General features: G+C 37.3%; 57 protein-coding genes, 1 tRNA gene, 1 pseudogene, 1 riboswitch and 1 other annotated feature (2 of these 61 cut by a window edge). Of the genes and pseudogenes, 52 read left to right on the top strand and 7 right to left on the bottom strand.

The window, feature by feature from the left end:
* The 19 genes from KJR31_RS03110 to KJR31_RS03020 form a co-directional block, all read left to right on the top strand.
* Nucleotides 1-539: the 3' portion of an O-methyltransferase gene (locus KJR31_RS03110; protein ID WP_214262025.1), read on the top strand. The gene continues 175 nt to the left of window position 1, outside the view; 539 of the gene's 714 nt are visible here — the last part of the coding sequence; its start codon lies off the left edge, out of view; the stop codon is at nt 537-539.
* A gap of 74 nt (nt 540-613) precedes the next feature.
* The gene (prsA, locus tag KJR31_RS03105) at nt 614-1603 is read left to right on the top strand and encodes a peptidylprolyl isomerase PrsA (protein ID WP_214262024.1); all 990 of its coding nucleotides are present in this window, start codon (nt 614-616) and stop codon (nt 1601-1603) included.
* Nucleotides 1604-1779: 176 nt separating this feature from the next.
* On the top strand, nt 1780-2991 hold the full coding sequence (gene ftsW, locus KJR31_RS03100; RefSeq protein ID WP_214262023.1) for a cell division peptidoglycan polymerase FtsW: 1212 nt from the start codon (nt 1780-1782) through the stop codon (nt 2989-2991).
* Nucleotides 2992-3013: 22 nt separating this feature from the next.
* Nucleotides 3014-5839 (top strand): phosphoenolpyruvate carboxylase, encoded by a 2826-nt coding sequence (gene ppc, locus KJR31_RS03095; protein ID WP_214262022.1) that lies wholly within the window; start codon nt 3014-3016, stop codon nt 5837-5839.
* A 92-nt stretch (nt 5840-5931) separates the two neighbouring features.
* Nucleotides 5932-6149: a binding site (T-box leader), on the top strand.
* Between the two features lie 134 nt (nt 6150-6283).
* Nucleotides 6284-7282, top strand: coding sequence for a tryptophan ABC transporter substrate-binding protein (gene trpX, locus KJR31_RS03090; RefSeq protein WP_214262021.1), 999 nt, complete (start codon nt 6284-6286; stop codon nt 7280-7282).
* Between the two features lie 61 nt (nt 7283-7343).
* Nucleotides 7344-8210, top strand: a complete 867-nt coding sequence (locus KJR31_RS03085; RefSeq protein ID WP_016465932.1) for an ABC transporter permease — start codon at nt 7344-7346, stop codon at nt 8208-8210.
* A complete protein-coding gene (locus KJR31_RS03080; protein WP_214262020.1) occupies nt 8207-8965 on the top strand; it encodes an ABC transporter ATP-binding protein in 759 nt (252 codons plus the stop codon). The genes KJR31_RS03085 and KJR31_RS03080 overlap by 4 nt, the downstream gene beginning before the upstream one ends.
* A 267-nt stretch (nt 8966-9232) precedes the next feature.
* A complete protein-coding gene (locus KJR31_RS03075; protein ID WP_214262019.1) occupies nt 9233-9952 on the top strand; it encodes a TipC family immunity protein in 720 nt (239 codons plus the stop codon).
* A gap of 106 nt (nt 9953-10058) precedes the next feature.
* Complete coding sequence (locus KJR31_RS03070; protein WP_214262018.1) at nt 10059-10484, top strand: hypothetical protein; 426 nt, start codon at nt 10059-10061, stop codon at nt 10482-10484.
* A gap of 402 nt (nt 10485-10886) precedes the next feature.
* Nucleotides 10887-11318, top strand: a complete 432-nt coding sequence (locus KJR31_RS03065; protein ID WP_214262017.1) for a hypothetical protein — start codon at nt 10887-10889, stop codon at nt 11316-11318.
* A 180-nt stretch (nt 11319-11498) separates the two neighbouring features.
* Nucleotides 11499-13259 carry a DNA primase gene (gene dnaG / locus KJR31_RS03060; RefSeq protein ID WP_250319673.1) on the top strand — a complete coding sequence of 587 codons (1761 nt, stop codon included), beginning with the start codon at nt 11499-11501 and terminating at the stop codon, nt 13257-13259.
* 2 nt (nt 13260-13261) lie between these two features.
* Complete coding sequence (gene rpoD, locus KJR31_RS03055) at nt 13262-14371, top strand: RNA polymerase sigma factor RpoD (protein WP_214262015.1); 1110 nt, start codon at nt 13262-13264, stop codon at nt 14369-14371.
* 17 nt (nt 14372-14388) lie between these two features.
* Nucleotides 14389-14718: a metal-sulfur cluster assembly factor gene (locus KJR31_RS03050; RefSeq protein ID WP_006145447.1), complete on the top strand. Its 330-nt coding sequence runs from the start codon at nt 14389-14391 to the stop codon at nt 14716-14718.
* A gap of 101 nt (nt 14719-14819) precedes the next feature.
* Complete coding sequence (locus KJR31_RS03045; protein WP_214262014.1) at nt 14820-15872, top strand: glycosyltransferase family 4 protein; 1053 nt, start codon at nt 14820-14822, stop codon at nt 15870-15872.
* A gap of 8 nt (nt 15873-15880) precedes the next feature.
* Nucleotides 15881-17197, top strand: coding sequence for a glycosyltransferase family 4 protein (locus KJR31_RS03040; protein WP_214262013.1), 1317 nt, complete (start codon nt 15881-15883; stop codon nt 17195-17197).
* A 26-nt stretch (nt 17198-17223) separates the two neighbouring features.
* Nucleotides 17224-17415 (top strand): PspC domain-containing protein, encoded by a 192-nt coding sequence (locus tag KJR31_RS03035; protein WP_006148426.1) that lies wholly within the window; start codon nt 17224-17226, stop codon nt 17413-17415.
* A 29-nt stretch (nt 17416-17444) separates the two neighbouring features.
* The gene (locus tag KJR31_RS03030) at nt 17445-17579 is read left to right on the top strand and encodes a DUF4044 domain-containing protein (RefSeq protein WP_045615867.1); all 135 of its coding nucleotides are present in this window, start codon (nt 17445-17447) and stop codon (nt 17577-17579) included.
* A gap of 78 nt (nt 17580-17657) precedes the next feature.
* On the top strand, nt 17658-18968 hold the full coding sequence (obgE, locus tag KJR31_RS03025) for a GTPase ObgE (RefSeq protein WP_214262012.1): 1311 nt from the start codon (nt 17658-17660) through the stop codon (nt 18966-18968).
* Between the two features lie 9 nt (nt 18969-18977).
* On the top strand, nt 18978-19145 hold the full coding sequence (locus tag KJR31_RS03020) for a hypothetical protein (RefSeq protein WP_006150597.1): 168 nt from the start codon (nt 18978-18980) through the stop codon (nt 19143-19145).
* A 43-nt stretch (nt 19146-19188) separates the two neighbouring features.
* On the opposite strand, the gene KJR31_RS03015 is transcribed toward KJR31_RS03020, so the two are convergent.
* Complete coding sequence (locus tag KJR31_RS03015) at nt 19189-21468, bottom strand: Xaa-Pro dipeptidyl-peptidase (protein WP_214262011.1); 2280 nt, start codon at nt 21466-21468, stop codon at nt 19189-19191.
* A 170-nt stretch (nt 21469-21638) separates the two neighbouring features.
* Here KJR31_RS03015 and mutY point away from each other — a divergent pair, with 170 nt between their 5' ends.
* The 4 genes from mutY to KJR31_RS02995 all read left to right on the top strand — a co-directional run bounded on the left by mutY (nt 21639) and on the right by KJR31_RS02995 (nt 25722).
* Nucleotides 21639-22796 carry an A/G-specific adenine glycosylase gene (gene mutY / locus KJR31_RS03010; RefSeq protein WP_214262010.1) on the top strand — a complete coding sequence of 386 codons (1158 nt, stop codon included), beginning with the start codon at nt 21639-21641 and terminating at the stop codon, nt 22794-22796.
* A 68-nt stretch (nt 22797-22864) separates the two neighbouring features.
* Entirely contained in the window at nt 22865-23569 is a 705-nt protein-coding gene (gene yycF / locus KJR31_RS03005) for a response regulator YycF (protein WP_214262009.1), read from the top strand.
* Nucleotides 23562-24920, top strand: a complete 1359-nt coding sequence (gene vicK / locus KJR31_RS03000; RefSeq protein WP_214262008.1) for a cell wall metabolism sensor histidine kinase VicK — start codon at nt 23562-23564, stop codon at nt 24918-24920. Before yycF ends, vicK begins: the two co-directional genes overlap by 8 nt.
* A complete protein-coding gene (locus KJR31_RS02995) occupies nt 24913-25722 on the top strand; it encodes an MBL fold metallo-hydrolase (RefSeq protein WP_214262007.1) in 810 nt (269 codons plus the stop codon). Before vicK ends, KJR31_RS02995 begins: the two co-directional genes overlap by 8 nt.
* Nucleotides 25723-25756: 34 nt before the next feature.
* On the opposite strand, the gene KJR31_RS02990 is transcribed toward KJR31_RS02995, so the two are convergent.
* Both KJR31_RS02990 and KJR31_RS02985 read right to left on the bottom strand, forming a co-directional pair.
* Entirely contained in the window at nt 25757-26104 is a 348-nt protein-coding gene (locus KJR31_RS02990; protein WP_214262006.1) for a thioredoxin, read from the bottom strand.
* 109 nt (nt 26105-26213) lie between these two features.
* Nucleotides 26214-27932 (bottom strand): phospho-sugar mutase, encoded by a 1719-nt coding sequence (locus KJR31_RS02985; protein ID WP_214262005.1) that lies wholly within the window; start codon nt 27930-27932, stop codon nt 26214-26216.
* Between the two features lie 236 nt (nt 27933-28168).
* Here KJR31_RS02985 and KJR31_RS02980 point away from each other — a divergent pair, with 236 nt between their 5' ends.
* The 4 genes from KJR31_RS02980 to KJR31_RS02965 all read left to right on the top strand — a co-directional run bounded on the left by KJR31_RS02980 (nt 28169) and on the right by KJR31_RS02965 (nt 33527).
* Nucleotides 28169-29440, top strand: coding sequence for a DUF5105 domain-containing protein (locus KJR31_RS02980; RefSeq protein ID WP_214262004.1), 1272 nt, complete (start codon nt 28169-28171; stop codon nt 29438-29440).
* A 78-nt stretch (nt 29441-29518) separates the two neighbouring features.
* Entirely contained in the window at nt 29519-31420 is a 1902-nt protein-coding gene (abc-f, locus tag KJR31_RS02975) for a ribosomal protection-like ABC-F family protein (protein WP_214262003.1), read from the top strand.
* Nucleotide 31421: 1 nt separating this feature from the next.
* Complete coding sequence (locus KJR31_RS02970; RefSeq protein ID WP_214262002.1) at nt 31422-32285, top strand: XRE/MutR family transcriptional regulator; 864 nt, start codon at nt 31422-31424, stop codon at nt 32283-32285.
* A 75-nt stretch (nt 32286-32360) separates the two neighbouring features.
* Nucleotides 32361-33527 carry an MFS transporter gene (locus KJR31_RS02965; RefSeq protein WP_214262001.1) on the top strand — a complete coding sequence of 389 codons (1167 nt, stop codon included), beginning with the start codon at nt 32361-32363 and terminating at the stop codon, nt 33525-33527.
* A 45-nt stretch (nt 33528-33572) separates the two neighbouring features.
* Here KJR31_RS02965 and KJR31_RS02960 read toward each other — a convergent pair.
* From KJR31_RS02960 to KJR31_RS02950, 3 genes are all read right to left on the bottom strand, one after another.
* Nucleotides 33573-33644: transfer RNA gene (locus KJR31_RS02960), tRNA-Arg, on the bottom strand.
* 107 nt (nt 33645-33751) lie between these two features.
* The gene (mscL, locus tag KJR31_RS02955; RefSeq protein WP_214262000.1) at nt 33752-34132 is read right to left on the bottom strand and encodes a large conductance mechanosensitive channel protein MscL; all 381 of its coding nucleotides are present in this window, start codon (nt 34130-34132) and stop codon (nt 33752-33754) included.
* An 81-nt stretch (nt 34133-34213) separates the two neighbouring features.
* Nucleotides 34214-34648, bottom strand: coding sequence for a GtrA family protein (locus tag KJR31_RS02950; RefSeq protein ID WP_214261999.1), 435 nt, complete (start codon nt 34646-34648; stop codon nt 34214-34216).
* 28 nt (nt 34649-34676) lie between these two features.
* Nucleotides 34677-34774: riboswitch (PreQ1 riboswitch) on the top strand.
* On the opposite strand from KJR31_RS02950, the gene KJR31_RS02945 reads away from it, so the two are divergent.
* The 14 genes and pseudogenes from KJR31_RS02945 (at nt 34772) to KJR31_RS02880 (ending at nt 46918) form a co-directional block, all read left to right on the top strand.
* Nucleotides 34772-35281: a QueT transporter family protein gene (locus tag KJR31_RS02945; RefSeq protein ID WP_214261998.1), complete on the top strand. Its 510-nt coding sequence runs from the start codon at nt 34772-34774 to the stop codon at nt 35279-35281. It overlaps the preceding riboswitch by 3 nt.
* Nucleotides 35282-35399: 118 nt before the next feature.
* Nucleotides 35400-35816 carry a hypothetical protein gene (locus KJR31_RS02940; RefSeq protein WP_060955656.1) on the top strand — a complete coding sequence of 139 codons (417 nt, stop codon included), beginning with the start codon at nt 35400-35402 and terminating at the stop codon, nt 35814-35816.
* 66 nt (nt 35817-35882) lie between these two features.
* Nucleotides 35883-36521, top strand: a complete 639-nt coding sequence (locus tag KJR31_RS02935) for a hypothetical protein (RefSeq protein WP_214261997.1) — start codon at nt 35883-35885, stop codon at nt 36519-36521.
* A 185-nt stretch (nt 36522-36706) separates the two neighbouring features.
* Nucleotides 36707-36958: pseudogene (locus KJR31_RS02930) on the top strand (formate/nitrite transporter family protein); the annotation flags it as partial.
* Nucleotides 36959-37212: 254 nt separating this feature from the next.
* Nucleotides 37213-38010 (top strand): formate/nitrite transporter family protein, encoded by a 798-nt coding sequence (locus KJR31_RS02925; protein WP_006151731.1) that lies wholly within the window; start codon nt 37213-37215, stop codon nt 38008-38010.
* Between the two features lie 80 nt (nt 38011-38090).
* Nucleotides 38091-39365: a DUF2130 domain-containing protein gene (locus KJR31_RS02920; protein ID WP_214261996.1), complete on the top strand. Its 1275-nt coding sequence runs from the start codon at nt 38091-38093 to the stop codon at nt 39363-39365.
* A 9-nt stretch (nt 39366-39374) separates the two neighbouring features.
* Nucleotides 39375-39818, top strand: a complete 444-nt coding sequence (locus KJR31_RS02915; protein WP_214261995.1) for a GNAT family N-acetyltransferase — start codon at nt 39375-39377, stop codon at nt 39816-39818.
* 31 nt (nt 39819-39849) lie between these two features.
* Nucleotides 39850-40653 carry an alpha/beta fold hydrolase gene (locus KJR31_RS02910; RefSeq protein WP_214261994.1) on the top strand — a complete coding sequence of 268 codons (804 nt, stop codon included), beginning with the start codon at nt 39850-39852 and terminating at the stop codon, nt 40651-40653.
* 629 nt (nt 40654-41282) lie between these two features.
* Complete coding sequence (locus KJR31_RS02905) at nt 41283-42125, top strand: hypothetical protein (RefSeq protein WP_214261993.1); 843 nt, start codon at nt 41283-41285, stop codon at nt 42123-42125.
* Nucleotides 42126-42136: 11 nt separating this feature from the next.
* Nucleotides 42137-42937, top strand: coding sequence for a hypothetical protein (locus tag KJR31_RS02900; RefSeq protein WP_214261992.1), 801 nt, complete (start codon nt 42137-42139; stop codon nt 42935-42937).
* A 73-nt stretch (nt 42938-43010) separates the two neighbouring features.
* On the top strand, nt 43011-43889 hold the full coding sequence (truB, locus tag KJR31_RS02895; protein ID WP_214261991.1) for a tRNA pseudouridine(55) synthase TruB: 879 nt from the start codon (nt 43011-43013) through the stop codon (nt 43887-43889).
* 106 nt (nt 43890-43995) lie between these two features.
* Complete coding sequence (locus KJR31_RS02890; RefSeq protein WP_004252719.1) at nt 43996-44487, top strand: DUF536 domain-containing protein; 492 nt, start codon at nt 43996-43998, stop codon at nt 44485-44487.
* 68 nt (nt 44488-44555) lie between these two features.
* On the top strand, nt 44556-45146 hold the full coding sequence (locus KJR31_RS02885) for a 3'-5' exonuclease (protein WP_214261990.1): 591 nt from the start codon (nt 44556-44558) through the stop codon (nt 45144-45146).
* Nucleotides 45147-45154: 8 nt separating this feature from the next.
* The gene (locus KJR31_RS02880) at nt 45155-46918 is read left to right on the top strand and encodes a glycerophosphoryl diester phosphodiesterase membrane domain-containing protein (protein WP_214261989.1); all 1764 of its coding nucleotides are present in this window, start codon (nt 45155-45157) and stop codon (nt 46916-46918) included.
* Between the two features lie 43 nt (nt 46919-46961).
* Here KJR31_RS02880 and KJR31_RS02875 read toward each other — a convergent pair whose 3' ends face one another.
* On the bottom strand, nt 46962-47261 hold the full coding sequence (locus KJR31_RS02875; RefSeq protein WP_142557396.1) for a YbaB/EbfC family nucleoid-associated protein: 300 nt from the start codon (nt 47259-47261) through the stop codon (nt 46962-46964).
* A gap of 311 nt (nt 47262-47572) precedes the next feature.
* On the opposite strand from KJR31_RS02875, the gene KJR31_RS02870 reads away from it, so the two are divergent.
* From KJR31_RS02870 to KJR31_RS02820, 11 genes are all read left to right on the top strand, one after another.
* On the top strand, nt 47573-48280 hold the full coding sequence (locus KJR31_RS02870) for an IspD/TarI family cytidylyltransferase (protein ID WP_214261988.1): 708 nt from the start codon (nt 47573-47575) through the stop codon (nt 48278-48280).
* A 4-nt stretch (nt 48281-48284) separates the two neighbouring features.
* Nucleotides 48285-49307: a ribitol-5-phosphate dehydrogenase gene (locus tag KJR31_RS02865; protein ID WP_214261987.1), complete on the top strand. Its 1023-nt coding sequence runs from the start codon at nt 48285-48287 to the stop codon at nt 49305-49307.
* A gap of 12 nt (nt 49308-49319) precedes the next feature.
* On the top strand, nt 49320-50189 hold the full coding sequence (locus KJR31_RS02860; protein WP_214261986.1) for a choline/ethanolamine kinase family protein: 870 nt from the start codon (nt 49320-49322) through the stop codon (nt 50187-50189).
* Nucleotides 50179-51057, top strand: a complete 879-nt coding sequence (locus tag KJR31_RS02855; RefSeq protein WP_214261985.1) for a DMT family transporter — start codon at nt 50179-50181, stop codon at nt 51055-51057. Before KJR31_RS02860 ends, KJR31_RS02855 begins: the two co-directional genes overlap by 11 nt.
* Before the next feature lie 12 nt (nt 51058-51069).
* Nucleotides 51070-51759, top strand: a complete 690-nt coding sequence (locus KJR31_RS02850; protein WP_214261984.1) for a sugar phosphate nucleotidyltransferase — start codon at nt 51070-51072, stop codon at nt 51757-51759.
* 249 nt (nt 51760-52008) lie between these two features.
* On the top strand, nt 52009-52809 hold the full coding sequence (locus KJR31_RS02845) for a dihydroorotate dehydrogenase electron transfer subunit (RefSeq protein ID WP_214261983.1): 801 nt from the start codon (nt 52009-52011) through the stop codon (nt 52807-52809).
* Between the two features lie 11 nt (nt 52810-52820).
* Nucleotides 52821-53756: a dihydroorotate dehydrogenase gene (locus tag KJR31_RS02840; protein WP_214261982.1), complete on the top strand. Its 936-nt coding sequence runs from the start codon at nt 52821-52823 to the stop codon at nt 53754-53756.
* A 55-nt stretch (nt 53757-53811) separates the two neighbouring features.
* Nucleotides 53812-54723 (top strand): bifunctional riboflavin kinase/FAD synthetase, encoded by a 912-nt coding sequence (locus KJR31_RS02835; protein WP_214261981.1) that lies wholly within the window; start codon nt 53812-53814, stop codon nt 54721-54723.
* Nucleotides 54724-54846: 123 nt separating this feature from the next.
* Nucleotides 54847-55806 (top strand): hypothetical protein, encoded by a 960-nt coding sequence (locus KJR31_RS02830; protein ID WP_214261980.1) that lies wholly within the window; start codon nt 54847-54849, stop codon nt 55804-55806.
* Between the two features lie 136 nt (nt 55807-55942).
* Nucleotides 55943-56872, top strand: coding sequence for a metal ABC transporter solute-binding protein, Zn/Mn family (locus tag KJR31_RS02825; RefSeq protein WP_214261979.1), 930 nt, complete (start codon nt 55943-55945; stop codon nt 56870-56872).
* A gap of 7 nt (nt 56873-56879) precedes the next feature.
* Nucleotides 56880-57671, top strand: the beginning of a protein-coding gene (locus KJR31_RS02820; protein WP_214261978.1) for a pneumococcal-type histidine triad protein. The gene runs 2442 nt beyond the window's last position; the window shows 792 of its 3234 coding nt (coding positions 1-792); its start codon is at nt 56880-56882; its stop codon lies beyond the right edge, outside the window.

The following is a 57671-nucleotide window of genomic DNA, read 5'->3' as shown; positions in this document are numbered from 1 at the left end:
ATTTCCGTTTCCTAATGGAAACAATTCAACCAAAAAATATTTTAGAAATTGGAACAGCAATTGGATTTTCAGCTCTTTTAATGGCAAATCATGCTCCAAATGCAAAAATAACAACCATTGATCGGAATCCTGAAATGATTGGTTTTGCCAAGGAAAATTTCGCCAAGTTTGATAATCGCCAACAAATCACTCTTTTGGAAGGCGATGCGGTAGACGTTTTGTCAACATTGACAGAGACCTATGATTTTGTTTTTATGGATTCTGCAAAATCCAAATACATCGTATTTTTGCCAGAAATCCTCAAACACCTTGAGGTTGGAGGAGTAGTCGTTTTAGATGATATCTTCCAAGGTGGAGATATTGCTAAGGATATTATGGAAGTTCGCCGTGGGCAACGAACAATTTATCGTGGTTTGCAAAGACTATTCGATGCAACTTTAGACAATCCAGGTTTAACAGCTAGTCTAGTTCCTCTTGGGGATGGAATCTTGATGCTGAGAAAAAATCAAGTAGAAGTAGAGCTGCCTGATGTTGACTAATTTTAGAAATTTTTAAGACAATTTAGTAAAATAGATAAGGTAAACATTTATCTAGTGAACAAAAAGGAGTAAACATGAAGAAAAAATTATTGGCTGGTGCCATCACTTTGTTATCGGTAGCTACTTTGGCTGCTTGTTCAAATGGCTCTCAAGGAGCTGACCTCATTACTATGAAGGGTGATGTCATCACTGAGCACCAATTCTATGAAGAAGTGAAAAACAACTCAACTGCACAACAAATCTTGCTCAATATGACAATTCAGAAAGTCTTCGAAAAGCAGTATGGATCTGAAGTGAGTGATAAAGAAGTAGATGATGCTGTGGCTGAAGAGCAAAAAAGATATGGAGATAGCTATCAAATCGTTCTTTCTCGTGCTGGTATGACAGCTGAAAGTCGTAAAGCTCAAATTCGTACAAGTAAATTAGTTGAATACGCTGTTAAGAAAGCAGCAGAAGCTGAATTAACAGATGAAAACTACAAGAAAGCATATGAAGAGTACACACCAGATGTTACTGCTCAAGTTATTAAACTTGACAGTGAGGATAAGGCTAAAGAAGTACTAGCTAAAGCAAAAGAATCTGGAGCTGACTTTGCTCAATTGGCTAAGGATAATTCAACAGACGAAAAGACAAAAGCAAATGGTGGAGAAATCACCTTTGACTCTGCATCAACAGAATTACCAGACGTTGTTAAAAAAGCAGCTTTTGCACTTAATGTTGATGGAATCTCAGATGTGATTACAGCTCCAGGTACACAAGCTTATTCAAACAGCTTCTATATTGTAAAATTAATTAAGAAAACAGAAAAATCTTCTAACTGGGAAGATTATAAAGAAAAATTGAAGACAGTTATCCTGACTCAAAAACAAAATGATGCTACTTTCGTTCAAGGTGTCATTAGTAAAGAGTTGCAGGCAGCAAATATCAAGGTCAAAGACCCAGCCTTCCAAAATATCTTTACTCAGTACATCCAAAGTGATACATCAACCCAAACTACAACTACATCAGCAGCGACTGAAACTACAACAACAGCTGCTGAGACTACAACAACACCTTCAAACTAAAGATGAAAACTCTATCTTTCTACTCTTGAAAGGTAGAGTTTTTTTGAGCATTTCATTGTTAAAAGTTGAAATTCTAGGCTTTAATGGGTAAGAGTTTTTTTCTAGTCTAAAAAATGGTATAATAGCTAGTAAAACTAGAATTAATAGAAAATTAAAAATTTTGTAGATGGTGAAATATGAAAATTAGTAAAAGGCACCTGTTGAATTATTCCATTTTAGTGCCCTATATTCTCTTATCAGTACTGGGTTTGATAGTGGTCTATTCGACAACAAGTGCATCCTTGATTCAAGAGGGGACGAGCGCCTTTCAATTAGTGCGAAATCAGGCCTTGTTTTGGTTGGTTAGTTTACTACTGATTGCAGTAATCTATAAGTTGAAGCTAGGATTTCTTCGCAACGAGCGATTGTTATTCATCGTTATGTTTGCTGAGCTCATTTTACTAGCTTTAGCTCGTTTGATTGGGATTCCTATTAATGGAGCCTACGGTTGGATCAAGGTAGGACCGATTACCGTTCAACCTGCAGAGTACTTGAAAATTATCATTATTTGGTACTTGGCACAACGTTTTTCAAAACAACAAGAAGAGATTGGCGTTTATGACTTCCAAGTTTTAACTCAAAACCAATGGCTCCCTAGATCCTTTAATGACTGGCGTTTTGTACTTCTGGTAATGATTGGTAGCTTGGCTATTTTCCCTGACCTAGGAAATGCTACTATCCTATTTTTGGTATCATTACTGATGTACTCAATTAGTGGAATAGCGCATCGATGGTTTGCAACGATTCTTGCTATACTTACAACTCTAGCCACTGTGACATTGACAGCTATTAAAGTGATCGGGGTTGATAAGGTTTCTAAAATTCCAGTCTTTGGATATGTAGCTAAGAGATTCAGTGCCTTCTTTAACCCATTTGATGATGTTGCTGGTGCAGGACACCAGTTAGCGAATTCATACTACGCTATGGTTAATGGTGGATGGTTTGGGTTAGGATTAGGGAATTCTATCGAGAAGCGTGGCTATCTACCTGAGGCGCATACGGACTTTGTGTTCTCAATTGTGATTGAAGAGTTTGGATTTGTAGGTGCTAGTCTTATTTTGGCTCTTTTGTTCTTCCTAATCCTCCGCATCATCTTGGTGGGGGTTCGAGCAAAGGATCCATTTAACTCAATGGTAGCCATTGGTATCGGTGGGATGATTTTAATTCAGGTATTCGTCAATATCGGTGGAATTTCAGGATTGATACCTTCAACAGGTGTAACCTTCCCGTTCCTTTCTCAAGGGGGAAATAGTCTCCTAGTTCTATCTGTAGCCATCGCCTTTGTGTTAAATATTGATGCTAGTGAAAAACGAGCGAAACTTTATAGTGAATACGAATCACAGCTTTAAGAAAAGTGATAAGGAGAAAAATATGTCTCTTCAAAAACTAGAAAATAATAGGAACAAAACTGTCGTACAGGAAGAAGTTCAAATCTTGACAGATTTACTTGAAGATATTACGAAAAATATGCTTCCTTCTGAGACCTTTGACAAGATCATTCAGTTAAAGGAGTTGTCATCAAAATTAGACTATCAAGGTCTTGATAAAGTAGTTACAAGCCTTACTAATGATGAAATGGTCTATATCTCTAGATATTTCTCTATCTTGCCACTTTTGATTAACATTTCTGAAGACGTTGACCTGGCATACGAGATTAACCATCTAAACAATATCGACCAAGATTATCTTGGTAAATTGTCAACAACCATTGAAATGGTTGCTGAAAAAGAAAATGCTGCTGAAATTCTTGAACATCTGAACGTGGTGCCAGTATTAACAGCCCATCCAACTCAGGTTCAACGTAAGAGTATGCTGGATTTGACCAATCATATCCATACTCTCTTGCGTAAATACCGTGATGTGAGAATGGGCCTTATTAACAAAGAAAAATGGCACAATGATCTTCGTCGCTACATTGAGATTATCATGCAGACGGATATGATTCGTGAGAAGAAACTAAAAGTAACGAATGAAATCACAAACGTGATGGAATATTACAATAGTTCTTTCCTACAAGCTGTACCAAATCTAATGTTAGAGTATAAGCGTCTTGCAAAAGAGCAGGGAATTGACCTAAAACAAGCAAAACCTATCACCATGGGAATGTGGATTGGTGGAGACCGTGATGGCAATCCATTTGTAACTGCTGAGACACTCATGCGTTCTGCTACCATTCAAAGTGAAGTGATCTTAAACTACTACATCAGTAAGATTTCTAGTCTTTACCGTACCTTCTCTCTTTCTACTAATTTATCTAAGACAAGTAAGGCTGTTGAAGAAATGGCAGCTCAATCTCAAGATACTTCTGTTTTCCGCGAGAAAGAACCTTATCGTCGAGCTTTTCACTTTATTCAATCAAAATTAATTCAAACGCTTTTGAATCTAAATGAGTGGGCTCTTATTGGTTCATCGGCTGATGAACGTCATCATATTGAACGACTCTTTGGAACTCAAGGACATCAACAAGGAGTGGTTACTGACTACATCAGTAATCGTCTCTCAGGAGCTATTCAAGAATTGGCTGAAGATCGACCTCCTTACTACGAAACAATTGAAGAATTTAAACAAGACTTAGCTATCATTAAAGATTCATTGCTTGAAAATAAGGCAGAAGCCTTGCTTACTGGGGATTTTGCAGAGCTTTTGGAGGCTGTTGAAGTCTTTGGTTTCTTCTTGGCATCTATCGATATGCGCCAAGACTCAAGTGTTCATGAAGCCTGTGTTGCTGAATTGTTAGCATCTGCTGGAATTAATGATCACTATAGTGATTTATCAGAAGATGAAAAATGTGAGTTGCTTTTACACGAATTGTTAGAGGACCCTCGGATCTTGTCTGCGACTCACGCTGAAAAGTCTGAACTACTTGATAAAGAATTAGCTATTTTCAAAACGGCCCGTGAATTAAAAGATCGTTTGGGAGAAGATGTCATTCGTCAAACGATTATCTCTCATGCGACTAGCGTATCAGATATGCTAGAATTGGCCATTATGCTGAAAGAAGTTGGACTGGTTGATAATGAAAAAGCGCGTGTCCAAATCGTTCCACTCTTTGAGACGATTGAGGACTTGGATCATTCTGAAGAAACAATGAGAAAGTATTTCTCTCTACCACTTGCTAAGAAGTGGATTGATTCTAAAAACAACTACCAAGAAATTATGCTTGGCTATTCTGATAGTAACAAGGATGGAGGATACCTCTCATCTTGTTGGACACTCTATAAGGCTCAAAAACAATTGACCGCTATCGGTGACGAGTTCGGTGTCAAAGTAACCTTCTTCCACGGTCGTGGTGGTACTGTTGGTCGTGGAGGTGGCCCTACCTATGATGCCATTGCATCGCAACCGCTTAAGTCTATCAAGGATCGCATCCGCTTGACTGAACAAGGTGAGGTTATCGGGAACAAATACGGAAACAAGGATGCAGCCTACTATAATCTTGAAATGTTGGTATCTGCAGCTATCAACCGTATGATCACCAAGAAAAAGAGTGATACCAATACTTCAAACCGTTATGAAGCTATCATGGACCAAGTTGTAGAACGTAGTTACGATATTTACCGTGAACTCGTATTTGGAAATGAGCTTTTCTATGATTATTTCTTTGAATCTAGTCCAATTAAAGCTATTTCAAGTTTCAATATCGGTTCTCGTCCCGCAGCCCGTAAAACAATTACTGAAATCAGTGGTTTACGTGCGATTCCTTGGGTATTCTCATGGTCACAAAGCCGTGTGATGTTCCCAGGATGGTATGGTGTTGGTTCAAGTTTCAAGGAATTTATCGATCAAGATCCTAAAAATATTGAAACACTTAGAGAAATGTATCAGAACTGGCCGTTCTTCCAGTCGCTTCTTTCCAACGTGGATATGGTTTTGTCAAAATCAAATATGAATATTGCTTTTGAGTACGCTAAACTTTGCGAAAGCGAAGAAGTGCAGGCGATTTACTACACCATCCTAGATGAATGGCAATTGACCAAGAACGTTATCTTGGCTATTGAAGGTCATGAGGAGCTTTTGGCAGAAAATACCTATTTGAAAGATAGTCTGAACTATCGCATGCCTTATTTCAACATCCTGAACTATATTCAGTTGGAGTTGATCAAGCGCCAACGTCGTGGCGAACTATCTTCTCAAGAAGAAAGATTAATTCATACGACTATTAACGGAATTGCTACAGGATTGCGTAATTCTGGTTAATACAAGCTATTTTTACCAAAAACCGTAGTAATTTTCATAAATTCTATAAATAATTCATGAAAACCCTTGACAAGTTTTAGTAAAATGATATAATTTAAGCATTCAGAAAGTAATCATCGAATTTTTTTAGCGAGTCTGTGGTTGGTGAAAACAGATAGATGAAGATGATGAAAATTGGGCTGAATGTTATGAAGAATTTGAAATCATAAGAATTCGGTGAGCACACCTTATAGTGCAACTCGTGAAGCGAGTAAGAGAGATAGGAATAGTTCCTATAATTGAGGTGGCACCGCGCATCGACGTCCTCACACAAGTTTTTTGTGTGAGGACTTTTTCTATGGGGAGGAAAAAATGATGGAAATCAAACGATGGCGACGCTTGGTAAAGTTATATTGAAAGTGTAATGAACATTACTAAGTTTAAGTGAAATAAGGAGAAATAGATATGAATAAACGTTTAATTGGTATTATTGCAGCACTAGCACTTGTAGTTGGAGGAAGCTTGGTCTACTCTAACTTAACGAAACAAGATACTAAAACCGAAACAGCTAACAAAACTGCTAAAGTTGGTGTTCTACAGTTCGTCAGTCACCCATCGCTTGACTTGATTTACCAAGGTATCCAAGATGGACTTGCTGAAGAAGGCTATAAAGGCGACCAAGTTAAAATCGACTTTATGAATTCAGAAGGTGACCAAAGTAAGGTTGCCACAATGAGTAAACAATTGGTGTCAAATGGAAATGATGTTGTTGTCGGAATTGCGACACCTGCAGCTCAGGGTCTAGCAAGTGCAACAAAAGACCTTCCTGTTATCATGGCAGCTATTACAGACCCAGTTGGAGCTAACCTTGTACAAAACTTGGAAAAACCAGGTGGAAACATTACAGGTGTATCCGACCATAACCCTGCTGAACAACAAGTAGCATTAATTAAGGCTTTGACACCTGATGTCAAGACAGTTGGAGCTCTTTACTCAAGCAGCGAAGATAACTCTAAATCACAAGTTGAAGAGTTCAAAGCTTACGCTGAAAAAGCTGGTTTGAAGGTAGAAACTTTTGCAGTACCTTCAACGAACGAAATTGCTTCAACAGTGAACGTTATGACTGGTAAAGTTGATGCAATCTGGGTTCCAATTGATAACACAATCGCATCTGCATTTTCAACTGTAGTATCAAGTAACCAAACAGCTAAAAAACCAATCTACCCAAGTGCGACTGCCATGGTAGAAGCTGGAGGTTTGGCATCAGTCGTTGTGGACCAACATGATCTTGGTGTTGCTACTGGTAAAATGATTGCCAAAGTCTTGAAGGGTGAAAAACCTGCAGATACACCAGTCAATGTCTTCTCAACTGGTAAATCAGTGATCAACAAGAAAGTTGCTCAAGAACTTGGAATTACTATTCCTGAATCAGTTATCAAAGAAGCTGGTCAAGTAATCGAATAAGAATAAAGGAGGAGTTGGAGACATCTCCTCCAATTTTTAGAATAAAGGAAATGAATCAAACATGCTAATATCTATTATTTCACAGGGATTGGTCTGGGCTATTCTAGGTTTGGGAATCTTTATGACCTTTCGAATCCTGAACTTTCCAGATATGACAACTGAAGGTTCCTTCCCTTTGGGAGGAGCAGTTGCAGTTACTCTCATTACCCAAGGGGTTAATCCTTTTCTTGCGACTTTAGCAGCTGTAGGAGCGGGTTGTCTTGCTGGTTTAGCAGCGGGCCTTCTTTATACGAAAGGGAAGATTCCTACCCTTTTATCAGGAATTTTAGTCATGACTTCTTGTCATTCTATCATGCTCATGATTATGGGACGAGCAAACCTTGGGCTTTTAAATACCAAGCAAATCCAAGACGTTCTTCCTTTTTCATCTGAGATTAATCAATTACTGACAGGTTTGATTTTTGTGACTTTGGTTATCCTTCTTATGCTTTTCTTCCTAGATACTAAATTGGGACAAGCTTATATCGCGACAGGAGATAATCCAGATATGGCTCGTAGTTTTGGTATAAATACAGGACGTATGGAGCTTATGGGTCTGGTTTTATCAAACGGTGTTATTGCCCTCGCAGGTGCCCTTATCGCTCAACAAGAAGGCTATGCAGATGTCTCTCGTGGTATCGGGGTTATCGTAGTTGGTCTTGCCAGCTTGATTATTGGTGAAGTCCTCTTCAAAAGCCTTACCCTAGCAGAGCGTTTGGTTACTATTGTTGTTGGTTCCATCAGTTATCAATTCTTGGTATGGGGGGTTATTGCTCTCGGCTTTAACACTAGCTACCTCCGTTTGTACAGTGCTCTTATCCTGGCAACTTGCTTGGTAATTCCAACCCTTAAGGATAAATACTTGAAAGGAGTCAAATTAAGCAAATGACAGCAATTGTAGAATTAAAAAATGCCACAAAAATTGTGAAAAATGGCTTCGACGAGGAAAAAATTATCCTAAACGATGTTTCACTTGAAATTTATGAACATGACTTTATCACGATATTGGGTGGAAATGGAGCAGGGAAGTCAACCCTCTTTAACAGCATTGCGGGAACTCTACCTTTGACAAGTGGTAGCATTCGCATCATGGGCGAGGATGTAACTCATTTTAGCCCTGAAAAGCGTGCCAAGTATCTTTCTCGAGTTTTTCAAGATCCTAAGATGGGGACTGCTCCACGTATGACAGTCGCAGAAAACCTTTTGATTGCTAAGTTTCGTGGAGAAAAACGTGGTTTATTTCCAAGAAAACTTTCAGCCTATAAAGAAGAATTTCAAGCAACCATTGAGAAGGTTGGCAATGGTCTAGAGAAGCATTTGGATACACCGATTGAATTTTTATCAGGTGGACAAAGACAGGCTTTAAGTCTCTTAATGGCAACACTAAAACGTCCAGAACTCCTTTTATTGGATGAACATACGGCAGCCCTTGACCCTAAAACAAGTGTGGCCTTGATGGAATTGACAGATGACTTTGTCAGCAAGGACCATCTAACAGCTTTGATGATTACTCACCATATGGAAGACGCTCTTAAGTATGGAAATCGTCTCATTGTTATGAAAGATGGGCGTATCATCCAAGATTTGAACAAGGAAGAAAAAGCCAAGATGAAGATTTCAGATTACTATCAGTTGTTTGAATAGATAATTTTTAAAACATGTATCATTAAAAACTTAGAAGTAGGATTTCTACTTCTAGTTTTTTTGTGTTAAAGGGGGGTTGTCAAAAACTAGTCTTATTGTCACCGTCTAAGATTTTATAGTATAATGATTCTAAGGAAATGGTACCTAGAGAAATAAAATTTCTAAAAAGATTGTATCGTCTGAATGTTATTTCGTCTTTAAAATAAGACGTTAAAAATATATTTTGACAGCAAAGAGTATATAAGTTCTAGGTAAGGAAAAATGTCAATGAAAAAAATTTTAAAAATTCTAGTCATAACTGTATTAGTTTTTCTAACTTTGTTTGGTCTATATCGTGTCTATCAAAAGAATTATTATAAAGAAGTATATGAATCTTTAAGTAATGTTTTTCTAGAGATGAACTATGCAGAAACCCATAGTGGTATCTTACCTGGCCTCGCTGATTTTAGTAAAGCCGTTGACGGGAGTCAATCGTTTAGAGATCCAGACTGGATAATTCCCATAGGACTTGATGCAGGATTGTCTGAAAATGAAAGTTTAGAAGTGATTGTGGGTTTTGAAGAAACTTTTATTATTGAATACCAGCAACTATTACCTGATGGGAGATATCTTTATATAAAATATGACTACAATTATAAGAAACTCAACCAATCAGTCGAAATCTCAGATTCTAAATGGTCGGTAGCGTACTCCTTAGCTGGATATAATATAAGAAATAAGGATAAGGGAAAACTAGATTTGGAGGCATATAAAGAATTATCACGTCAGTCAAAAACAGGGGATTCGATACCTAATTTTTACCTAACAAATCCAAACGAAGTACTAGAGTATTTAAAACCTCATGGGATTGATGAAGCTTGGATTAACGAAAAATCCCACTTCATGCTCTATGATGTCGTTCTAAAACGCTGGTTTAAAAATGGTAGTCAACGTTACTCAGTTGACAATCTTGGGGATGTAGAGATTGTGCCACTAAGTTTTTCTTAATTGAATTAAATAGATTTTTTAAAGACTAGATAATTTGAAGCCAGATAGAGGAAAAAAACGAATGAGAAAAAAATGTATTCTTTTATTGATAATAATAGTAATAGTCATGATTATTAAGGAATTAACAAGAGGATATCATATTTTATTGCCAAACTCTGAAAAATATATAGTAATTAAGGGGAATTCAATAAGCTTAGATTCTTATACGGATATTCAATTAACTCGTCTAAGTACAGATAGTAAGGTAAAGTTATCATACGGGAGGAGTTGGTCTGACTATGATAATAGTATACATTATAATATTGAGAAAAGTCAGGTTGAACACTGGAAATACGATTCGGAAACAGAAACAACAAAAATCGTTGTGTTAGAGAATCCTCATAATGGCATTGGTGTCGATCACGAAGGTATTATTATGGATACATCTCAAACTTTTCTTTTTACGTTTAACTCCAAAATAGATTTTAATATTAAAGTAAAAAATTTATCAAATAAATTAATAGTTTTTAAAATGGAAGTGGAGTATAAATAATATAGTCAGAAATAAAGTGAAAAATTAAACCTAGGAATTGTAACCATGTCAAGGTTAATCCTATAAGTACTAGTAGAATAGTGGGTATAATGCAATTTTAATTATAAAATGAACAAGATATAATGCGGTCACAACTTCATTTTGACCAAACTAGAAGAAATCAGAAAAACTAGACTATGTCTACCATACAGCTTGCGTTCAACGACAAGAACTGTCTACTCATAGCTCAGCTTCAAAATAAGTTATTACGAAAACGATTAAAGGAAATTTTTACATAAAAACAAGATAATCTAAGATTTAAGGATTGAGATTGACATACAAGTGATTTATAATTAGATAAAATGTAACTTTAAAGAAAAGACCATCTAGAATTAGATACAGATTATTTAAGGGGGTAGAACAATGGCATACACACAAGAAGATTTTCAGGAATGGATTTTTCAAATTGGATTTAAGATGGACTATTTTACTAGGGAGTTTGCTGAGAAAGAAGGGCTAAATTTAGACTATAGCATTCAGTCCTTGGATGATTTGGAGGCTTGGATCTTGGCTCACTACGAAGACCACCATGTTTTGATAGCAGACCGCAAGATGTTGGATTACTTGACTGTTTATATCGGTGAAACCTTCCGTAAGCACCTAGGAGGTAAATGGTTTATTGACCTTAAAAATAAAAAGAATGCCTATTATTCTATGCCTGTATTGACCGACCCATCCTATAGAGGAGAAGTTTATATAGCACCGATGACTTTTGCAACGGCTTGCATCAGTAGAAAAGATGGTCAGTATATTAGCAGAATATTGAAAAATAACCTCGAAGATCAAGTGAAATAGTCTTTAATTTTTTCTATTTATCTTTCAAATATTAGAATGGTTTGCTCAAAAGATTCACTTTTTCATGACAGCTGGAAACTTATGAAATAGTCTCATGTAAAGCGTATGAAATGGTTTACTTTTTTTCAGAAATAAGCTATACTATATAAAGTAAACTGTGATAAAATGGAGGTATTGTTTATGGTTGACAAGAGAGTCATCGAAGAAATCAAAAACAATACCAATATTGTCGAAATCATAGGAGAAGTGATTTCCTTACAAAAATCTGGACGGAACTATTTAGGGCTCTGTCCTTTTCATGGTGAAAAGACCCCTTCCTTTAACGTGGTTGAAGACAAGCAATTTTACCACTGTTTTGGATGTGGTCGTTCTGGAGATGTCTTTAAGTTTATTGAGGAGTATCAACAAGTAACCTTTGCGGATGCAGTAAGGATTTTGGGCGAACGTCTCGGAATGCACCTTGAAACTCCAGTAAATAACTCTGTCTCACATACGTCACCCCATCAAAACCTCTATGAGATGCATGACAAGGCTGCACGCTTTTATCATGCGATCCTCATGACAACGAAGATGGGTGAAGAGGCGAGAAACTATCTCTATAAACGTGGCTTGACTGATGATGTCATTAAACATTTTATGGTAGGTCTAGCACCTGCTGAACGTTCGTATCTCTATCAACGTTTGCGAGACGATTATAGTGAAAAGGACATGCTAGATTCAGGTCTGTTTTATCTTTCTGATAGCAATCAATTCTTTGATACCTTCCATAACCGCATTATCTTTCCACTCTCAAATGATCAAGGAAAGGTGATTGCCTTTTCTGGTCGAATTTGGCAAGAAGCAGATTCTCAAACTGCCAAGTATAAAAATAGTCGGGCGACGGCAATTTTTAACAAGAGTTACGAATTATATCATTTGGATAGGGTAAAAAAAGGCTCGGGCAAAGCTCCTGAAATTTACCTGATGGAAGGCTTTATGGATGTCATTGCAGCTTACCGTGCCGGTATTGAAAATGCAGTAGCATCCATGGGAACAGCCTTGACTGCTGAACACGTTGAACATCTCAAACGCTTTACAAAAAAAGTGATTATCACTTATGATGGTGATAAGGCAGGACAAGCAGCAACCGCTAAAGTTCTAGAGGAACTAGGTGATTTGCCAGTTCAGATTGTCCAAATCCCTGATGCTATGGACCCAGATGAATACTTGCAGAAAAATTCTGCAGAAGACCTGGCTTATCTCTTGGCCAATACTCGTATTAGTCCGATTGAGTTTTATATTCATCATTTTAAACCTAAGAACAGTGAGAATCTCCAAGCACAAATTGATTTTATAGAGAAAATTGCACCTCTTATCGTCAAAGAACCTTCTATCACAGCCCAGAACACCTATATTCATTTGTTGGCGGATCATTTACCATCTTTTGATTATCAACAAGTTGAGCACATCATCAACGAAAGTCGTGTCAGACAAAGACAAGAAAAAGTGAAGCAGGTTGTTAATCCGACACCAATTACTATGTCGGTTTCTAAACAATTGACGGCAGTCATGAGAGCTGAAGCACATATTCTCTATCGGATGATGGAGCATCCATTGGTTCTCAATGATTATCGTTTAAGAGATGATTTTGTTTTTGAAACACCTGAGTTTCAAACCTTGTATGGGCTGTTGATTGATAATGGTACAATCTCCTCAGAAGATTTGGCAAATCAGACCAGAGAAGTTGAGAATGCTTGGTATCAAGTATTGTCTTTGGATTTACCTTCTGAAATGTCTCCAGAAGAGCTAAAAGAAGTCGAAGAGTCTCGAAAACGTGCTCTTTTGAATCAACAAAACTTGCAAATCAAAAAGAAAGTTCAGGAAGCTAGTCATGTAGGTGATACAGATACTGCTATAGAAGAGCTTGAACGCTTAATTGCCCAAAAAAGAAGAATGGAGTAAGAATGGCAAAAAAACAAAAAGAAGTAACAACCTTTGATGTCCAAGTTGCAGAGTTTATTCGTAACCATAAAAAAACTGGTACTGCAACAGACGACGAAATCAACAATGTCCTTGTAATTCCTTTTGCTCTAGATGTTGAAGGAATTGAAAATCTTTTGCAACGCATTCAAGATGCTGGTATTGCAATTACCGATAACGAAGGAAATCCAAGCGAACGTGTCTTAAGTACTGAGGAAGAACCAGAGCTTAGTGATGAAGATTTGATTGGTTCTACATCTGCAAAGGTTAATGACCCTGTCCGTATGTACTTGAAGGAAATCGGTGTCGTACCTCTTCTTACTAACGAAGAAGAAAAAGAGTTGGCTCTTGCAGTGGAGGCAGGAGATATCGAAGCCAAACAACGTCTAGCTGAAGCCAACCTTCGTTTGGTTGTTTCTATTGCAAAACGCTACGTTGGACGTGGCATGCAATTTCTTGACTTGATTCAAGAAGGAAATATGGGCTTGATGAAGGCCGTTGATAAGTTTGACTATTCGAAAGGGTTCAAATTCTCAACTTATGCAACTTGGTGGATTCGTCAGGCTATTACACGTGCTATTGCTGACCAAGCTCGTACCATTCGTATCCCAGTTCACATGGTTGAAACCATTAACAAGCTTGTTCGTGAGCAGCGTAACCTTCTTCAAGAATTAGGACAAGATCCTACTCCTGAGCAAATTGCTGAACGTATGGATATGACACCTGATAAGGTTCGTGAGATCCTCAAGATTGCTCAAGAGCCCGTGTCTCTTGAAACACCTATTGGTGAAGAGGACGATAGTCATCTTGGTGACTTTATCGAGGACGAAGTGATTGAAAATCCAGTAGACTACACAACTCGTATCGTCTTGCGTGAGCAGTTGGACGAAGTGCTAGACACCTTGACTGACCGTGAAGAAAATGTTCTTCGTCTACGTTTCGGTCTTGATGATGGTAAAATGCGTACTCTAGAAGATGTGGGTAAAGTCTTCAATGTCACTCGTGAGCGTATCCGTCAGATTGAGGCTAAGGCCTTGAGAAAACTTCGCCAACCAAGTAGAAGCAAACCGCTTCGTGACTTTATCGAGGATTAAGATAGAGGAGACTGAATATGGCTTACACAGAAGAGCAAATTGAAAACATCAAAACACGGATTTTGACAGCTCTAGAAGAAGTTATCGACCCAGAATTAGGAATCGATATCGTCAACCTAGGTCTGATTTATGAGATTCGATTTGATGGTGATACCGGTGATACTGAGATTGATATGACCTTAACGACTATGGGTTGTCCATTAGCAGATCTCTTGACCGATCAAATTTATGATGCTATGACAGATGTTCCTGAGGTTACCAATGTTGAAGTTAAATTGGTTTGGTATCCAGCTTGGACCGTTGAAAAAATGAGTCGCTATGCGCGTATTGCTTTAGGAATTAAGTAGATTGATATTAAAAAGAGAAATAGTATAAGTGTTAGGAAATTCCCTAGCTTTTATGCTATCTCTTTTTTAATTTGCTGATTTTCTTTCAATAAAATGATATAATGGATAGTATGGAAAAAGAGAAATTACGCATCAACATGCTAAGTTCGAGTGAAAAGGTAGCAGGACAAGGTGTTTCTGGAGCTTACCGTGAACTTGTGCAACTTTTGAAACGTGATGCGAAAGACCAACTAATTGTAACGGAGAATCTTCCTGTAGAAGCTGATGTTACTCATTTTCATACAATCGACCTTCCTTATTATCTGTCAACTTTTCAAAAGAAGCGTTCAGGTCGTAGGATTGGTTATGTCCACTTCTTGCCTGATACCTTAGAGGGCAGTTTGAAGATTCCCTTCTTTCTAAAAGGTATTGTGAAACGCTACGTATTTTCTTTTTATGACCGTATGGAACATTTGGTTGTGGTTAATCCTACTTTTATCGAAGATTTGGTTGCGGCTGGTATTCCACGTGAAAAAGTGACCTATATCCCTAACTTTGTCAACAAAGAAAAATGGCATCCACTTTCTGAAGAAGAAGTAAGTCAACTTCGACAAGACATGGGGATTACTGATAACCAGTTTGTAGTTGTAGGTGCAGGTCAGGTTCAAAAACGTAAAGGGATTGATGACTTTATCACTCTAGCTGAGGAACTACCGGATATCACCTTTATTTGGGCTGGAGGCTTCTCTTTTGGTGGGATTACCGATGGTTATGAACGCTATAAAAAAATCATGGATAATCCTCCAGAGAATCTGATTTTCCCTGGAATTGTTGAGCCAGAACGGATGAGAGAACTCTATGCTTTGGCAGATTTGTTCTTACTTCCTAGCTATAACGAGCTCTTTCCGATGACTATTCTAGAAGCTGCGAGTTGTGAAGCTCCCATTATGCTTCGGGACTTAGATCTTTATAAGGTCATTTTAGAAGGAAATTATAGACCAACTGCTGATGTGGATGAGATGAAATCAGCTATTTTGGAATATCGTGAGCATCCAGAAACATTAAAAGAATTGAAAGAAAAGGCTAAGGCTATTTCAAGAGAATACTCAGAGGAGCACCTACTTGAAATCTGGCTTAAATTTTATCGGGAGCAAGCGGCTTTAGGAAAAAAATGAGGTAGTATATGCGAATTGGATTATTTACAGATACTTATTTCCCACAGGTGTCGGGTGTTGCAACCAGCATTCGAACCTTAAAAACAGAGCTTGAAAAGCAAGGTCATGCAGTCTTTATCTTTACAACAACTGATAAGGATGTCAATCGTTATGAAGACTGGCAGATTATACGTATTCCAAGCGTCCCTTTCTTTGCCTTTAAAGACCGGCGTTTCGCTTACCGTGGATTTACTAAAGCTCTTGAGATTGCAAAACAATATCAGTTAGACATCATTCATACGCAGACAGAATTTTCTCTTGGTTTGTTAGGTATCTGGATTGCGCGGGAATTGAAAATTCCAGTTATTCATACCTATCATACCCAGTACGAAGATTATGTTCACTATATTGCCAAGGGAATGTTGATTCGTCCTAGTATGGTCAAATATCTTGTCCGAGGTTTTCTGCATGATGTTGATGGGGTTATCTGTCCGAGTGAAATCGTGCGTGACCTTTTATCTGATTATAAGGTAAAAGTTGAAAAGCGTGTCATTCCTACAGGTATTGAGCTTGCTAAGTTTGAACGACCTGAGATTGGACCAGAGCACATCAGTGACCTGCGAGATAAGCTAGGTATCAAGAATGACGAAAAGATGCTTCTGAGTCTTTCTCGTGTGTCTTACGAAAAGAATATTCAAGCAGTTCTTGCAGCCCTACCAGATGTTCTCAAAGAAGAACCAAAAGTTAAACTGGTTGTAGCTGGTGATGGACCTTATTTAGACACTCTTAAGGAACAAGCAGAAGATTTACAAATTCAAGATTCTGTTATCTTTACTGGTATGATTCCTCCGAGTGAAACAGCACTCTATTACAAGGCGGCTGACTTCTTTATTTCAGCTTCGACAAGTGAGACCCAGGGCTTGACTTATCTAGAAAGTTTAGCTAGTAAAACGCCTGTCATTGCCCATGGCAATCCCTATCTGGATAATCTTATCAACGATAAAATGTTTGGAACTCTTTATTACGAGGAAAGGGATTTAGCAGGAGCAATCCTAGAGGCAATACTTGTAACTCCATCAATGGATGAAAAACATTTGGCTGAAAAATTATATGAAATTTCTGCTGAGAATTTTGGTAGAAGAGTTCATGAGTTTTATCTAGACGTCATTATTTCAAATAATTTTGCCAAAGAAACAGGGGCTGACGAACCAGTTACAAAACGTATTTTAAAGACAGTCTTCTATATTCCGCAACAGGCTGTTACTATGCCAGTTAAAGGTTCGAAGCGTATGCTTAAGGCATCTAGAAAACAATTAAGAAATTTAAGAAAATATTTAAATGATTAATCAAATCAAAGAAAGGAAATAAAAATATGCAAAAGAAATTTATGAGAAGTGGTAGAGATCAAAAAATCGGTGGTGTATGCGCTGGTTTAGCACATTATTTTGATATTGACCCTACAATCGTACGAGTTATTTGGGGAGTTTTGGCTTTCTGTTATGGTGCAGGACTTATTGCTTACTTGATCTTGTGGGCAATCGCTCCTGTATCTGATGAGTATTAATATTAGAATATTAGAGTAAAGGAGAAAACATGGCATTCGGTGATAATGGTAAACGTAAAAAAACATTCTTTGAAAAACTTACAATGTTTGTCGTATTAGTGATGTTATTTGTAACATTGGCAGGTATCTTTGCTACGGCCATTGGTGTATTTAGCAGATTCTAAAAAGTTAATCATTTTATTGTTTGGCAATAAGTTGGGTGACTGGGATTTTCCCAGCCCTTTTTGAAGTGAGAAGAGAATATGAGTATGTTTTTAGATACAGCCAAGATTAAAGTAAAGGCTGGTAATGGTGGCGATGGTATGGTTGCCTTTCGCCGAGAAAAATACGTCCCTAACGGCGGTCCTTGGGGCGGTGATGGAGGACGTGGAGGTAACGTTGTTTTCGTAGTAGACGAAGGTTTGCGTACTCTAATGGATTTCCGTTACAATCGTCATTTTAAAGCCCAATCAGGTGAAAAAGGAATGACAAAAGGAATGCATGGTAGAGGAGCAGAAGATTTGATTGTCCGTGTGCCTCAAGGAACAACCGTGCGTGACGCTGAAACAGGAAAAATTATTACAGATTTGATTGAGAATGGGCAAGAGTTTATCGTAGCCTACGGTGGTCGTGGTGGTCGAGGAAACATCCGCTTTGCTACACCTAAAAATCCTGCTCCTGAGATATCTGAAAATGGAGAACCTGGTCAGGAACGTGAATTGCAGCTAGAACTAAAAATCCTTGCTGACGTTGGTCTAGTGGGCTTCCCTTCTGTTGGAAAATCAACTTTACTGAGTGTCATCACATCTGCAAAACCTAAGATTGGTGCTTACCACTTTACCACGATTGTACCTAATCTTGGTATGGTCCGTACCCAGTCAGGTGAGTCCTTTGCAGTGGCAGACCTCCCTGGTTTGATTGAAGGTGCTAGTCAAGGTGTGGGCTTGGGAACTCAGTTCCTTCGCCATATTGAGCGTACTCGCGTTATCCTTCATATCATTGATATGTCAGCTAGTGAAGGACGTGATCCTTACGAAGATTATCTAGCTATTAACAAAGAGTTGGAATCTTACAACCTTCGTCTGATGGAGCGTCCACAGATTATTGTTGCCAATAAAATGGATATGCCTGAGAGTCAAGAAAACCTTGAAGAGTTCAAGAAAAAATTGGCTGCTAATTATGATGAGTTTGAGGAATTACCGCCAATCTTCCCGATCTCAGGTTTGACCAAGCAAGGCCTTGCACCTTTATTAGATGCAACCGCTGAACTTCTTGATAAGACGCCAGAATTTCCAATTTACGATGAATCTGAAATGGAAGAAGAAGCATACTATGGCTTTGATGAAGAAGAAAAACCATTTGAGATTGGTCGTGATGATGATGCAACATGGGTTCTTTCCGGTGAAAAACTCATGAAACTCTTTAACATGACCAACTTTGACCGCGATGAGTCTGTTATGAAGTTTGCCCGTCAGTTGCGTGGTATGGGAGTTGATGAAGCTTTGCGTGCTCGTGGCGCTAAGGATGGGGATCTTGTTCGTATTGGTAAATTTGAGTTTGAATTTGTAGACTAGGAGATAGCTATGGGTGATAAACCAATATCTTTCCGAGATGCTGACGGAAATTTTGTTTCAGCTGCTGATGTGTGGAATGAAAAGAAGTTAGAAGAACTTTTTAATCGACTCAATCCAAATAGGGCTCTGAGACTAGCTAGAACCAAAAAACAAGCAGAAGGAAAAAAATCAGAATAAAAGAACCCGTGATATTCGTATCACGGGTTTTCTGGTTTACTAACTATTTTTGATAAGGGATTTCGAGACTTGACTGAGCAAGGTCTACAGTTAATTGATAATCTGTATTGTCACGTACCGTAATCTCAAAATCAGTAGTATAGAGCACAAGACGAAGAGTATCACCTTCTTTTAGTTTGTAAATAGTTGGTTGTAGTTCAAATTGGAATTCCATCCATTCATCTGGCTTAACTTCTTCAATTTTCAATAAATCATGACGGTTTTGGAGATTGAGGTACCCTTTGGTAATAACACGCTGGGCATTTGGACTAAATGGTAGCTCGCAAAGGTTTTCCAGCATATGGTAACGTCCATTATCAATCGTACGAGCAGCCAAAACACCTGGATATGGTTGTAGGTATTTCTTTTGACCAAGTTCGAGAAGTTGAGCAGAAAGTAAGCCTTTGTTTGTACTTGACTTGAGACGAAGGTTCAGTTTAACACGCCCATTGATATGAAGGTCTTCTGTCACTGGCAGGTCTATGGTAACCTGATTGACCTTACCTTGATACAATTCATTATTAAAGGTTTGGTAGGTTTTTTCAAATCGTTCAAAGTCAGAATCTTGGTAATGATTTTCAATGACAGCTTCTTCAGTACCTAAAGAGAAAGTTTTATGGTCAGTTTGATTTCCAAAATCTTCAAGAGTTAACCAGGTTTGTGGGCTGGTGTTATCTTGCCAAACGACTCTTGGAAGCTGGTAGTCAGTGTTTTGACCCAATAATTTTTGAGTCAACAGGGCATTCATGGATTCACGGAAATCAATAGACTGCCAGTTGTTCATATAAACATGGGCACCGTTATGATAAAAGAGATGTTTCTTAATATTGCTTGGAAGAGCATTGAACATTTGATAGACATGAAGTGGTTTTACATTCCAGTCTTGTGAACCGTGAGTAAAGACAACTTCAGCCTTAACCTTTTGGGCATTGAGTAGGTAGTTTCTGTAATGCCAAAATTGGTTATAATCGCCCGTTTTACGGTCTAGATTTTTCTTGAGTTCTTCTATAGACTCTTTATGAGCCTTGTTTCCACGGATATAGTCACCAGCTAAGAGATTACGAGAATAAGTTAATTCATCTAATGAATCGAAGTCCTCCCCAGGATAGCCACCTGGGCTTGTCACAAGACCATTTTCACGGTAATAGTTGTACCAAGAGGAAATACCGGCTTCAGCAATAATGACTTCTAAACCATCAACTCCTGTAGTTGCAAGACCATTAGACATTGTTCCTAGATAAGAAAGACCAGTAGTGGCAACTTTTCCATTTGACCAGTCAGCCTTGACCTGACGTTTACGACTGTGGTCTGTGAAGGCACGACAACGACCATTGAGCCAATCAATGACATTTTTATAGGCTTCAACTTGTCGGTAATCTCCGTTGGTCATTTGACCTTGAGAATCCTTGGTTCCAAGACCAGATACGTAGATATTTGCAAATCCTCTTGGAAGGAAGTAGTCGTTAAGTGTGTAACTACTATTGATATGAGTGAGCTTTTCTTCAGCATCAGCAACAAGATCCGCTTCGCCAACGGGTTCAACCAAGTCCAGGGTTGGATTTTCTAACGTAATTTCATGTGGTTCCTTGACTTCTAGTTCAGCTTCCATTTTGTAAAGAGCTTTGTCGCTTGCTTTATCATTAGTTCCTTGATGGTATGGACTTGCAGTCATAACAGCTGGAATTTTGCCGTGATAAGATGGACGGATAATGTTTACCTTAATGAGATCAGGCAGACCATCCTTGTCAGAGTCAACGCGAGTTTCTACATAAACAACTTCACGAATGACATTGTTTGCAGAGAAGGTTGCCAAACTCTTACCATTGAAGTAGTGGTAGTTATTGTCCTCAAGAATAAGACCATCACTCACCAATTGGTCAATCAAGGTATTTCCCTTTTTAGTGCGCGTGTTAAGGAGTTGATAGAGATTATCAATCAAATTTCCGTAAACAATTGGGAATGCTGTATCTTCATGAAAAGCAATACTATCTTCAAAGTCTACTAAGTAACTGAATCCAAGTAACTGGAATGCTACAGTATAGAAAATCTCTGCAGTTAATTCACGTTCTGAATTGAAGAAAGTGAGAAGATCAGTCTCCTTATCAACTGCTAAAGCGGAAAGTGGATAGTCGGTATTTTTATAATTAAAGAAACAAGTTCTAACAAAGGCTTCAAACTGTTCTTTATGTGAAGCTGAAAGATCAAGCTTGAATCCAAGCTCAGATAATTCTTGTAAAGCTTGTTTGTTTGTAACGGGATAATAACTAAATTGATTAAAACGCATTGATATCTCCTTTAAAGATTCATTTAAAAGTCATTATATCAAAAAAAGATAGAAAATAACAGAAAGAGTAGAGATATGTCTGATAGTCAGGCATGATAAGAGAGTCGATACTAAAACAAGGACAATTTTCATTTTTTGAGTATCCTATAAGGATATGCTATACTAGATATATGTTAGATTTGGAGAAATATGGCGTGTCCATGTGGGAAGAGGAGAGGATTCTCTCTTTTCGAAAAAAGTTATTGGCTTGGTATGACGAAAATAAGCGGGACCTACCTTGGAGAAGGACTAAAAATCCTTATCATATCTGGGTGTCAGAAATCATGTTGCAACAAACCAGAGTTGATACAGTCATTCCTTATTATGAACGATTTCTAGAATGGTTTCCGACTGTAGAGAGTCTAGCAAATGCACCTGAAGAACGTTTATTAAAAGCTTGGGAAGGTCTTGGTTATTATTCTCGTGTTCGTAATATGCAAATAGCAGCCCAGCAGATTATGAATGAGTTTAAAGGAGAATTTCCATCCACTTATGAAGGGATTTCAAGTCTGAAGGGGATTGGTCCCTATACGGCTGGAGCTATTTCAAGTATTGCCTTTAATCTACCACAACCAGCAGTTGATGGAAATGTTATGCGTGTTTTGGCTCGTCTCTTTGAAGTCAATCATGATATTGGAAATCCTAGCAATCGAAAAATATTTCAAGCTATGATGGAAATTTTGATTGACCCAGATCGTCCAGGTGATTTTAACCAGGCTTTGATGGATTTGGGTTCAGATATTGAGGCGCCCGTTAACCCGAGGCCAGAAGATAATCCAGTTAAAGATTTTAGTGCTGCCTATCAACATGGAACAATGGATCGCTATCCTATTAAAGCGCCAAAGAAAAAACCAGTTCCTATATTTTTAAATGCTTTAGTTGTGCAAAATAATCGAGGCCAGTTTTTACTAGAAAAGAATGAAAGTGAAAAGTTACTTGCTGGATTTTGGCATTTCCCTTTGATTGAGGTAGATGAATTTTCAAAAGATGAAGAACTAAATCTCTTTAATCAGGTTGCTGAACCGTCTATTCAACTTGGGCCATCACCGCAAGAAAGTTTTGAGCAGGATTATGATTTAGAAGTTGAGTGGCAGGATAGTGATTTCGAAGAAGTGAAGCATATCTTTAGCCATCGAAAGTGGCATGTACGAATCTTAGCGGGACAAGTAGTTGATAGTAAAGAGTATAGCGACAAAGAAGTTGTTTGGTTAACTCCTGAAGAGTTTGACCTCTACCCACTAGCAAAACCTCAGCAAAAAATTTGGCAAGAGTATTCAAAAAGATGCTGACAACACTAGTCTTTCGTGTCTTCTTTGCATTTTTTTGGTATAATTGATACAAGGAAAAAGGTGACTATATGAAAAAAATATTGATTGTAGATGATGAAAAACCAATCTCAGATATTATTAAGTTTAATATGACCAAGGAAGGCTATGAAGTTGTTACAGCCTTTAATGGACGTGAAGCGATTGAACTGTTTGAAGCTGAAAAACCTGATATTATTATTTTGGACTTGATGCTTCCAGAAATTGATGGTCTTGAAGTGGCTAAAACGATTCGAAAGACAAGCAGTGTTCCAATTATCATGCTTTCAGCAAAAGATAGTGAGTTTGATAAGGTTATTGGCCTTGAGCTTGGTGCGGATGATTATGTGACAAAACCATTTTCAAATCGTGAGCTACAAGCGCGTGTTAAAGCTTTACTCCGTCGGACCGAGTTGATAGCGGTGGATAACCAAGAGGAAGATACTAAATTACAAAGCCTTCAAATTGGTGATTTAGAGATTCTTCCAGATGCTTATGTGGCAAAAAAATATGGGGAAGAATTAGACTTAACCCACAGAGAGTTTGAATTGTTGCATCACTTAGCTTCTCATCTTGGTCAAGTTATTACTCGTGAACATCTCCTTGAGACTGTTTGGGGTTATGATTATTTTGGTGATGTTCGTACTGTCGATGTCACTATTAGACGTCTACGTGAGAAGATTGAAGACACACCAAGTAGACCTGAATATATCTTAACTCGTCGTGGTGTTGGTTATTACATGAGAAATAATGATTGAAGTAATTAGACAAACAATTTTAACCAGAGATTTCGTCTTTGTACTCATTTTAATTGGTTTTATCATGCTTGTTAGTTTTCTCTTGCTTGAAGGCCGTAGAGATAATATCCGACTCAAACAGTTAAATCAAAAGATTAAAGATTTAATTGCTGGTGATTATTCTCAAGTACTGGATATGCAGGGGAATACTGAAATCACTAACATTACGAATAACTTAAATGATTTGTCTGAAGTTATTCGTCTAACTCAGGAAAACCTTGAGCAGGAAAGTAAAAGATTGCATAGTATTTTGTCATATATGACAGATGGGGTTCTTGCAACAAATCGTCGTGGTCAAATCACGATGATTAACGATATGGCTAAGAGGCAACTTGGCGTCGTAAGTGATGAAGCATCAAATCAGAACATTTTAGAGTTGCTCAAGATTGAAGATGAGTACGAGCTTAGAGACTTAATAACTCAAAGTCCTGAATTGATGATTTATTCCCAAAATGTTAATGGAGAGTATATCAGTTTGCGTGTGCGTTTTGCCTTGATTCGTAGAGAATCTGGTTTTATCTCCGGTTTGGTAGCAGTCCTACATGATACGACTGAACAAGAGAAGGAAGAGCGCGAGAGAAGGCTTTTCGTTTCAAACGTTAGTCATGAATTGCGAACTCCTTTGACCAGTGTAAAATCTTATCTTGAGGCCTTGGATGAGGGTGCATTATATGAACCTGTTGCTCCTGATTTTATCAAAGTATCTTTAGATGAGACCAACCGTATGATGCGAATGGTGACGGACCTCTTGCATCTTTCGCGTATTGATAATGCAACTAGCCATTTAGATGTTGAATTGATTAACTTTACAGCTTTCATTACGTTTATCCTAAACCGTTTCGATAAGATACGAGCCCAGGATCAAGAAAAGAAATACGAGTTGGTTCGTGATTATCCCATTACATCGGTCTGGATTGAAATTGATACAGACAAGATGACTCAGGTAATCGATAATATTCTTAACAATGCCATCAAGTATTCCCCTGATGGTGGGAAAATTACGGTTAGCATGAAAACCACTGATGACCAGATGATTTTATCCATTTCTGATCAAGGACTTGGAATTCCTAAAGAAGATTTACCGAAGATTTTTGACCGTTTCTACAGGGTTGATAAGGCTAGAAGTCGTGCCCAAGGTGGGACTGGTTTAGGTCTTGCTATAGCAAAAGAAATCATCAAGCAACACAATGGATTTATCTGGGCCAAGAGTGAATATGGCAAGGGTTCAACCTTTACCATTGTTCTTCCTTATGATAATGATGCTGTAAAAGAAGAAGTATGGGAGGATGAAGTAGAAGACAAGAATGAGTGAAAAAGGCTTTAAATATAGTATTTTAGCATCGGGTTCTAGTGGAAATTCCTTCTATCTAGAAACCCCTAAGAAAAAGATTTTAGTAGATGCAGGCTTATCCGGTAAAAAGATTACAAGTTTGTTGGGTGAAATCAATCGTAAACCTGAGGATTTGGATGCTATCTTGATAACGCATGAACATGCTGACCATATTCACGGTGTTGGTGTTTTGGCCCGTAAGTATGGCATGGATCTTTACGCAAATGAAAAGACCTGGCAAGCCATGGAAAATAGTAAGTATCTAGGCAATGTTGATTCTTCTCAAAAACATATCTTTGAAATGGGAAAAACTAAAACATTTGGAGATATCGACATTGAGAGTTTTGGAGTTAGCCATGATGCAGTTGCTCCCCAATTCTACCGCTTTATGAAGGATGATAAGAGCTTTGTTATGCTGACGGATACGGGTTATGTTAGTGACCGTATGGCTGGCATCGTCGAGAATGCAGATGGTTACCTGATTGAGTCCAATCATGATGTGGAAATTCTGCGAGCTGGATCATACGCATGGCGACTCAAACAACGCATCCTGTCTGACCTTGGCCACCTCTCAAATGAAGATGGAGCAGATGCTATGATTCGCACACTAGGTAATCGTACTAAAAAAATCTACTTGGGCCATTTATCTAAGGAAAATAATATCAAGGAACTTGCCCATATGACCATGGTCAATCAGCTAGCTCAAGCAGACCTGGGAGTCGGAGTGGATTTTCAAGTTTACGATACATCTCCAGACACTGCAACACCATTGACAGATATATAAAAAAGAAGGCGAGTGCCTTCTTTTTTTATGCTTTTTACAAACCAGCAAATTCTTTGATTTCTTGTGCAGACATAGAAGAATCACAACGAACCTTGATTTCTCCATTAGTAACATGTACAAATCCAGGTACTGTAGGGATTTCATAACGTGAGCGGAAGTCTTGCAATGCATCGAGCTGGCTTGGTTCTTCGCTGTTGATGAAGTAGATGTGTGCTTTTGTTTCGGCAACGACACCAGCTAAAGTTCCGGCAAATTTACGGCAGTAAGGACAAGTTTTACGGCCAATAAAGAAAGTTGCAGTTTCTTTTTTTTCAAGGGCTTCTTGCGCACGAGCTACAGTTGTAACTTCGAGATCTTTAATATTTTCTAAAAATTGTTCCATGAGATTACCTCGCTTTCATTGATAAATCTAGTATGCCATAAAGTTTTTAAAAATGCTTAGATTTGATACGAAAAAAAGATGAGATCATTACATCTCATCTTTCAATTAATTATTTTACAAAAGCATTGATTTCAGCTTCGATGTTTGCGATCTTAGTTTGTGAATCTTCGTTAGTTTCACCTACAACTGCAATGTAAAACTTGATTTTTGGTTCTGTTCCTGAAGGGCGAACAGCAATCCATGAACCGTCAGCAAGTGTGTATTTCAAAACATCACTTGGAGGAGTTGTCAAGTTTGTAACAGTTCCGTCAGCAGCAGTAGCAGTTTGAGCCTTGAAGTCTTCAACGACAGCGATAGCAGTTCCATTGAACTCTTTTGGACCGTTTTCACGGAATTTCGCCATAATGGCTTTGATTTGCTCAGCCCCGTCAACACCAGAAAGAGTAACAGAGATTGTCTTTTCAGCATAGTAGCCGTACTCTTTGTAGATTTCTTCGATACCGTCAGCAAGTGTCAAACCACGAGAGCGGTAGTAGGCTGCAAGTTCAGCAACAACAAGGACAGCTTGGATAGCGTCTTTATCACGTACGAATGGTTTGATCAAGTAACCGAAGCTTTCTTCAAATCCCATCATGTAAGTGTGATTGTGTTTTTCTTCAAATTCTTGGATTTTTTCAGCGATAAATTTGAAACCAGTCAAGACGTTAAACATGGTTGCGCCGTAGCTTTCAGCAATCTTAGTTACCAAGTCAGTTGAAACAATTGATTTGCAAAGGGCTGCATTTTCTGGAAGGGTTCCAGCGTTTTTGTGGGCTTCCAAGATGTACTTAGCCATGATAGCACCGATTTGGTTACCTGAAAGGTTAAGGTAGCTGCCATCTTTTTGAAGGACTTCAACACCGACACGGTCTGCGTCAGGGTCAGTTGCGACAAGAACATCTGCACCAACTTGACGACCAAGTTCTTCAGCAAGGGCAAAGGCCGCTTGGTTTTCTGGGTTTGGAGATTTAACAGTAGAGAAATCTGGATCTGGAATTGCTTGAGCTTCAACGACTTGTACTGAATCAAATCCTGCTTGAGCAAGAGCACGACGAGCCAACATTTCCCCAGTACCGTGAAGTGGAGTGTAGACAATCTTCATGTCTTTACCAAATTCTTCGATCAAGGCAGGGTTGATGTTAACGTCTTTTACTTCTTTGAGATATTCTGCATCGATTGATTCACCAATAACTTCAATCAAACCAGATGCTTTTTCAGCCTCAACATCAGCGACTTCCACAGCAAATGGATTTTCGATCGCACGGATATAAGTAGTCAAAGCGTCTGCATCGTGTGGAGGCATTTGGCCACCATCTTCACCGTAAACCTTGTATCCGTTAAATGGAGCTGGGTTGTGGCTAGCAGTAATCATGATGCCCGCAAAGCAGTTGAGGTGACGAACAGCGAATGAAAGCTCTGGAGTTGGACGGAGACTTTCAAAAACATAAGATTTAATTCCGTGTTTTGCAAGAACTGCTGCAGATTCAAAGGCAAATTCTGGAGAAAAGTGACGGCTATCGTAAGCGATGGCAACACCACGTTCCTTTTCATTTCCACCTTTTGACTCAATCAAACGAGCCAAACCCTCAGTTGCTTGACGAACAACATAGATGTTAATGCGGTTTGTACCAGCACCAATCAATCCACGCATACCAGCAGTACCAAATTCAAGGTTTGTGTAAAAGGCATCTTCCTTTGTTTTTTCATCCATATTTTCCAAATCTTTGCGAAGGTAGTCTGGAAGTTCTGCGAAATCAACCCATTTTTGGTAATTTTCTTGGTAAGACATATGAAATCTCCTTTATATATAATCTAATCGCCTTCATTATACCATGATTTAAAGTTTTAGTAAAACGATAGCGTGGCTCAGTTATATGAATTTAAAATTCATTTAAATCAAAGAATAAGTAAAAATTTATTATATTTAAAAATTTGCAATGTTTTTAAAGCGATTTCCTGTTTCTAGTTTGAAAATTTCTGACTGTATGGTACAATATAGTAAATAATAAAAGGAGATTTTCTATTATGAAAAAAGTTCTTAAGCATTCAGCTTTAGTTTTGACTGCTTTAGCATTGGTAGCTTGTGGAAATAGTAAAAAAGCAAGTGATAATGGTACTGCATCTAACTCAAATTTCGAAGTTTCTGTTAAAGACGGTATGTATGTTCTTCCTAAAGATGAAGATTCAAATTCACACTATCTTGCACTTCAAGTTGAGATTAAAAACAATCGTGATAAACAGTTTAGCTTTACTAGCCAAGATATTGCACTTTATAACGAAAAAGACGAAAAAGTTGAACCAATTCAAATTTATGAGTCAGACAGTAAAACCAAATTCATGTCATATGGAGATAGCCTATCTAAAGGTAAGAGTGTAGCTGGTTACGTAGTTTATGAAGTTGATAAAGACGCTAAATATGAACTTCACTTTGCGCCAAGCTTTTACGATGATGTAAAAGATAATAAAAAGGATAAAAATGACGTAGCTATCAAGGTTGACCCAAGTCAATACGAAGACAATATTGATGAAGCAAAAGAAGCTATGAAAAAATATGTAGATGCTGTTTACCTAGATGGAGAAAACACTGGTGGTGCATCAAATGTAAGCTTTACTAATGATAAAAGCCAAATCGTTGCACTTGAAGATAAAAAGTCAGACAACAAGAAATCAGACGACAAGAAATCTGATGATAAAAAATCAGACGATAAAAAATCTGATGACAAGAAATCTGATGATAAGAAATCTGATGACAAGAAATCTGATGATAAGAAATCTTCTAATGATTCTGATTTGATTACAAATGATGTGAAAGCAGACAGAGAAGAATTTATCAAGAAATTCATCGAGTCATTCGGTAAAGGATTCTACAACTATAAACCTTCTGATTCTGAACTTCGTACATTTGTAGAAGCATATATCAAAGCAAATGCTAAAAGAGCAAAAGTTGATTACAAAGTAAAAACTTATTTGCCAGACTATGCGGTTGTCTATGTAAGACCAGAAACAATCGATTTGAATAACTTGAATGTTCATGAATTGAGCCGTAAATTCTACGAAGAAAACAAAGGTAAATACAGCAACTACTCAGAAGCTATGAAGGCTGGTGAGAAGTACATTCTAGAAAATGCACCAAGTCAATTTGATTCAACTCCACTTGATACTAGTGACAATATGCAAAAAGAAGGTTACGAAATCAGGATGACTAAGAAAGATGGTAAATGGACAATCGACACATCTTCTAAGAACTATAACTTAAAAGATATGGCACGTACATTCCGTGGTGGTATCGGTTATTAAAATTTAAAAGTTCGAGTTTAAAGCTCGAACTTTTTTATTGGAATTGTGAAAAACGGAAAAAGATAGTAAAATAGTAACATGATTATTTTACAAGCTAATAAAATTGAACGTTCTTTTGCAGGAGAAGTTCTTTTTGATAATATAAACCTACAAGTAGATGAACGGGAGCGTATCGCACTCGTTGGGAAAAATGGGGCTGGGAAGTCTACTTTACTCAAGATATTGGTCGGAGAAGAAGAACCGACATCTGGTGAAATCAACAAGAAAAAAGATATTTCTCTTTCTTATCTAGCACAGGATAGTCGATTTGAATCAGAAAATACCATCTATGACGAGATGCTTCATGTCTTTGACGACATACGTACTACTGAAAAACAGCTTCGTCAGATGGAGCTAGAGATGGGGGAAAAGACTGGGGCAGAACTAGATAAGCTCATGTCTGACTATGATCACCTATCTGAAAATTTCCGTCAGGCTGGAGGATTTACCTATGAAGCTGATATCCGCACTATCTTAAATGGGTTCAAGTTTGACGAGTCTATGTGGCAGATGAAAATTGCTGAGCTTTCTGGTGGTCAAAATACTCGTCTAGCGCTAGCTAAAATGCTCCTTGAAAAGCCTAATCTTTTGGTCTTGGATGAGCCGACTAACCACCTAGATATTGAAACCATTGCTTGGTTAGAAAACTACCTTGTAAACTATAGCGGTGCCCTCATTATCGTCAGTCACGACCGCTATTTTCTTGATAAGGTTGCAACCATAACACTCGACTTAACCAAACATTCCTTAGACAGATACGTAGGAAACTACTCAAGCTTTGTGGAGCAGAAGGAGCAGAAGCTCGCAACTGAAGCTAAAAACTATGAAAAGCAGCAGAAGGAAATCGCTGCTCTGGAAGATTTTGTCAATCGCAATTTAGTCCGAGCCTCAACGACTAAACGTGCCCAATCTCGACGAAAACAACTGGAGAAGATGGAGCGCTTGGATAAGCCTGAAGCTAGTAAGAAATCAGCTAATATGACCTTCCATTCTGATAGAGTATCTGGTAATGTCGTTTTGACAGTTGAAAATGCTGCTATTGGCTATGATGGAGAAATATTATCAGAGCCTATCAACCTCGACCTTCGTAAGATGAATGCAGTAGCGATTGTAGGTCCTAATGGTATTGGTAAGACGACCTTTATTAAATCTATTGTGGACCAGATTCCCTTCATCAAGGGGGAGAAGCGCTTTGGTGCTAATGTTGAGGTTGGTTACTATGACCAGACGCAAAGTAAGTTAACTCCGAGCAATACAGTATTAGATGAACTCTGGAATGATTTTAAATTGACGCCAGAAGTTGAAATCCGTAATCGCCTAGGTGCCTTCCTTTTCTCTGGTGATGATGTTAAAAAATCAGTTGGAATGCTTTCAGGTGGAGAGAAAGCTCGCTTGCTTCTGGCAAAACTTTCCATGGAAAACAACAACTTCTTGATCCTCGATGAGCCGACTAACCACTTAGACATCGACAGCAAGGAAGTCTTGGAAAATGCCCTGATTGACTTTGATGGGACTCTTCTATTTGTCAGCCATGATCGTTACTTTATCAACCGAGTGGCCACTCATGTGCTAGAATTATCTGAGAATGGCTCAACACTTTATCTGGGTGATTATGACTATTATGTTGATAAAAAAGCAGAGCTAGCAGCTAGCCAAGCAGAAGAAGCGGCAGCTGTTAGCCAAGAAAAAGAGGCTTCTCCAGTTAATGACTACCAAGCTCAAAAGGACAGTCAAAAAGAACTGCGTAAATTGATGAGAAAAATTGAAAGTCTTGAGATAGAAATCGAAGAACTAGAAACTCAAGCCCAAGCTATCTCTGAACAAATGCATACCACCAATGATGCGGATGAACTCATGCAATTGCAAGCAGAACTGGATAAAATTAGCCATCGTCAGGAAGATGCTATGCTGGAGTGGGAAGAATTGTCGGAGCAGGTGTAAGATGGAAAATCTTGGAAAAGTTTTTCGTGAATTTCGAATCAGTAAAAATTACTCTCTAAAAGAAGCTGCAGGAGAGACCTGTTCGACCTCCCAATTATCCCGATTTGAATTGGGGGAGTCGGATCTAGCTGCATCTCGCTTCTTTGAAATATTAGATAATATTCACGTGACGATTGAGAATTTTATGTATAAGACTAGAAATTTTCAACATCATGAGCATGTCGGCTTGATGGCTCAGATTATTCCGCTTTACTACTCAAATGATATTGCAGGTTTTCAAAAGCTTCAAGAAGAACAACTTGAAAAAGCTAAGAGTTCAACAAATCTCCTCTATTTTGAGCTGAACTGGATTTTGTTACAAGGTCTGATTTGTCAAAGAGATGCTAGCTTCACTATGAAGCAAGGTGATCTGGATAAGGTGGCAGATTATCTTTTCCAAACAGATGAATGGACCATGTATGAGTTGATTCTCTTTGGCAATCTCTATAGCTTTTATGATGTGGACTATGTTAATCGCCTTGGTAAAGAAGTGATGGAGAGGGAAGATTTCTACAAAGAAATTGGCCGCCATCGAAAACTGGTCTTGATTTTAGCTCTTAATTGTTACCAGCATTGTTTAGAACATCTTGCTTTTGAAAATGCCACCTACTTTGAAACTTATATAGAGAGGATTATAGGTAAGAGCATCAAACTCTATGAGCGTAATGTATTCCACTTTCTTAAAGGATTTGCTCTTTATCAGAAGGGGCAAAAAGAAGAAGGTTGTAAACAAATGCAGGAAGCCATGCATATTTTTGATGTGCTAGGTCTTCCGGAGCAGGTAGCTTACTATCAGGAACATTACGATAAATTTGTAAAAGATTAATTTCCCAAATAAGGGAAAAATGAGAAACTCCTTCAAGTTTTGATACAATAGTTTCAAAATTTGAGAGGAGTTTTTATGAATCGATATGCAGTACAGTTGATTAGTCGTGGAGCTATTAACAAACTAGGAAATATGCTCTATGATTATGGAAATAGTGTTTGGTTGGCATCGATGGGAACGATTGGGCAAACCGTGCTAGGGATTTATCAGATTTCTGAGTTGGTGACAGCTATACTAGCTAATCCATTTGGAGGCGTGATTTCAGACCGTTTTTCCCGTCGCAAGATTTTGATGACAACAGACTTGGTTTGTGGGATTCTCTGTCTGGTCATTTCTTTTATCAGAAATGATAACTGGATGATTGGAGCTTTGATCTTTGCTAATATTGTCCAGGCCATTGCCTTTGCTTTTTCTCGGCCTGCCAATAAAGCTATTATCACAGAGGTGGTAGCAAAGGACGAGATAGTGACCTATAACTCTCGCTTGGAGTTAGTTTTACAGGTTGTAGGAGTCAGTTCTCCGGTGCTTTCTTTCCTTGTTTTACAATTTGCTAGTCTCCATCTGACGCTCTTGTTAGATGCTTTGACCTTTTTCATCGCTTTTGCCCTAGTCGCTTTACTTCCCAAAGAAGAACCAAAGGTTCAAGAGCAGAAGAGTTTTACAGGGAAAGATATTTTTGCAGATATCAAAGATGGCTTGCACTATATCTGGCATCAAAAAGAAATTTTCTTTCTCTTGTTAGTGGCTTCCAGTGTGAATTTCTTTTTTGCAGCTTTTGAGTTTTTGCTCCCTTTTTCAAATAAAATCTATGGTGTAGAGGGAGCCTATGCAACTATCTTAACCATGGGTGCAATTGGCTCAATCATAGGAGCATTGATTGCAAATAAATTTAAATCCAGCATGAATACACTTTTATACTTATTGATCCTCACAGGAGTAGGAGTTTTCATGATGGGCTTGCCACTACCTAATTTTCTTACTTTTTCAGGAAACCTAATTTGTGAACTCTTTATGACAATTTTTAATATTCACTTTTTCACTCAGGTACAGACCAAGGTTGATGGAGACTATCTGGGGAGGGTATTGAGTACCATTTTTACACTGGCAATTCTCTTTATGCCGATTGCGAAAGGTTTGATGACCTTTCTACCAAGTGTGCAATTAGTTTCCTTTTTAATTATCGGACTCGGAGTTATTCTTCTTTCGTTGGTATCAATGATCTATATTCAAAGACAAGATTAATATAGAAAAAAGCAACGTAAACCGTTGCTTTTACGTTTATATCTATCCACCCTGAGGGAATCGAACCCCCATCTCAAGAACCGGAATCTTACGTGATATCCATTACACTAAGGGTGGAAACTTCCCTCATTATATCAAAAAAGATGGTGTAACTCAAGAGTCATCTAAACATTAATTTTCCCAATAAAAAAGGATTTAGACAATATCTAAATCCTTTTAAATGTTTATTTTTTTTCAAGAAGTGCTTTGATTTCTTGAAGAACTTCCAATTCAGTTGGACCAGCTGGAGCTTCTTCAGCAGCTTCTTCTTTCTTACGAAGGTTTTGAGCTTTTTCAATACCTTTAACCATGAAGAAGAGAACAGTACCAACAACTACAAAGTTGATGACAGCGCTCAAGAATTTACCATATGTAACACCATTCCATGCAAGCTCAGCGATATTTTGAACTTTAGCAGCTTCTAGGGCTGGGTTCAATAGAAGTGGAGTGATGATATCATTAACGAATGAAGTAATGATAGCACCAAAAGCAGTAGCGATGATCACACCGACAGCAAGGTCAACAACGTTGCCACGGAGCAAGAAATTTTTAAGATCCTTTAACATAATCTTTTTCCTTTCGAAATTTTATCAAATTTTTACAGACAACATTATATCGTAAATTTATGTTGAATGCAAGAAAAGTGCTCAATGATTTTTAAATACAAAAAGCTTGCTAAAAAGGTAATTTAAGACAACAATTGTAACTTGAGCAATACCTATTTCAATTGTATTAATTATATTAATATCATCACCTACAAATTGACCTATAATATGAGGAAACTTCGTGACGAAAATAAAAGTTAAACCCATATCGAGTAAGAAGGTAAACAGTCGAGCTCCTGAGAATTTGATAAGACGTCTAAACCAATTTGCTCGTTTTTGTTTAAAAACAATAGTGTCGTTGGTAAAGAAAGCAAATAGGATACCAGTTACATTCCCTAAAGCAGTGGCTGTTAATTCTTGTTTTGTCAAATAAAAAATAATCATGCGAGTTCCTACAGAAACGATTGTAGTAGCAACACCGAAAAATAAATAGGACAAAATTTCGTTATCGAAGAATTTTTTAATGTATCTTTTCATAAGATTAGTATAGCATAAAGGCTTTAAATGTGCTATACTAATAAAGTTGACTTGGTCAACCCTTGGTGCTTAGCTTCTTTCACCAAGCATATTAGACGCGGAATAGCCGCTAAAGGAGAAAACATGAAAAAACTAACTGTCCGTGATTTGGCAGACATTGCCATTGTCGCAGCTATTTATGTGGTGTTGACAATCACACCACCACTCAATGCCATCAGCTACGGTGCTTACCAATTCCGTATTTCTGAAATGATGAATTTCCTAGCTTTTTATAATCCTAAGTACATTATCGGTGTTACGCTTGGATGTATGATTGCTAATTTCTTCAGTTTTGGACTCATTGATGTCGCTGTTGGTGGCGGCTCAACACTCGTCTTCCTAAGTTTAGGAGTTTTGTTGTTTAGCAAATACAGTAAAGACTATCTATTTAATGGATTGATTCGTAAAGATCATTTCTTCTTTTCAATTCTTTTTTCAATTTCAATGGTAACAATTGCTGCTGAATTATCAATTGTAGCTGAAGCACCATTCTTCTTTACATGGTTTACTACTGGTATCGGGGAATTCGCATCACTCATTGTCGGAGCAATTATCATTGGTAAAATTGGTCAACGTATTGATTTGACTAGATAATGAAATCATATCAAGTATGCATAAAAAGGTCTGAACTCTGTTCAGTCTTTTTTCTTTGTCTATAAACCTAGCCTTTCAACAAAAGTGGTATAATAAAGAAAAAAGGAATTATTTTAATATGTATAGTTATCGTATTTCAGTTTTTGAAGTCCTTTGGAAAAATCAGGTCATTAGATTTTTGTTAATTTTTTTAGCACTATTTTATTTCTATCTTTTTTTCCAAAGAGTTAAGACATCCTTAAAAAGTGGTGGGAGTATGTTGGATCCTTTTCATATTGCAAAGGGAAGATTATACATTCATACGATTATTCTTTTTAGAAAAAGGATTGTTCCTCTAGCTGAAATTAGACAGATTGATATTGATTACATTCGAGGGAGAAGAATGAATGGGGACAGGTATCATCTGTATTTTACAAGGAAAGATGGAAAATCTTTTACTTTTCATTTTGGGAAAAGCAAAAGAAACGAGGAGTTAGTGAAAAATCTTGCCAATGTGGCCAAGAAGTGCCATATTAAAATCTATTATTATTATTAAGAGTCGATTGCTAAAATTGGATTGTTGTCACTTATGACAGTTGTCAAAGCTAGGAGAGTAGCTAATATGAATCAACTACAAGTAATAAGAGAAGATAAACAACTAAATATTTTATTGATGCAAGAATGCGATATTCTCTTTTATGACCAGTTGAAAGAGGTTGAATTTTCTCAGAACAATGAAGCTTATTCTCTTTCGCCCATAGCCTTTGCTAAAGATGGTAGCGGGGGAGAATATGTAATTCTTGAAGATGATAGTATCGGCTTTATAGGGAGTGAAGGCCAAGTTGGTCGGGTAGCAGAAAGCCTTGATGACTTGCTTACCTTCTTACTCCATGCTGGTTCTATCACTGATTTTTCTTGTCGTTTACTCTATCAAAACAAGGATTTGTTGGTAAAATTCTGTCAAGGATTTCTCAATAAAGCACGAGAAAACTACCAGTCAAAAGGCGAAGAGTGGGATAAAGTGAGAGCTGGACTTGCACAAGAGTTGGGACTCGAATTTCAGCCAGAGAAACTGCAAGAGTTAGCCTTCAATTTTTATCAATCAGCGATAAGAACCCCTCTATTCACTTGTAAATATGGTCATGGTGAGAATGAATATGTCTGCGATTCTGTTTTATCAGATATTGTCGGCTTGTGGGTTTCAGAGCTGGTCGGGTTGACTGCAGAAGAAATTGAAGCTTTTGCTAACATTCAAATGTAAAGAACAAGAATTTATTCCACTTAAAGTATTTCATGTTATAATGTTAACAGAGATATTTTAAGGAGTTTTTATGAGTTCTTCAGAGTTCGTTTTGAAGATAGATTATAATTGTCGTAAGAAGGAAAGTCTTTTTGATCAAAGCAAGTTCAAATATGTTATTCATTCCTAGTGCTAGTTACTTCCTTGCTAAGCTGTGGATTATCTTATCAGCAATCTCTATGTTTGTTTTCTTGTCAAACGAGCACATTGCAGCTAACTTTTCATCCTTTAGTATTATTAAATTTAGTATTGTCTCTGATCAAATTGCTAACTTTGATATTCCAAATATTCTACGCCATTGGGGAGTTACCTTCATCGCTAACTTAATTGGTGGTGGTTTTTTGATTGGTTTGCCATATGCCTTTTTAAATCAAAATGAAGAGAGTTATGTAGACTAAAATTTATCAATAGAAGTGGGGAGAAATGCTAGGTTTCTCTCTTTTTATTTTAGTAAAAATATATTAATTATAATAAACGGCTCTAGAAGTTCAGGAATTGTTTTCAGAGATATTTGAAGTGTAAAACCTTAAAACTACAAGGGTGTAAACGATTCCGATATTTTTAAAAATTATTAGTGATTGATTTAGGAAAGCCTTCCCATAATTTCGATTTTATGTTATAATATTCACAAATAAAAGTTTTAGGAGTTTATATGGTCTCATCAGAATTTATTTCAAAAATTGAATTTGCTTGTAAAAAGAAAGAAAGTCTTTATTCAAACAGTAAATTCAAGTATGCTATTCGTTCAATGTTTGCGGGTGCTTTCTTAACTTTCAGTACAGCAGCTGGTGCAGTTGGAGCTGACTTGATTAATAAGATTGTCCCAGGTAGCGGACGCTTCCTTTTCCCATTTGTTTTCGCTTGGGGATTGGCTTATATCGTGTTCTTGAATGCTGAGTTAGTTACATCAAACATGATGTTCTTGACAGCTGGTAGCTTTTTGAAAAAAATTAGCTGGAGAAAAACAGCTGAAATTCTTCTATATTGTACTTTCTTTAACTTAATCGGAGCGCTTATCGCTGGTTGGGGATTCGCTCATTCAGCTGCTTATGCAAACCTGACCCATGATAGTTTTATTTCTGGAGTTGTGGAAATGAAATTGGGCCGTTCAAATGAACTAGTTTTGCTTGAAGCAATTTTGGCCAATGTCTTTGTAAACATCGCCATTCTTTCTTTCGTTTTAGTTAAAGATGGTGGTGCCAAACTTTGGTTGGTTCTTTCAGCTATTTACATGTTTGTATTCTTAACAAATGAACACATCGCCGCAAACTTTGCTTCATTTGCTATTGTTAAGTTCAGTGTCGCTGCCGATTCTATTGCAAACTTCGGTATTGGAAATATCCTACGTCACTGGGGTGTAACCTTTATTGGTAACTTCATCGGTGGTGGACTTCTGATTGGATTGCCTTACGCCTTCTTAAACAAGAACGAAGATACATACGTAGATTAAAAGTTGGATTGATTCCAACTTTTTCTTTTTGTTTATCCATGCTATAATGAATGTAGTAATGTTAAATACTGAGGAAAATCATGAACGAAATTAAATGTCCAAATTGTGGGGAAGTTTTTACAGTAAATGAAAGTCAATATGCAGAGTTGATTTCTCAAGTTCGAACAGCTGAGTTTGACAAGGAAATTCATGAGCGAATTCGGCAAGAGTTGGCTTTAGCTGAGCAAAAGGCCCTTAATGAGCAGCAAGAGAAGTTAGCCAAGAAGGACCAAGAAATTGCTCAGTTACAAAACCAGATTCAACAGTTTGATACTGAAAAAGAATTGGCGAAAAAGGAAGTAGAGCAAACCGCTAGCCAAAGTCTGCTAGAGAAAGAAAAAGAAGTTCAACAACTTGAGAATCAGTTGGTGACCTTGCGCTTGGAGCATGAAAACCAACTGCAAAAGACACTGTCTAATCTAGAGAAAGAAAGAGACCAGGTCAAAAATCAGCTCCTTTTACAAGAAAAAGAAAACGAGCTTTCTCTTGCTTCGGTGAAACAAAACTATGAAGCACAGCTCAAGGCGGCTAATGAGCAGGTTGAGTTCTACAAAAATTTCAAAGCTCAACAATCAACTAAGGCCATAGGAGAAAGTCTAGAGCAGTATGCTGAGAGTGAGTTTAATAAGGTTCGAAGCTTTGCCTTCCCAAACGCTTATTTCGAAAAGGACAACAAGGTTTCTGCTCGTGGGTCTAAAGGGGACTTTATCTTTCGTGACTTTGATGAAAATGGTCTAGAATTTATTTCCATCATGTTTGAGATGAAAAATGAGGCAGATGGGACCGAAAAGAAACACAAAAATGCTGACTTCTACAAGGAGTTGGACAAGGATCGTCGAGAAAAAAACTGTGAATATGCTGTTTTGGTAAGTATGCTTGAAGCAGATAACGACTACTTTAACACAGGGATTGTTGATGTTAGCCACGAGTATGAGAAGATGTATGTGGTCCGTCCCCAGTTCTTTATCCAGTTGATTGGTCTCTTACGCAATGCGGCTCTTAACACTCTTAAATACAAGCAAGAACTAGCACTTATCCGTGAGCAAAATATCGACATCACCCACTTTGAAGAAGACCTAGATGCATTCAAGGTTGCCTTTGCCAAGAACTACAATTCGGCTTCTGTTAACTTCGGCAAGGCTATTGATGAAATCGACAAGGCCATCAAACGAATGGAAGAGGTCAAGAAATTCCTCACCACATCCGAGAACCAACTCCGCCTCGCCAACAACAAGCTGGATGATGTTTCTGTTAAAAAATTGACCAGAAAAAATCCAACCATGAAGGCTAAGTTTGAAGCCTTGAAGGGGGAATAGGAGACTCTTATGCAGATACGAAAAGCAACCATGAAAGATGCTGAAGCCCTACTGTCTTTATACGAAGATTTGGGCTATCCAACGTCAGCTTCTAAGCTGTCTCGACGTTTAGAAATGATTCTTTCTCAACCGCATTATGGCTGTCTTCTGGCTGAAAGAAACGAAGAAATTTTAGGTTTCTTAGGTTATGCAAAGCTCTTCTTTTTTGAAGCAGACGGATCTTACTATCGTATTTTAGCTTTGTCAGTTGCAAAAGAAAAAAGACGACAAGGAATTGCTAGTAGGCTAATCGATGAATTGAAAAAACAAGCGGTAAAAGAAGGAGTTGAGGCACTGGCTCTAAATAGTGGATTAACCGCTGAACGAAATGCTGCACATCAGTTTTATCAGGCAGTTGGATTTGAAAAAGTGACTGCCGGCTTTGCCTTGCATTTAAAAACTCAATATAAATAAATATTGAAAAAATAGTAGAGGGAACGAAGTAATGTCTTCAACAAAAGGGAAAACCTTATATTTTAATGATAAGAGCATGGATTATGTGACCTTTGGTAAAGGAAATCAACCTCTGGTGATTATACCAGGATTGGGCGATGGACTACAAACAGTTAAAGGTATGGCTATGCCTTTTTCAATCACATACCGTATACTTGCTGAACGTTACAAAATTTATGTTTTTTCTCGAATCAATGAGTTGAGGAGGGGTTATAGCACAAGGGATATGGTAGCAGATGTTGCAGAAGCAATGGAGGTATTGAATATTACCAGTGCCTATGTTATGGGGATTTCGCAAGGTGGAATGATTGCTCAATGGGTAGCTGTAGATTTTCCAGAAAAGGTTGAAAAGCTAGTTTTGGCTGTGACAACAGCAAAACCTAGTCAACTTGCTAGAGAACGAATTGAGCATTGGCAAAAACTCAGTCAATCTGGAAATTTTAAGCATCTCATGCTGGATATTGCAAAGCACTCCTACACGCAAAAGAGCTATCAAAAGTGGCGATTACTTTATAATGTTATGGGAATCTTTGGTCGCATTAAAGATAAACAACGTATTTCTATTCAGGCTGTATCTTGCTTAAAACATGATAGTCTGGTTGTTTTGGAAAGAATCAGCTGTCCTACACTCATTATTGGAGCAGAAAAAGATGATGTTCTAGGCGTTGAAGCTTCGCTTGAATTGCATCAACATATCAAAGATAGCCAACTCACCATTTTACCAGAATGTGGGCATGCACTTTATGAGCAGAATAAGAATTTCCAAAATAGAGTTTTAGTATTTTTAGAAAGTTAATAAATGAACGGTATTATCAACTTAAAAAAAGAAGCAGGTATGACCTTGCATGATGCGGTTTTTAAATTACGTAAGATTTTAGGACTGTAGTAGAAGATGCTATTAAAAAGAAAGGCTATGATTTATCTGTATTTGATGCTGAAGATCAGCCATTAGCTAGCCCAGGTTTTCAAATATCACGTTCATTTAGAATCACTTCTTTTATTAAAGAAAAAGCAGTTCAAAATCAAAAGTCATCTAGTCCAGAAAAACAAGCATTTGGAGGATATGCAGCAATTTCTCTTAAAGACTATATGAAAGTGGGAGCCCTTCGTTTACGTTTAACACTTAGTGAAAGTGACACATTGAAGTTAGAAGACATTGATTTTCAGGACTTTCTGATGGACACTACAAGATCAATAATGACTATTTTATCGTTAACAACGGAATGTATACAATAGTTGAAGATGAAGATGATTTTGAAAATTTTTTACTTAGAGAATCTAGTAAACAATTTTATTTGGAGGATTTTTATAAAATTGAAAAGCTTGATTAAAATATTTGCAAATAAAGATGTAAAATTTTAGTTTCAAAAGCTACACCAGTATTAATAAGCGCATTTCTATGTTTAGATTCTACGATTGAGGATGATGATGAAAAGAATAGTCAATAATTATATTTTAAAAATTTCTGAATTTGAAATTCCTAAGTTATATAAACATACCAAAAAGGTTTACGGTTACTTAATTCCTATAGTTTGTTTATCGTTTATAGGCATGCTTCTAGAATTATTTAAGGGTGGAGATTTAGACTTTATAAAATTCCTTTTTTGGACCATTCTATGTTTTACTTTTGAAACATTAATCTTACTGAATAATAAATTAGTTCAAAAAGCTGTAGCAAATTTCCTTTTAAACGATATTAACTTTGAGAAATATGTAAATTATTATAAATATATCGCTGATCGCTCTTTAAAGGGGCAACAACTGTTCAATAATGTAAACTATTTAATAGCTGTTTCTCAAGTTTTTTTCTACCAAGGGAAATTTAAAGAAACACTTGATAATTTAGAGTGCATCAGTCTTGAGAATATGAATTTTAATAAGAAATTTGAGATTCAAATATCTAAAATTTACTTTAGTATTCTTTCTCTAATTCACTCTAATAGAACAGAAGATGTTTCAAACCAGATTGAAGTTTTAGCTCATTTATATACGAGGACGAATTCTCAAAGTAGTAGGTTAAGGGATGCTTTAAATACAATAGAAGCTATTAGGGATATTATTAAAAAGAAGAGTCCAAACGACTACTTCGACACTGCTGAACCAGAAAATAAATTAGCCCGAATCATGTTCTCTTATTACGGGGCTCTCAATGCTCAGCTAAAAGGAGATGAAGCTCGTACTCGCAGTTTGTTTGAAAGTATCGCCCATGAAAATCCAGAACTATTTTATGTTCAGGAAGCGCAGAAATATTTAGGAGCAGAGGAATAAGAGAGTAATATATGAAATTAGTAGAAAAAAAAGTAAGTAGGGCGACAGAAAACACTCTTCTACAACTTGATAGGGCTATTCTAATTTGCTTATTTTTAGTCTTGGCTGTTGATGTGATGGCAGTATTTTTAGTATTTCAAAGTAATTTGAAAATATTGGGACTCATATTATTAGTTATTGACTTTTTCGCTCTCGTCTTTGTATTTTATTTAAGATTTATATCTAGCAAAGTTGCTTATCTAATGTTAAACGATGCTATTAATCTTAAACTCTATGAAGACATGTTTAGGGTTCAATCTGAAAAATCTATTAAGCCCTATAGAGCAACGTACCAAGAAAATTTCCATTTTGTTAAGGGACAAGTGACTTATTTGAAAGGAGATTTTCAAGCTGCGAAAGAAAATTTTGAAAAAATTAATTTAAAAAAAGTTTGGAAGAGATTTAGTACAGACATGTTCCTAAGATTAACTTATTGTCAATTGTTGGTTTCCATCCATCTTCAAGATTCACAAGATATTGCTCTCTTTGAGGAACAGTTGTCCAAGGCGCCAGATTCGAAAGATGGTAAGGCTAAACTAGTCGCCCAAACTCAAGCCATAAAAGATATCGTGTTTAATCAAGAAGTGAACGACTACTTCGACACTGCCGAACCAGAAAATAAGTTAGCTCGAATCATGTTTTCTTATTACGGAGCTCTCAATGCTCAGCTAAAAGGAGATGAGGATCGTGCCCGTAATTTGTTTGAAAGTATCGCCCATGAAAATCCAGAACTCTTTTATGTTCAGGAAGCGAAGAAATATTTAGAAGGATGAGCTGATATAGTTTTAAAATCTGTCTAAGATAGAGTATGTTGATATAAAGTGAAAAGGAAATTAGAAAGCAAAAATGAACGGTATTATCAACTTAAAGAAAGAAGCAGGGATGACTTCGCATGATGTGGTCTTTAAACTGCGAAAAATCTTAGGTACCAAGAAGATTGGCCATGGTGGTACCTTAGATCCGGATGTGGTGGGTGTTTTACCCATTGCAGTTGGAAAGGCGACACGCATGGTCGAGTTTATGCAAGATGAGGGTAAGATTTATGAGGGGGAGATCACTCTCGGCTATTCTACAACAACCGAGGATGCTAGTGGGGAAATCATTGCAGAGTCACCTGTTTTGTCACCCTTGGATGAAAAAGTTGTTGATGAAGCCATTGCCAGTCTGACTGGACCTATTACTCAGATTCCTCCTATGTACTCAGCTGTCAAGGTCAATGGTCGCAAGCTCTATGAGTATGCGCGTGCTGGTCAGGAGGTCGAACGTCCAGAGCGTCAGGTAACGATTTATAATTTTGAAAGAACGAGTCCCATTTCTTATGAGGATAGACTTGCGCGATTTACCTTTCGTGTGAAATGCAGTAAGGGAACTTATATCCGTACTTTGTCTGTTGACCTTGGAGTAAAACTTGGTTATGCGGCCCATATGTCTCAATTAACACGTACCAGTGCTGCAGGTTTGCAACTCGAGGACGCCCTGACTTTAGAAGAAATTTCCGAAAAAGTAGAGGCAGGACAACTCGATTTTCTACATCCGATTGAGATTGGGACAGGGGATTTAGTTAAGGTTTATCTTACTCCACAGCAGGCAGAGGAAGTCCGTTTTGGTCGTTTTATTGAGTTAGAGCATAGCGAGAAAGAAGTCGCAGCCTTTGAAGGTGAGAAACTACTTGCTATATTGGAGAAACGTGAAAATCTCTATAAACCAAGAAAGGTTTTCTCTTAAAATTTTATAGCTTAAAAAACCATTGAAAACACAGTGTTATTTGACAGTTTAGCTTACTTATGATAAGATTTAATTTAAGAAAAGCTAGAGAAAAATAGAGGATATTATGAGTATTGAAATGACTGTCAGTGAGATTGCTGAAGTCTTGGGTCTATCCCGACAAGCAATCAATAATCGTGTCAAAGAATTACCTGAAGAAGATATTACAAAAAACGACAAAGGTGTTACTGTTGTTACTCGTAGTGGATTGATCAAACTTGAAGAAATCTACAAAAAGACCATCTTTGAAGATGAACCAGTTAGTGATGAAGTGAAGCAACGAGAGCTCATGGAGATTCTTGTTGATGAAAAGAACGCTGAAATCATTCGTCTTTATGAGCAATTGAAAGCTAAAGATAAGCAACTTGCTGAAAAAGATGAACAGATGCGTGTAAAAGACCGCCAAATCGCTGAAAAAGATAAGCAATTGGACCAACAACAACAGTTAACCCTTCAAGCTATGAAGGATCAAGAAACACTCCAGTTGGAGTTGGATCAAGCTAAGCAAGAAGTTCAGGCATCGAAGAAAGGCTTCTTTGCTCGCTTATTTGGAAAATAAGAAAAAACTGCTTGGTTTTTAAGATTAGCCAGGTGGTTTCTTTTTACAAATCAATAAGGAATGATAAGATGGAAACATTAAGAGAGTATATCTCATTCGATTTAGAATTCAATAAACACCAGGATAAAACTCATTTGATTCAAGTATCAGCGGTACATTTTAAAGAAGGTGAAGAAGTAGGAGCATTTGATTCTTATGTATACACGGATGTTCCTTTGAAGAGTTTTATCAATGGCTTGACGGGGATTACTTCCGAGACTCTGAAAGGCGCACCAAAGGTAGAAGAAGTCCTGCAACAATTTCAAGATTTCGTTGGTAACTTGCCTCTCATTGGCTATAATGCAGCAAAAAGTGATTTACCGATTCTACTAGAGCATGGATTTGACTATAGTCAGCAATATCTAGTTGATGTCTATAACGAAGCGCTAGAGAGACGTAGCACCGATCTCCACGGAATCGCTAATCTTAAATTACAAACCGTTGCTAGTTTTCTGGGTTTTAAAGGGCAATCTCATAATAGTCTGGAAGATGCTCGAATGACTGCCCGTGTTTATGAAGCATTTTTGGAGTCAGATGAGAGTAGACTTTTACTAAATTCTCAGAGTAGCCTCAATTCGAATCCATTTGGTGGTTTAGATTTATCTCAGCTGTTTGATTAGGAGTTCTTATGAAACCTGAAAAACCAAAAAAATTGGGTTTTAAAAAGATTTACCTAAATCTAGATAAAATCCTCTTTCTATTCTTTTTAATTTTTATGTTGGTTGACTATATCTGGATGCCACTAAACTCAGTGATAGCTGGATTTTTATTGAGTCAAACAGGATATTTGTTTATATCCTACAACAATATTTTTGCTATTATAAAAAACGCACCTATAGTCAGTCTAGGCTTCGTAATCTTAATAGCCATCAATCTGCTTGTAGCCTATTTTCAACTCAGCCTTCTCTTTATAGGAGCACGTCATCTACTTTATCACGAAAAGAGAACTCTCATAGAATATAGTCGAAAAGTATTTCGTGAAAGCCTTGCTTTTATGAAGAAGATGACTATTTCAAAAGCTTTGTTTATCTTTTTATTTGTAGCAATGCTATTTCCTTTTATCAGGAAGATATTTAAGATTTATTATTTCAATAAAATCGTAATACCAGAGTTTATTCAAACCTATATGGAAGATAAATACTGGATGTGGTGGGTAGCCATTATTAGCTTATCACTATTATTCTTTTATGTTTCTGTTCGCTTGATGTTCACTCTGCCCAAGGTCTTTTATGAAAAGATGACGGTCAAGGAAGCGGTTATTTATAGTTTGGATAAAACGAAGAATTTCTTTTGGTTTTATGCCTGGCATTTATTCTTAATTATTGTAAAAACCAATCTATTCTTCTATCTTCCTCTCATCCCTTTACTATCAATCCAGTATATAGTGGATAGCCTTACTCAGAGAGAATCTCTACTCCTTGCTATTATTAACTTTGTTCTCATCAAGAATTTTCATTATATGGCATTAACCTATTTCCTTGTTAAATTCTCTTCTTTTCTAACAGGAGAAGAACTTGACATTATGCCAAGACGGGAGAAGGACCATATCATGAGATGGGGTGTGATGGTCTGTGCAAGTACTTTTTTTGCAATTGAAGGATATAATTATCTAGAAGCTCCTGTAGTCAATCCGCCACTTGTAATTTCACATCGTGGCGTATCAAATGGCAATGGTGTACAAAATACAATCCAATCCTTGGAAAAAACTGCTCAATTAAAACCGGATTTAATAGAAATGGATATCCAGGAAACTAAGGATGGACAATTTGTTATGATGCATGATGCGAATCTTAGAGGATTAGCTGGTATCAATAAAACACCACAAGATTTGACCTTAGAAGAGTTAAAGCAGATTGACATTCATGAGAACGGTTATGATACAAAGATTTCAAGTTTCGATGATTATCTAACTCGCGCAAATGAATTACATCAGAAACTACTCATTGAAATTAAGACCAGCCACAAAGATAGCCCGCAGATGATGGAACATTTTCTAGAAAAATACGGTGCAAAAATTAAGGTTTATGGTCATCAAATGCAATCCTTGGATTATAAGGTTATTGAAAAAGTAAGAGAGTATGATAAGGATATTCCTGTTTACTTTATTCTTCCCTATAATTCTGTTTTTCCTAGAACGTTGGCAACTGGTTACACAATGGAGTACTCTACTTTGGACGAATATTTTGTAACGAAATTATGGAATACGGAGCAAAAACTCTATGTATGGACGATTAACGAAACTGAGGCTTTCGACAAGTCCCTTCATTTGGGAGTTGATGGGATGATTACGGACGACTTGGAAAAAATAAAAGAAGAATTACAAACGGCTCAGGAAGACCCTGAATACAGCGACTTACTGTTGAAGAAAGCAACTGAATTCTTTGCTTATTAACATAAATTAAAAGAGGCTGACAAACAGCCTCTTTTTTCTATGATTAAAATGGCAACTTACCTGCAAATGCACCAAGTTTTTTCTTAGTAGTTTCATCAATTTGTTCAAGTGCAGCATTGAGTGCTTGTACGGTCATATCTGATAGAGTCTCAATATCCTCAGCATCCACAACCGCAGGATCAAAATCGATTTTTACAACTTTTTTATCACCTGTCAAGGTAGCAGTTACAAGGTTTTGAGCAGAAGTTCCAACAAATTCTGTAGCCGCAAGTTCAGCTTGACTTTGCTCCATTTGCTTTTGAAGTTTTTGAGCTTGACGCATCATGTTTTGCATATTCATCATGGTGGTAGTTAGCTTCCTTTTCTTTTATTTTCCATCTTATTTTAACAATTTTAACTAGAAAAGTCTAATTAAAATCTCAGGATAGATATGTAACTAGTTTAAGGTTTCTTTAAGCTTTCTATACTATTCTGAAGAACTCTATATTAATCGAGACTTAAGAATGCAAGGGTTCATTTCTTAAACGCTGTAAGTATATAGTGCTCGGGTCATTAGTACTATCTAGAGAAAACTAGTATTTCTTTCAAGATAATGCTAGATTATGATATAATAGTAAAGAATGAGTTTTTAGAACAAACCAAAGGAGAATCGATATGATTTACGCTGGAATTTTAGCAGGTGGAACCGGCACGCGCATGGGTATTAGTAATCTACCCAAACAATTTCTTGAGTTGGGCGATCGCCCAATCCTAATCCATACAATTGAAAAATTTGTCTTAGAGCCAAGTATCGAAAAGATTGTAGTTGGAGTTCACGGAGACTGGGTGACACACGCAGAGGATTTAGTTGAAAAATTCCTACCGCTCCATAAGGACCGTATCGTCATCACAAAAGGTGGAGCTGATCGTAATTCTAGTATTGAAAAGATTATCGAAGCTATTGATGCTTACCGTCCAATCACGAAAGATGATATCGTGGTCACTCATGATTCAGTTCGCCCCTTTATCACACTTCGAATGATTCAAGATAACATTGCTCTTGCACAAAATCATGATGCTGTTGATACTGTAGTTGAAGCTGTGGATACCATTGTTGAAAGTACAAATGGACAATTTATCACAGATATTCCAAATCGTGCGCATCTCTATCAAGGGCAAACTCCTCAAACCTTCCGTTGTAAGGACTTTATAGATCTTTATGGTTCTTTATCAGCAGAAGAAAAAGAAATTTTGACAGATGCATGTAAAATCTTTGTCATTAAAGGTAAAGATGTAGCCTTAGCAAAAGGTGAATACTCAAATCTTAAAATTACAACAGTAACAGACTTGAAGATTGCTAAAAGCATGATTGAGAAAGACTAGAGACATGATTAATCAAATTTATCAACTGACAAAACCAAAGTTTATTAATATCAAATATCAGGAAGAAGAGATTGACCAAGAGAATCATATTCTCATTCGACCAAATTATATGGCGGTTTGTCACGCGGATCAACGTTACTACCAAGGTAAACGCGATCCCAAAATTTTAGCGAAAAAACTACCAATGGCTATGATTCATGAGTCTTGTGGTACAGTTATTTCTGATCCAACCGGTACCTACAAAGTTGGTCAGAAGGTTGTGATGATTCCAAATCAACCACCTATGCAAAGTGATGAGGAATTCTACGAAAATTACATGACTGGAACATATTTCTTATCAAGTGGCTACGATGGATTCATGCGAGAATTTGTTTCTCTCCCTAAGGATCGTGTGGTTGCCTACGAGGACATCGAAGATACAGTTGCTGCCATAACAGAGTTTGTCAGCGTGGGTATGCACGCTATGAATCGTTTCATGACAGTTTCTCACAGTAGACGTCAACGAATTGCAGTTATTGGTGATGGAAGTTTAGCTTTTGTCGTGGCTAATATTATCAACTACACCTTGCCTGAAGCTGAAATTATTGTCATTGGCCGCCACTGGGAGAAATTGGAACTCTTTTCATTTGCTAAGGAGCTCTATATTACGGATAGCATCCCAGAGGACCTTAGTTTTGACCATGGTTTCGAATGCTGTGGTGGTGATGGATGTGGACCTGCTATTAATGACTTAATTCGTTACATCAAACCACAAGGTACCATTCTGATGATGGGGGTTAGCGAGTATAAGGTTAATATCAACACTCGTGATTCATTGGAAAAAGGTTTACTACTAGTCGGCTCTTCTCGTTCTGGGCGACTTGACTTTGAAAATGCCATCCATATGATGGAGATTAAGAAGTTTGCCAATCGTTTGAAGAATATCATCTATCTTGAAGAACCAGTAAGAGAGATTAAGGATATTCATCGAGTTTTTGCAACAGACCTTAATACTGCCTTCAAGACAGTATTTAAGTGGGAAGTCTAATGAGGGATAATTGTGAAGGAAATTGTTAAAGAAAAGATCGCCTCTTTATTATCAGGTGATGAAGAAATTCATAGCGTTGAACAGTTGGGTGGGATGACCAATCAAAACTATTTGGTTCAAACATCCTCAAACCAGTATATCGTTAAGTTTTTCGGTAAAGGTACGGATAAATTAATCGACCGCCAGAATGAAAAGTTCAATCTTGAATTGTTGAAAGATTTGAAATTAGATGTAGAGAATTATCTTTTTGATATTGAAGCTGGTATCAAAGTTAATCAATACATTGAAAATGCTGAAACACTTAATTTAGATACCATTAAAACTAGATTTGAGAAAATTGCTCCCATTCTACAAACGATTCATGCATCTGGTAAAGAATTAAAAGGAGAGTTTGCTCCTTTTGAGGAAATCAAAAAATATGAATCCTTGATTCAAGGAGAGATTTACTATCCAAACTATGAAGCTGTCAGAAAATCAGTTCTTTCTTTAAAAAATGAGCTTGAAGAAATTGGTATTGAGAAGAAATCATGTCATATTGATTTGGTTCCAGAAAACTTTATTGAAGGACCAGACGGACATCTTTATCTGATTGATTGGGAATATTCATCCATGAACGATCCTATGTGGGACCTTGCGGCACTCTTTCTAGAGTCTGAATTCACTCCAGAAGAAGAGGAAAACTTTTTGGCTCATTACGAGAGTGAAAAGACTCCTGTTTCGAGACAGAAAATTCGAATTTATAAAATTTTGCAAGATATTATTTGGAGCCTTTGGACTATTTACAAAGAAGAAAATGGTGCAGACTTTGGAGATTATGGAATCTCTCGTTACAATCGAGCAGTAAAAGAATTGGATTTTAAGGGAGGTTCTCATGAAAACTAAAAATGGAGTTTCTTTTGGTTTACTTTCAGGTGTATTCTGGGGATTAGGATTAACCATTAGTGCCTATATTTTTTCAATCTTCACAGATCTTTCGCCTTTTGTAGTAGCAGCTGCACACGATTTCCTGAGTATTTTTATCTTGCTAGGATATCTACTCGTTAAAGAAGGAAAAGTTCGCTTTTCAATTTTCTTAAACATTCGAAATGTCAGTGTTATCGTTGGAGCACTATTAGCTGGGCCGATTGGTATGCAGGCTAACCTCTATGCTGTCAAATACATTGGTAGTTCCTTAGCTTCGTCTGTTTCAGCGATTTATCCTGCAGTTTCTGTCCTTCTTGCCTTCTTTATTCTAAAGCATAAGGTTTCTAAGAATACAGTATTTGGAATTTTGTTAATCATTGCAGGAATTATTGCTCAAACCTACAAGGTTGAACAAGTCAATTCCTTCTATATCGGAATTCTTTGTGCCTTGATTTGTGCGCTTGCTTGGGGGAGTGAAAGTGTTCTAAGCTCATTTGCTATGGAAAGTGATCTTAGTGAACTCGAAGCCCTCTTGATTCGACAAGTAACTTCCTTCCTGTCCTATCTTGTTATCGTTCTCTTCTCGCATCATTCATTTGCAGAAGTGGCAAACGGACAATTGTTGGGACTTATGATTGTCTTTGCAGCATGTAATATGATTTCTTATCTAGCCTACTATATTGCTATTAATCGATTGCAGCCTGCAAAGGCAACAGGTCTGAATGTGAGTTATGTAGTATGGACTGTTTTGTTTGCAGCAATTTTCTTGGGGCAACCCCTTAATTTACTGACCATCATTACTTCACTTATCGTAATGGCTGGTGTTTATATTATTATTAAAGAATAAAGGAGAAAACGCGTGAAAGCGATTATCTTAGCAGCGGGATTGGGAACTCGTTTGAGACCTATGACAGAAAATACTCCCAAAGCCTTGGTTAAAGTCAACCAAAAACCTTTGGTTGAATATCAAATTGAATTTTTAAAAGAACGTGGAATTGATGATATTATTATCGTTGTAGGTTATTTGAAAGAACAATTCGACTACCTTAAAGAAAAATACGGTGTTCGTTTGGTCTTCAATGATAAGTATGCTGATTACAATAACTTTTATTCTCTCTACCTGGTAAAAGAAGAGTTGGCCAACAGCTATGTTATCGATGCGGATAACTATCTTTTCAAAAATATGTTCCGTAATGATATCGAGCGTTCAACTTATTTCAGCGTTTATCGTGAGGATTGTGATAATGAGTGGTTACTAGTTTACGGAGATGATTACAAAGTTCAAGATATCATTGTAGATAGCAAAAATGGACGCATCTTGAGTGGTGTATCATTCTGGGATGCTCCAACAGCTGAGAAAATTGTTGGTTTTATCGATGAAGCCTATGCAAGTGGTGAGTTTGTGGACCTCTATTGGGACAACATGGTCAAAGATAATATCAAAGAACTAGATGTATATGTAGAAGAGTTGGAAGAAAATTCTATCTACGAAATTGATAGTGTCAAAGATTATCAAAAATTGGAGAAAATTCTCTCTTCACAAAAATAAGCAGTTTTTATGAACTGATACCTGACCTATTTTTACTTGACTTTTTAGGCTTGATGCAGTATACTAGTGAAAATTTAACCTTTAAGGGAAGTCCAGAGAGACTCACAAGGTGTCAGAGAAAAGAAACTACGATAGAAGCAGGTAAGCAAGTGCTTATTTGCTACTTTTGTGTGAATATCTTAACTGAAACCTTGCAATTGCAAGGTTTTTTCTTTATCTGATCCCCTTAAAATTTAAGGAGGAAAAGTTATGAATCCAAATTGTAAAAAGCGGATGGGAGCTATTCGCTTGGAGAATATGAAAGTAATATCTCAAGAGGAAATTGCGCCAGCGATCTTTGAGCTCGTTCTTGAAGGCGAAATGGTTGAAGCTATGAAAGCTGGTCAATTTCTTCATTTGCGTGTACCTGATGATGCCCATCTCTTGCGCCGTCCAATTTCAATCTCATCTATAGATAAGCTTAAGAAACAATGTCATCTTATTTATCGCATCGAAGGTTCTGGTACAGCAATCTTTTCAACATTGAAACAAGGTGATAGTTTAGATGTCATGGGCCCTCAAGGAAATGGCTTTGATCTATCTGAACTAGACAAGCATAGTAAAGTTCTTCTTGTTGGTGGAGGAATCGGAGTGCCTCCTTTACTTGAAGTAGCTAAACAACTTTATGAGAGAGGCGTAGAAATTACAACTGTTCTAGGATTTGCTTCAAAAAATGCTGTTATTTTGGAAGATGAGTTAGCTCAATATAGTCAAGTCTTTGTAACAACCGACGACGGAACCTATGGGATTAAAGGAAATGTTTCTGTAGTGATTAACAAATGTGACACTGAATTTGATGCCATTTATTCATGCGGAGCGCCAGGCATGATGAAATACATCAATCAAACATTTTACGACCATCCAAGAGCTTATCTATCTCTAGAATCTCGTATGGCCTGTGGTATAGGAGCTTGTTACGCTTGTGTCTTGAAAGTTCCAGATAGCGAGACAGTTAGCCAACGTGTATGTGAAGATGGACCTGTCTTTAAAACAGGAACAGTTGTTTTATAAGGAGAGTCTACATGACAACAAATCGATTACAAGTTTCTCTACCAGGCTTAGAACTAAAGAATCCTATCATTCCCGCATCGGGCTGTTTTGGTTTCGGACAAGAGTATGCCAAATACTATGATTTAGACCTGTTAGGATCTATCATGATAAAGGCTACAACACTTGAACCACGCTTTGGGAATCCTACTCCACGAGTGGCAGAAACACCTGCTGGTATGCTGAATGCCATTGGTCTACAAAATCCTGGTTTAGATGTCGTTCTCTCTGAAAAGTTACCTTGGCTAGAAAAAGAGTATCCCAATCTCCCTATAATCGCCAATGTAGCAGGATTCTCGAAACAAGAATACGCAGCAGTTTCTAGTGGTATCTCCAAGGCAAGAAACGTGAAAGCCATTGAGCTCAATATCTCTTGTCCAAATGTCGACCATGGAAATCACGGCCTATTAATTGGTCAAGATCCGGATTTGGCCTATGATGTGGTAAAAGCAGCCGTAGGTGCATCAGATGTGCCAGTTTACGTTAAATTGACACCAAGTGTAACTGATATTGTGACCATCGCAAAAGCAGTAGAGGACGCAGGAGCTAGTGGTCTTACGATGATCAATACTCTTGTTGGTATGCGCTTTGACCTTAAAACTAGAAAGCCGATTATCGCAAATGAGACAGGAGGTATGTCTGGGCCTGCAGTCTTTCCGGTAGCTCTTAAACTTATCCGTCAAGTCGCTCAAACAACGAATCTTCCAATCATTGGTATGGGGGGCGTAGATTCTGCTGAAGCTGCATTAGAAATGTATTTGGCGGGTGCCTCAGCAATTGGAGTCGGTACAGCAAACTTTACCAATCCTTACGCCTGTCCTGATATCATCGAAAACTTACCAAAAGTCATGGACAAATATCACATCGAAACTCTGGAGCAATTGAGAAAAGAAGTTAAAAGTAGCCTATAGTCTTTTTAAATTCGTAATATTTTGAATGCCTTCTTCTTTTTGGTATAATATGACTATGATTGTAACAATACCTATAAAAACTGAAAAAGACATTGCAACACCAGGTCCAACCGTCCTTGTATTGGGATATTTTGACGGTATTCACCTAGGACATCAAAAATTATTTAGCATTGCTGGGGAAATAGCTGCTAAAAAAAGATTGAGTGTTGCCTTAATCACTTTCCATGAATCACCAAAATTAACCTTAAATTCTTATTCGCCAGAGAACCTTCTTCATATTCTAAATGCTGAAGAGCGTGAACGTAAGCTTAAGAGAGCTGGAGTAGAAAATCTCTATCTGATGGATTTCTCAAGTCGTATTGCAAATATGACAGCTCAAGAGTTCGTAGATACCTTTGTTAAAGAAGCTAAAGCAGATACAATTGTAGTGGGATTTGACTATAGTTTAGGTTCTGATAGAAAATCAGCAGAAGATTTAAAAGAAATCTTTGATGGAGAGGTAATTGTCGTTCCTGCTGTTGAAGATGAAAAAGGGAAGATTAGCTCTACTCGTATTCGACAAGCAATCCTTGAAGGGGATGTGAAAGAAGCAGGACAGTTGCTAGGAAGTCCTCTTCCGACAAAAGGAATTGTTGTACATGGGAATGCCCGTGGACGGACAATTGGATATCCCACTGCCAATCTGGTTCTTTTGGACCGTACTTATATGCCGGCAGACGGTGTTTATACTGTTGATATCGAAATTAAGAGAAAACTCTATCGAGGAATGGCAAGTGTCGGTAAAAACGTAACCTTTGATGGAGAAGAAGAACGTTTTGAAGTCAATATCTTTGATTTTAACGAAGATATTTATGGAGAAACAGTGACTGTCTATTGGTTAGATCGAATTCGAGATATGGTAAAATTTGATAGTGTTGAACAACTGGTAAAACAGCTTGAAGAAGATGAAAAAGCTGCAAGAAAATAAAAATGAAGTTCGAATGAAAATTCGAGCTTTTTATTTTGTTAAAATCTTAGAAAAACAAGGATCAGAGATGAGATATATACTTAAGTCTGGTATAATTCTAATAAGAGATTAAAGGAGAAAATCATGTTTAAAGAAAAAAGAAATAAGGGTTTTATTTCTGTACTGATACTTTCGCTAGTATTCTTTGCGATTGCTTCTATTTCAGGATTCTTAGGTCAAATGCACAAGAAGCCTACAGAGAGGTTTGCAGATACGACTGATACTGGAAAAGAAGTTACTATGTCAGTCTACGGTATCTATCCTGAACCTGTTGGTGAAGTTGATGGTGGAACTGTTGTTTATATTGTGCAATATAGCAAGGAAGGTGAAGGAAAGTTTGCTGTAGTTGAGTCTAAAGTGAAAGATGAGTCAATTAATAAACTTCTTGAGAACGCAGACAATCTTGCTGATAATCCTGGAACTCTTACAGGTATACAGTTAGAACCCCTCACTAATACCAATTTTGTCAATACTTCTAAGAACACTAAGATTATCAATCTTGATGAATTTATTAGCTCTATTCTTCCTGCTAAATCAGTAGTCGCTCGTAATATGAATACAAGAATCTATCTCAGTCTCAGTGAATATTCTAGGGATAGCTTAAGCTATATTTTTGGTATTGTGATTTTCTCTGGTATGGGATTAATGACCTTAGTCGCAGCCTTTATCATACGAAAGAAAACAATTGATTCGTTCAAGGAACTTTATTGTTTGTATCCTGAATTAGAAGGAAATCTTGAGCTGCTTGATACTCAAGCAGAATTTTACGACCAGGACTTGAAAGTTATTTTGTATAAGAATCATCTCATTACTTATTACAAAGGAACCCAAGCTCTAGATCTTAGAGATGTGTGGAGGATCTATTTAGTACGTACAAGTTATAGCCGTTTTACCAAAGTTTATCAGTTGGTATATACTCGAAAGGATAGTTCTAAAAAGCATAGCTTGACTATTAGAAATACCAATAGAGTAGAAGAGCAATTAGAAGAATTCTGGAAAATTCTTCAGAAAAACTTTCCGGAAATCAACATTGGTAGTTTATAAGAAAGCATCCTTAAGGATGCTTTTTCTATTAGTAAAATTTTGGAAAAAAATGAATTTATAACTTGACATCTTAAATTTTAAAGAGTAGAATGTTTACTAGTTAATTAATTGGTTAAACACTAGTTAAGGAGTTGTTATGAAAAAAAGAAGTATCCTATGGGTCATGATGGCATTCTTTGCTCTTGCCTTAGGAGCGTGTGGACAAAAAGCCAGTCAAGAGAATAGAAATGAAACTAAGGGAATGAAGATTGTAACTAGTTTTTATCCTATCTATGCCATGGTCAAAGAAATTTCTGGCGACCTAAATGACGTTCGGATGATTCAGTCTGGTTCAGGTATCCATTCTTACGAACCATCCGCAAATGACATTGCAGCCATTTATGATGCAGATGTTTTCGTCTATCATTCCCATACCTTAGAATCATGGGCGGGAAGTTTGGATCCAAGTCTGCAAAAGTCTAAAGTAAAAGTCTTAGAAGCATCAGAAGGTATGATCTTGGAGCGCGTACCTGGATTAGAAGATATGGAAGCCGGAGATGGAATTGATGAGAAAACCTTGTATGATCCTCACACCTGGCTTGATCCTGAAAAGGTTGCAGAAGAAGCGCAGATTATCGCTGACAAGTTATCCGAACTAGACAGCGCAAACAAAGAAACTTATCAGAAAAACGCACAAAGTTTTAGTGCCAAAGCTCATGATTTAACCAAGAAATATCAACCCATCTTTGAAAAAGCCAATCAAAAGACCTTTGTAACCCAACACACAGCCTTTTCATATTTGGCAAAACGATTTGGATTGAATCAACTTGGAATTGCTGGCATTTCACCAGACCAAGAACCAAGTCCGAGACAGTTAACAGAGATTCAAGAATTTGTAAAGAATTATAAGGTTAAAACCATCTTTACAGAGAGTAATGTTTCGTCTAAGGTCGCTGATACACTTGTCAAATCAACAGGTGTGAGTCTTAAAACACTCAATCCTTTAGAGGCCGACCCACAAAATGACAAGTCCTACTTGGAAAATTTAGAAGACAATATAGCTATTTTAGCTGAAGAATTGAAATGAGGAGTTTATGAAAATTAATAAAAAATATCTAGCAGGATCTGCAGTGGTCCTTGCCTTAAGTGTCTGTGCTTACGCTTTAAATCAACATCAAGCGCCTGAGAACAAAGAAAATAACCGTGTATCCTATGTTGACGGTAAAGAGTCTGATGCTAAAAAGAATGAAAATCTGACACCTGACCAAGTTAACCAAAAAGAAGGAATAGAAGCTGAACAGATTGTTACTAAGATTACAGATCAAGGCTATGTGACTTCCCACGGTGACCATTTCCATTTCTACAATGGTAAGGTGCCTTATGATGCCATCTTTAGTGAAGAATTGGTCATGAAAGATCCAAACTATCAACTAAGTGATGGAGATATTGTCAATGAGATTAAAGGTGGCTATATCATCAAGGTGGATGGCAAATATTATGTCTATCTGAAGGATGCTAGTCATGCAGATAATATTCGTACCAAAGACCAAATCGAGAAACAAAAACAAGAACACACATCAGATAGTAGCAGTACAAGTAATGAAGTTATTGCTGCCAGAGCACAAGGTCGATATACAACTGATGACGGTTACGTCTTTAATCCTGCAGACATTTTAGAGGATACAGGTGACGCTTATATCGTTCCTCATGGTGGCCATTATCATTACGTTCCTAAGAGTGCTCTATCTTCAAGTGAATTGGCTGCCGCTCAAGCTTACCTTGCTGGAAGAGGAAGTCAACAAAGTCTAACAGACTACAAACCGATTCCAAGTGTTGAACCAAGTCATCAAGTAGAGAAACCAGCTACAAGCAATCCAGTACAAGAA

The sequence above is a fragment of the Streptococcus infantis genome (assembly GCF_018499575.1).
GTDB lineage: Bacteria > Bacillota > Bacilli > Lactobacillales > Streptococcaceae > Streptococcus > Streptococcus infantis_K.
Note: the sequence above shows the minus strand (reverse complement) of the source record. Positions and strands in the feature narration are given on the sequence as shown.

Excerpts from the sequence above, each read along its gene's own strand:
- prsA (WP_214262024.1), top strand. The coding sequence starts at position 614 with ATGAAGAAAAAATTATTGGCTGGTGCCATCACTTTGTTATCGGTAGCT.
- ftsW (WP_214262023.1), top strand. The coding sequence starts at position 1,780 with ATGAAAATTAGTAAAAGGCACCTGTTGAATTATTCCATTTTAGTGCCC.
- ppc (WP_214262022.1), top strand. The coding sequence starts at position 3,014 with ATGTCTCTTCAAAAACTAGAAAATAATAGGAACAAAACTGTCGTACAG.
- trpX (WP_214262021.1), top strand. The coding sequence starts at position 6,284 with ATGAATAAACGTTTAATTGGTATTATTGCAGCACTAGCACTTGTAGTT.
- KJR31_RS03085 (WP_016465932.1), top strand. The coding sequence starts at position 7,344 with ATGCTAATATCTATTATTTCACAGGGATTGGTCTGGGCTATTCTAGGT.
- KJR31_RS03080 (WP_214262020.1), top strand. The coding sequence starts at position 8,207 with ATGACAGCAATTGTAGAATTAAAAAATGCCACAAAAATTGTGAAAAAT.
- KJR31_RS03075 (WP_214262019.1), top strand. The coding sequence starts at position 9,233 with ATGAAAAAAATTTTAAAAATTCTAGTCATAACTGTATTAGTTTTTCTA.
- KJR31_RS03070 (WP_214262018.1), top strand. The coding sequence starts at position 10,059 with ATGATTATTAAGGAATTAACAAGAGGATATCATATTTTATTGCCAAAC.
- KJR31_RS03065 (WP_214262017.1), top strand. The coding sequence starts at position 10,887 with ATGGCATACACACAAGAAGATTTTCAGGAATGGATTTTTCAAATTGGA.
- dnaG (WP_250319673.1), top strand. The coding sequence starts at position 11,499 with ATGGTTGACAAGAGAGTCATCGAAGAAATCAAAAACAATACCAATATT.
- rpoD (WP_214262015.1), top strand. The coding sequence starts at position 13,262 with ATGGCAAAAAAACAAAAAGAAGTAACAACCTTTGATGTCCAAGTTGCA.
- KJR31_RS03050 (WP_006145447.1), top strand. The coding sequence starts at position 14,389 with ATGGCTTACACAGAAGAGCAAATTGAAAACATCAAAACACGGATTTTG.
- KJR31_RS03045 (WP_214262014.1), top strand. The coding sequence starts at position 14,820 with ATGGATAGTATGGAAAAAGAGAAATTACGCATCAACATGCTAAGTTCG.
- KJR31_RS03040 (WP_214262013.1), top strand. The coding sequence starts at position 15,881 with ATGCGAATTGGATTATTTACAGATACTTATTTCCCACAGGTGTCGGGT.
- KJR31_RS03035 (WP_006148426.1), top strand. The coding sequence starts at position 17,224 with ATGCAAAAGAAATTTATGAGAAGTGGTAGAGATCAAAAAATCGGTGGT.
- KJR31_RS03030 (WP_045615867.1), top strand. The coding sequence starts at position 17,445 with ATGGCATTCGGTGATAATGGTAAACGTAAAAAAACATTCTTTGAAAAA.
- obgE (WP_214262012.1), top strand. The coding sequence starts at position 17,658 with ATGAGTATGTTTTTAGATACAGCCAAGATTAAAGTAAAGGCTGGTAAT.
- KJR31_RS03020 (WP_006150597.1), top strand. The coding sequence starts at position 18,978 with ATGGGTGATAAACCAATATCTTTCCGAGATGCTGACGGAAATTTTGTT.
- KJR31_RS03015 (WP_214262011.1), bottom strand. The coding sequence starts at position 21,468 with ATGCGTTTTAATCAATTTAGTTATTATCCCGTTACAAACAAACAAGCT.
- mutY (WP_214262010.1), top strand. The coding sequence starts at position 21,639 with ATGTTAGATTTGGAGAAATATGGCGTGTCCATGTGGGAAGAGGAGAGG.
- yycF (WP_214262009.1), top strand. The coding sequence starts at position 22,865 with ATGAAAAAAATATTGATTGTAGATGATGAAAAACCAATCTCAGATATT.
- vicK (WP_214262008.1), top strand. The coding sequence starts at position 23,562 with ATGATTGAAGTAATTAGACAAACAATTTTAACCAGAGATTTCGTCTTT.
- KJR31_RS02995 (WP_214262007.1), top strand. The coding sequence starts at position 24,913 with ATGAGTGAAAAAGGCTTTAAATATAGTATTTTAGCATCGGGTTCTAGT.
- KJR31_RS02990 (WP_214262006.1), bottom strand. The coding sequence starts at position 26,104 with ATGGAACAATTTTTAGAAAATATTAAAGATCTCGAAGTTACAACTGTA.
- KJR31_RS02985 (WP_214262005.1), bottom strand. The coding sequence starts at position 27,932 with ATGTCTTACCAAGAAAATTACCAAAAATGGGTTGATTTCGCAGAACTT.
- KJR31_RS02980 (WP_214262004.1), top strand. The coding sequence starts at position 28,169 with ATGAAAAAAGTTCTTAAGCATTCAGCTTTAGTTTTGACTGCTTTAGCA.
- abc-f (WP_214262003.1), top strand. The coding sequence starts at position 29,519 with ATGATTATTTTACAAGCTAATAAAATTGAACGTTCTTTTGCAGGAGAA.
- KJR31_RS02970 (WP_214262002.1), top strand. The coding sequence starts at position 31,422 with ATGGAAAATCTTGGAAAAGTTTTTCGTGAATTTCGAATCAGTAAAAAT.
- KJR31_RS02965 (WP_214262001.1), top strand. The coding sequence starts at position 32,361 with ATGAATCGATATGCAGTACAGTTGATTAGTCGTGGAGCTATTAACAAA.
- mscL (WP_214262000.1), bottom strand. The coding sequence starts at position 34,132 with ATGTTAAAGGATCTTAAAAATTTCTTGCTCCGTGGCAACGTTGTTGAC.
- KJR31_RS02950 (WP_214261999.1), bottom strand. The coding sequence starts at position 34,648 with ATGAAAAGATACATTAAAAAATTCTTCGATAACGAAATTTTGTCCTAT.
- KJR31_RS02945 (WP_214261998.1), top strand. The coding sequence starts at position 34,772 with ATGAAAAAACTAACTGTCCGTGATTTGGCAGACATTGCCATTGTCGCA.
- KJR31_RS02940 (WP_060955656.1), top strand. The coding sequence starts at position 35,400 with ATGTATAGTTATCGTATTTCAGTTTTTGAAGTCCTTTGGAAAAATCAG.
- KJR31_RS02935 (WP_214261997.1), top strand. The coding sequence starts at position 35,883 with ATGAATCAACTACAAGTAATAAGAGAAGATAAACAACTAAATATTTTA.
- KJR31_RS02925 (WP_006151731.1), top strand. The coding sequence starts at position 37,213 with ATGGTCTCATCAGAATTTATTTCAAAAATTGAATTTGCTTGTAAAAAG.
- KJR31_RS02920 (WP_214261996.1), top strand. The coding sequence starts at position 38,091 with ATGAACGAAATTAAATGTCCAAATTGTGGGGAAGTTTTTACAGTAAAT.
- KJR31_RS02915 (WP_214261995.1), top strand. The coding sequence starts at position 39,375 with ATGCAGATACGAAAAGCAACCATGAAAGATGCTGAAGCCCTACTGTCT.
- KJR31_RS02910 (WP_214261994.1), top strand. The coding sequence starts at position 39,850 with ATGTCTTCAACAAAAGGGAAAACCTTATATTTTAATGATAAGAGCATG.
- KJR31_RS02905 (WP_214261993.1), top strand. The coding sequence starts at position 41,283 with ATGATGAAAAGAATAGTCAATAATTATATTTTAAAAATTTCTGAATTT.
- KJR31_RS02900 (WP_214261992.1), top strand. The coding sequence starts at position 42,137 with ATGAAATTAGTAGAAAAAAAAGTAAGTAGGGCGACAGAAAACACTCTT.
- truB (WP_214261991.1), top strand. The coding sequence starts at position 43,011 with ATGAACGGTATTATCAACTTAAAGAAAGAAGCAGGGATGACTTCGCAT.
- KJR31_RS02890 (WP_004252719.1), top strand. The coding sequence starts at position 43,996 with ATGAGTATTGAAATGACTGTCAGTGAGATTGCTGAAGTCTTGGGTCTA.
- KJR31_RS02885 (WP_214261990.1), top strand. The coding sequence starts at position 44,556 with ATGGAAACATTAAGAGAGTATATCTCATTCGATTTAGAATTCAATAAA.
- KJR31_RS02880 (WP_214261989.1), top strand. The coding sequence starts at position 45,155 with ATGAAACCTGAAAAACCAAAAAAATTGGGTTTTAAAAAGATTTACCTA.
- KJR31_RS02875 (WP_142557396.1), bottom strand. The coding sequence starts at position 47,261 with ATGATGAATATGCAAAACATGATGCGTCAAGCTCAAAAACTTCAAAAG.
- KJR31_RS02870 (WP_214261988.1), top strand. The coding sequence starts at position 47,573 with ATGATTTACGCTGGAATTTTAGCAGGTGGAACCGGCACGCGCATGGGT.
- KJR31_RS02865 (WP_214261987.1), top strand. The coding sequence starts at position 48,285 with ATGATTAATCAAATTTATCAACTGACAAAACCAAAGTTTATTAATATC.
- KJR31_RS02855 (WP_214261985.1), top strand. The coding sequence starts at position 50,179 with ATGAAAACTAAAAATGGAGTTTCTTTTGGTTTACTTTCAGGTGTATTC.
- KJR31_RS02845 (WP_214261983.1), top strand. The coding sequence starts at position 52,009 with ATGAATCCAAATTGTAAAAAGCGGATGGGAGCTATTCGCTTGGAGAAT.
- KJR31_RS02840 (WP_214261982.1), top strand. The coding sequence starts at position 52,821 with ATGACAACAAATCGATTACAAGTTTCTCTACCAGGCTTAGAACTAAAG.
- KJR31_RS02835 (WP_214261981.1), top strand. The coding sequence starts at position 53,812 with ATGATTGTAACAATACCTATAAAAACTGAAAAAGACATTGCAACACCA.
- KJR31_RS02830 (WP_214261980.1), top strand. The coding sequence starts at position 54,847 with ATGTTTAAAGAAAAAAGAAATAAGGGTTTTATTTCTGTACTGATACTT.
- KJR31_RS02825 (WP_214261979.1), top strand. The coding sequence starts at position 55,943 with ATGAAAAAAAGAAGTATCCTATGGGTCATGATGGCATTCTTTGCTCTT.